The sequence below is a fragment of the Pseudomonas sp. EB271-G4-1 genome (assembly GCF_058791355.1).
In genome coordinates this window covers 57,672-107,177 of the sequence record NZ_JBYTEO010000021.1, presented here as the reverse complement: position 1 = coordinate 107,177, position 49,506 = coordinate 57,672, and the positions used below count along the sequence as shown (strand labels likewise).

Sequence of the window (49,506 nt, the reverse complement as noted above, 5' to 3'; positions counted from 1 at the left end):
GGCACCGAGTGGTGGGGCAAAGCCTTTTGCTTCCTTTTTGGCGTTTGAAAAAGGGAGTCGCTGTAAAAGCGAAACCACAAGTGGCCGTTACCGCAGCAATGGATATGTACGCAGGCAACCAATTTCACACAGGGCTTCCTGTGACGGCCCGCATTACCGTCGTGCACGGCTCAATTAACGCGTCGTCAGTGGAACGCAGAGCGTCCCTGGCGGCATTCCCACGCAGAGCGCGGGAACGATCAAAGCAGAGCAAAGGCTAACGAGGCTTTGATCGCAGGCGCCCCGTTACGGCAGCAATGGATATGCACTCCGACAGCAAATCACACCCCAAACGGATAGGTTTCGTCCTCCGCTTCCAGTTGCTGGTTTTTCGGCAGCGGCAGCGCGGTAACCGGCCTGGTTTGCTCGATCCAGATCATGGCATCGAACTGTTCCGCCAGCATCGACTCGAAATAGTGACTGAAGCGTTCGGTTTCGGGACGGTAAATCACCCCGATGGCCCGTCCCAGCAAGCACGTGGACAGGACGCTGCGCAGCTCTTTGCGCTGCGTGTCACGCCAGTCGGTCAGCGACGCTGCAACGCCCGCCTTGAGGAACTGATGCTCCCAGCTGTCTGGCCGGGAGGGGCGGATGTCCTTGATCAACATCTCGCCGTCCCAGTCATCAGCGGCAGCCACCTGACCGCGGTCAGTGGCCATGCCGATGAGTACGACATCGCGTCCGAAGGCGCTGCGACACAGTTGACCGATGTTGAACTGCCCCTTCCAGCCCATTTCCGTGGCGCCGGCATTGCCGATATGGGAGTTGTGGGCCCAGACCACGGCCTTGGCTTGCGAGCCCCGGTGTTCGAGCAACGCGCGCAACGTATCGAACATGTGCCGGTCACGCAGGTTCCAGGAGGCTGTCGAGCCCCGATAGATCGCGCGGTAATACTGCTCGGCCGCCATCACTACCCGGGCATTCTGCGTCGCATTGAAGAAGGCTTCGTCGTTGCGGATGAGCCCGGCCAGTTGTTCAGCCAGCATGGCATTGAGCTGATCGATCACCGGCTGTTCACAGGGCATTACACCGGCGCGCTCGACAAAATGGCCATACAGCGCAGGGTCATCCTGCCATGGGGTCAGGCAGCCATAGCGCCGACGTGCTTCCTGGGCCAGGCGCGGGTCAACCCGATCCAGATAGCTCAGTACTTCATGAATGGAATTACGCAAGCTGTAGACATCCAGGCCGCGAAACTCGACGCGATGTTCAGGCGCTTGCTGATGGTTGAACTGATGCAGCCAGTGGGTGAAAGCCTTCACCTCGCTGTTGCGCCACATCCAGGTGGGGAAGCGGCTGAAAATGTGGCGCTTCCACGCCGTATGCGCCAACCCTCGGACATACTGGTCGACATGGCCGGCGTCGGGCCAGTCGGCTTCCACCGCGACAATATTGAAGCCGTGCCGCTCGATCAGCCGTTGGGTAATCGCAGCCCGGGTTCGATAGAATTCCCGGGTTCCATGGCTCGCCTCGCCGATCATCACCACCCGCGCGTCGGCGTAGCGGTCAAACAGGTCGCCAAAAGCGGGGGAATCCAGGTCCGGCAACGGTTCGGCGTATCGATGCAACACCGGCGCTATGTGCGACGTGTCATCGTGATGTTGCTGGCCGTAAAGTTGTTCCAGCAATGATTGCGTATGAGAGTTCATGAACGCCATCCTCCGAAAGGTAGGCTGCTGGTGGCGGCATGGCGCTCGGGTCGTACCAGAGGCTCAAGCGCCCCGAAAACATTGCACGGGTTTACAGGTACAGGCGGTGAATGACCTGTTGGGGGTCGAAGGGATCGTCGTGGGCTTCAAAACCAAGACATCTGGCCAGGTCGCGCAGGGGCGCGTTGCTGGAGGCGCCAACCGAGTACAACAGGTGGACGCCGTTACTGCGGGCGGCGTCGATCAAGTGCTCCATCAATATCGTTCCCAGGCCCAGGCGTTTCCAGGCAGCGGCGACGGTCAGCGCGCATTCGCACTGGTATTGACCCATGGCGGCATAACGACTGGCGCCGATTGCGCTCAAACGGCCATTTTCGTGGACCAGCGCTATGCAGCCTTGGCCCTTGCGAGCTTCGTGCTGTTGCCCGAGTAAAAACCCGTGCCGGGACGCCGGCGCCAACTGCCGGACAAGGGCGCATTCATAAGCTCGATCTGCTTGCGCGACATGCCGGATCAACACCGCACGACCGTTGCTGAGTACATCAATCCGGGATTTTCCACGGGCGTAGTCCCAGTCATGCCAATCATCGGGGCTCTTGGAAGCGAGCATCGTGCGGCCCTCCATCCAACATTCTCTTGATGCGTAGTAAAACCTGCGAGTTTCAATTCTTTTCTACGCCGTTGGCCGCTCCCGGATTTGATCTGGATCAGGCACGAGTGAGGCGATCAAGGTGAGTCCGCCACGCATGTTCATTGGATCGCCCCGGGTAACCTGGGGTTAACCGGGGCGATCATTCAGGCGATCAGCAATTGATCTTCCACCTTGGTGACTCCCGGCACCGACCAGGCGGCTCGTTCGGCGATTTCACGCTCGCGCCAGAAGTGCACTTTGCCTTCCAGTTTCACGACACTGCCTTCGACTTTGATACGTATGCCCTTGGCGTCGACTTCAGCGTTGCGCTTGAGGGCTTCTTCGATACTTTGCTGGATATCGACGACTTTGACTCTCGGGCGCAGGGTGATGCGGTTGTCCACGCCCACAACGCCCGACAATTTGCGCACCGCGCTTTCGGCGAGTTCCTTTTGATATTGCCAGTCCACCTGGCCTTCCAGGGTTACCCAGCCTTTTTGCACGACGACCTTGACGTCGCCTTCGGGCGTATCGGAGCGCCACGAGATAATGTTGACGGCACGATTAGCGATGGTGTCATCGGCCGTACCTGCGCCTTTTTCCAGCCGGACCTGTATTTCCTCCGCCACGGCACGCACGCCTTTGATCGCTTTGACCGCCCGTTCGGCACTGACTTTCTGGGCATAGCTTTTCACGTGACCGGAGAGTGTGACAACGCCATTGTCCACGCTCACGCCAATGTGGGCGGCGTCGATATCGGGTTGAAAATCAAGCTCATCCAAAATGGTATTGCGCAAGGTTATGTCGCTCATGATCCTGTCCTCTCCCGCATGACTGAAGTACATGGGCTGCCAAAGCCCATGTCTTTTTTTACGCCTGAGCGGCACCAGGACATTGAGTTAAATCAAAAAGGCCGCAGTCGCCCGCTCTGCCATTGGCCAGCCGGTTTTTTGATAAATGTCAGAGAAAGCCTGCAGTGGCGTTGGATACTGCGTTTGACTGGCCTTCGCAGCCGGGACTTATTTGGAGAAGATCATGGACAAGCGCTTGCCTGTTGTTTGCCTCGGTATTCTTCTAGCCACCACTGCCGGATGCAGTAGTAAGCAGGCCCAGGAACTGGATGCCCGGCTGGAATACGCTGAAAACAACGCCGCAATGGCGCGATTGAGGGCCGACGAGGCGCACCTCAAGGCGGAACTGGCGATGGAAGTGGCACGTCAGGCACAACGGACCGCCGATGAAGCCAATGCCCGTACCAGCCGAATGATCGAAAAGGGAACGCCTAAGTGACATTCAGAGGTGATAGCGTGACTGTACAAGTCGCCTGATCTGTTCCATTGCCTGCCCGGGTGCCAGGCTTGTGTCCGTCTCGATCAGGCGCGTCTTATTGGCAAGCACGTCGTCCCGGATCACTTTGCGAAACCAATTGGAAAAATCCCCGACATTGATATGTTCGCGAAGGGCGGGCTCTTCAAGTCGTGTTGAACAGGACAAAAACTCAGTCAGGTTAGAGGCGCTCTGGCCAAGTGCGGGAAAGTGGAATGATCGCCATGCACCCACATCTCCCGCGACGTACTTGCCGCTGTGACGGTGGTGCTTTTGATGAGGCTGCACCTGATCGAGCAGGAAGACCTCGTCGCCTTCGTGCACATTCCAAAGACAGGCGTTTTCGAGGCCTGGCGAGCGTTCTGGAAACCCTGGGCTCGGGCGCTGCATGCGTTTGGCGAACTGTTCGACCAGTTCCCGGGCGGTGCTGCCGAGTGTCACCAGTACGTCTACCCCCTCAAGCAGTGCCGGACAGACCTGATCGAAGTCGAGGGCAACGATGATTGCGCCAATGTCCCCGAGAAAACCCGGCGGCCAACCTGCGCAGTGGGGAAGCATGTAATGCGCTTCGTCGACGATCAGCCAGTAAGGCCGGCCGGAAGCGCTGCGCAAATTCTGGATAAAGGGCAGCAGTTCGCCAAACAGCTGCACGCGCGCTACGGGATCCAGGGCAAGGGCGTTGACCACCACATTGAGCTGAGCCTGTAGAAGGTAATGCACCGACTCTTCTGTCGTCGGGGGGGCGGTCAGCCCGCCGATCGTTACCGCATCTTCCAGCGTCAGATAGTCTCCCTCTGGATCGATGATGCAAAATCCCTGATGAGCCTGGACCATTCGTTCTGTCAGCCAGGTGATGTAGCTGGATTTACCGGCACCCGAATTGCCAACGACCAACATCACCGATTCCGCAGGCAGCCAGAGCTTGCGGCCATGGGTGGACTGGCCCAACTGGACGCCAATGCGTTCGACGCAAACCAGTGCCGCGTCTTTTTCCAGCAGCATGTCGACCAGTTCGCAGACACCTTGGCCATGATCATGAGTCAGGCACAGGTCAGCGCTGGACTTGATCGACGCTATGGCATTGTTCACCGCCGCGGCACAGCCGCAGATCGATAGAAAGGAGTGGTCGTTTTCCGCATCGCCCACGCCCACCACGTTCAGCTCGCATATGCCCAACTCGCGCAAGGCTGCAACAAGGCCAGACGCCTTGTTCACGCCGGTTGGCAAGATCATGATCGCATCCTTGTTGAACGTTATCTGCAGTTCAAGGCCGAGCTCTCGAATGCTGCTGACCACCGCATTCTCAAACGGCTGCCAGGTGGCGATGACCGAACGACCGATCGACAAAGGCGTGACACCCTTGTCGCGCAGGTGGCCCACCAGCTCGGTCGAAGCGGGGTCTGCAATAAGCTCCTCGGTGTCTGTGCTCGGGTCGTACAAGATCGCGCCGTTTTCCGCAACGACCCTGTCAAACAGATCCAGGTGTGGAAAATGATGCTTGAGCGCTTGCAACTCCCGGCCTGAAATCAGCACGAGCTTGCGGCCGCTTTTTTTCAGTTTGCCGAGCGCTGCGCAGACCTGCGGTGGAACGCTGCCGTTTTCGGCAATGGTCCCGTCATAGTCCACTGCCAAGGCCAGGAAGTGCATGCTTGCTCCATTGTCTGACTCAATTGAGAGAGGCAGGGCAGAACACGAGCTGCCCGTCTACCGATTTCACGTCTGTATTGGGATGCTGATTCCTTGCGCCAGCATTGATTTTTGTCAATTTCAAGGCGAGAGCAGACAGTCGGTCTTCCTCGGCCAGGTGTCATGCATTTTGCCCGTTACGGGTTCGCGCCTTGTCGGCCTCAAGCCGTCCAGAGCCTTTTCGACAATGAACAAGGCTAGTCCCGTTCCACTTGATATTTATCAACGCCAGGAACAATTGGGCGGAGCAAGTTAAATCAAACCCGGTTGTGCAGTCGGCGCCAAGCACAGACCGGTTTTCTGGGCATTGCGCCACAGCCACTTCTACAGCGTATTGGCTGTCTACTCCTTGAAAACGGTAGGCAGGGTTACTGATGCTGTTGAGTACAAGAGGCCAACCATGCGTTCCAGGATCATCAAAAAAACGCTCGATGACTTGCCTGTAGCGCCGAACTGGGTCGACAGCGTGCAAGCCCGTGAGCACTTTTCCTGGGCAGCACAAATGTGTGGGCTGTCGGGACTGCCCGGCGGTGGTTTGAACCTGGCTTATGAAGCCGTGGATCGTCATGCACAGAGAGACGCTGGACCGCACACGGCATTGCGCATTCTTGATCGTAACGGCGGGCACCGCGATGTCAGCTACGCCGAGCTGAGCGTGCTGACCAACCGATTTGCCAACGTGCTCAAGAGCCTGGGCGTGACTCCCGGAGCACGAGTGTTCGTGCTGTGTGGCCGCGGCCTGGAATTGTTCCTGGGCGTGCTCGGCGCAATGAAGGCCGGATGCGTGGTATCGCCGCTGTTTTGCGCCTTCGGCCCGCAACCCCTTGAAACGCGTCTGTGTCTTGGCGAAGCCTACGTGTTGCTCACCAGTGATGCCCTGTATCGACGCAAGATATCGACCATCCGTGATCGTCTGCCAACCCTGAAGCATGTGCTGGTGTACAACGAAAATGCCGAGGATATCGCGCCCTTGGAGGGTGCGTTAAACCTGCATCAGTTGCTGGCCGAAGCCGATGACCATTTCAGCATCGCTTGCACGACCGCCGACAGCCCGGCACTTTTACATTTCACCAGCGGTACGACAGGCACCCCCAAAGGGGTCTTGCATGTTCATGGCGCAGCACTGACCCACCTGGTCAGCGGAAAATATGCGCTGGACTTGCACCCAGGGGATATCTACTGGTGCACCGCCGATCCGGGCTGGGTCACGGGCACTTCATACGGCATCATTGCGCCGCTGCTGTTGGGCGTGACCTGTGTGATCGAAGGTTTCGAGTTCGACGCCGAGCGCTGGTACGGCATTCTCGAAGAACAACAGGTATCGGTCTGGTATACGGCACCCACCGCCATCCGTCTGCTGATGAAAGCCGGTGCCGCGCTGGCGCACAACCATCGTTTTCCCTGCCTGCGGTTCATCGCCAGTGTCGGCGAACCACTCAATCCCGAGGCAGTGTGGTGGGGTAAGGACGTACTGGGGTTGGCAATCCACGATAATTGGTGGCAGACCGAAACCGGCGGCATCATGATTGCCAACACGGTCGCGATGGACATCAAGCCCGGCTCTATGGGCAAGCCACTGCCGGGCGTCGAGGCGGCCGTCGTCCTGCGCAACGCCGACGATACCTTGCAATTTTTGGGCAGCGATGAAGTGGGCGAACTGGCGCTGAAGCAACCCTGGCCCGCGATGTTTCGCAGTTACCTGGGACAAGAGGAGCGTTATCGGCGCTGCTTTGTCGGCGGCTGGTACCTGAGCGGCGATCTGGCTCGTCGTGATGCCGATGGCTATTACTGGTTCATCGGACGCAGTGACGATGTGATTAAGTCCGCCGGGCACCTGATCGGCCCGTTCGAAGTCGAAAGCTCGTTGATGGAGCATCCGGCAGTCGCTGAGGCCGCCGTGATCGGCAAGCCCGATCCGTTGCTGGGCGAAACGGTAAAGGCCTTCGTCTCCCTCAAGAGTGGATTCACCGCCAGCCAGGCCCTGCACGATGAATTGCTCGGTCATGCACGCAAGCACCTGGGGGCCGTGGTCGCCCCCAAGGAACTGGCGTTCGTCGACACGCTGCCTCACACCCGTAGCGGCAAACTCATGCGGCGTCTGCTCAAGGCCCGCGAGTTGGGCCTGCCTGAAGGCGATACATCCGCCCTGGAGAATCCATCATGACGCCCGTGTCGCTGCCCCGGGAGACCAAACTGGATCTGCTGCGGGACATGGTACGCATCCGCCGTCTCGAAGAACGTGCCGGCGAGTTGTACGGGGAAAGCCGGATTCGCGGCTTTTTGCACCTGTACATCGGTGAAGAAGCGGTGGCGGTCGGTGTTCTGCATGCCCTGGCCGTTGACGATGCGGTCGTCGCCACGTACCGCGAACATGGTCATGCGTTGATCAAGGGTGTTTCCATGAAGGCGATCATGGCCGAGATGTTCGGGCGCCAGCAAGGATGCTCGCGAGGCCGTGGTGGCTCGATGCACCTGTTCGATGCCCGTACACGATTCTTCGGCGGCAATGCCATCGTCGCCGGTGGCTTGCCATTGACGGTTGGGCTGGCGCTCGCGGAACACATGCAAGGTGGAACCCGTCTGTGCGCCTGTTTTTTTGGCGAAGGGGCGATGGCGGAAGGGGCCTTTCACGAGTCTATCAACCTTGCCGCATTGTGGCGCCTGCCGGTGCTGTTCTGCTGCGAAAACAACCTCTATGCCATGGGCACGGCGCTGGAGCGTTCGCAATCCCAGACCGACCTGTGTGCGAAAGCTTCGGCATACAAGGTCCAGGCCAGGACGGTCGATGGCATGGACGTGATCGCCGTGCATGAAGCCGCCCGTGACGCAGTCGAACACATCCGCGCAGGGCAGGGTCCCTTTTTCCTGGAGTTTCGGACCTATCGATTTCGGGCCCACTCGATGTTCGATCCGCAGTTGTATCGCTGCCGGGAAGAGGTCGAACAATGGAAAACCCGAGGTCCCATCCACACCTACAGCACGCGACTCAAGGCTGAAGGGCTGCTGGATGAACCGGGTTTTCTGGCGATCCTGGCCCAGGTCGACGCCGAGGTCGAAGACGCCATCGCCTTCGCCGAGAAAGGCACATGGGAGCCGATCGAGGATTTGTCCCGCGATGTCTATACGCCGGGACCTGCGCCGGAGCCTGCGCCATGAGCCTGTCCATGACCTATCGCGAAGCGCTGCGCGAAGCATTGCGTGACGCCCTGCAGCGGGACCCGCGGGTGTTCCTGATGGGCGAAGACGTGGGGCGTTATGGCGGCAGTTATGCCGTGTCCCTTGGATTGCTGGAAGCCTTCGGCCCCGAGCGTATCCGCGACGCGCCACTGTCCGAACTGGGTTTCGTCGGGGCCGGTATCGGCGCGGCGTTGGCAGGCATGCGGCCTATCGTCGAAATCATGACGGTGAACTTCAGCCTGCTCGCTCTCGACCCTCTGATGAATACCGCGGCGACCCTGAGGCACATGTCAGGCGGGCAATTCTCGGTGCCCTTGGTTGTGCGCATGGCGACCGGGGCTGGTCGTCAGCTGGCTGCCCAACACTCGCACAGCCTCGAAGGCTGGTTCGCCCATATTCCGGGATTGAAAATCCTGACGCCGGCGACCGTCGAAGATGCACGCGGCATGCTCTGGCCCGCGCTGCTCGACCCCGACCCGGTGCTGATATTCGAACATGCGCAGCTGTACAACCTGGAAGGCGATGCCGGCGAATGGGCAACCATGGACATCAGTCGCGCCAAAGTTCGCCGGGCCGGCAGCGACCTGACCCTGATCACGTATGGCGGCTCCCTGGGCAAAGCCCTGGCGGCAGCCGAGGTGCTGGCCGGGGAGGGCATCGAGTGTGAAGTCATTGACCTGCGGGTCCTGCGCCCCCTGGATGACGCAACGCTCCTGGCTTCTGTCTGCAAGACCCACCGTGCCCTGGTAGTCGATGAGGGATGGTGCAGCGGCAGTCTGTCGGCGGAAATCATCACCCGGATCGTCGAGCAAGGCTTTTACGAGCTCGATGCGCCCCCGGCGCGGGTGTGCAGCGCCGAAGTGCCGATCCCTTATCCACGGCATCTGGAGGAGGCGGCGCTGCCACAGGTGGCTTCGATAATCACAGCGGCACACGAACTGTGCCAAGGAAAAAAAACCTGATTGCTGCAGCTTGCCGGCTGCCGGGTTGAATCTGGAGAGTCATCCATGATCGAGTTCAAACTGCCGTCGCTGGGTGCCGACATGGATGAAGGCACGCTACTGGAATGGAAAATACACCCTGGTGATAAGGTTAAGCCTGGGCAGGTGATTGCCGTCGTCGATACGGCCAAGGCGGCCATCGACGTGGAGTGCTTGCATGAAAGCACCGTCCTGCAATTGCTGGTCGACATCGGTACGAAGATACCTGTAGGTACACCCATCGCACTGTTACTGGAGCCAGGGGAGGATCCGCAAAGCGTAAAGCGAACATCGCCAGAAGCGCCGCTGGTGATCGAGGCGCAAGACCTGTCGGGTAGCCGCCCGCGTATTTCCCCTGCTGCGCGTCGGCGCGCTGTCGAGTTGGGACTCGATGTCGATCAATTGAAAGGCCACGGGGCGCAAGGCGCTATCACCCTGGAAGATGTCGAAGTGGCCGCCCACCTGACGCATGAACCCGATCATGAACAGGCCATGCGCCAGACCATCGCCGCCGTCATGAGTCGTTCCAAACGCGAGATCCCCCACTATTACCTGAGCGAAACCATCGCTTTGGACAAGGCCATGGGCTGGTTGCAGGAGCACAACGCACAAAGCACGCTGCAAGAGCGCCTCTTGCCCAATGTCCTGCTGCTCAAAGCGGTGGCACTGGCTTTGCGCGAATATCCCCAGCTCAATGGTGTCTGGCTGAACAACGCCTTCGAGCCGGCACGCGAAATCAACCTTGGGGTGGCCATAAATTTGCGCCAGGGAGGCCTGGTTGCCCCGGTGCTGCATCAAGTGGCGGACTCGACCCTGACCCACCTGATGAGCGAACTGGCCAGCCTGGTTGAACGGGCGCGCAGCGGCTCCTTGCGCAGCTCCGAGTTGGGAGGCGCCGGGATTACCGTGACGCAACTCGGCGATCAGGGGGTGGACAGCGTGCTGGGGGTGATCTACCCGCCGCAGGTTGCCTTGGTCGGCTTCGGTCGTATCAGCGAACGGCCTTGGGTGAGGGAGGGCCAACTGTGCGTCGTGCCCACCGTCATTGGCAGTTTGTCTGCCGATCATCGGGTCAGCGATGGTCATTATGGGGCGCGTTTCCTTAGTGAAGTGCGTCGTCTCTTGCAAACACCGCAGGCTCTTTGAAGAGGCTCATATGAATTCGCAAGTGGTCCGCAATGAGGTGTTGCGTGCATTGAAAGGCATCGCCCCGGAAGTCGAAGTCGAACAGTTGCACACTGATCGGTTATTGCGCGAAGAGGTGGACCTGGACTCCATGGATTGGCTGCGTTTCATCGAGGCGCTGAATCGCAGCCTGGGTGTCGCCATACCCGAAGCCGATTATCGCGAGGTGGATACCTTGGACAGGCTCATCGCCTACTTGGGACAAAGGCGCCAGTCGGGCGCCGACGGGCCATCGAGCCAGACGTAGTTCATGCGCTCAATAAAGCAGGTGGGGGGGCACCATTGCTGCAACGCGCTCAGCAGGATTGATTGAGGTTTGTCAATTGCAGGTGCGATCGCCGGGCGAAAATGGTTGAAAGCGCACTTCAGGGGTACAGGTCATGAACGTCAAGGGCATGCAGCGTACTGACAACCGGTCACCCACCCTCCTGGTCATTGGTCTGGCCACGCTCCTGGGCTGCACCGGGTCCAACGAAGACGGGGCGCAAGAAACGGCACCGATGTCCGCCATCGCCCTGGCAGACAATCTGTGTTCGTTGTGCCACGGGCTGACGGGGGAATCTGTCTCGCCCCTGGTTCCAAAGCTGGCTGGCCAGCAAAAGGACTATTTGACCTCACAGCTGACCGACTTCACACAGCATGGCCGCACCGATGTACCCGGTAATCGCTACATGGGCGGATTGACCCATTTGACCGGGACTCAGATTGTTGAACTGGCCGACTATTTTTCGAGCCAGACTGCCATGAAGGCGCAAGCCGATACGCCGGATGCGCGCGGTGAATCGATCTACCGCCAGGGCTTGCCGCAGGCGGGCATCGCCCCGTGCAGCAGCTGCCATGGTGCGGACGGGCGGGGCAATGGGCAGGTTCCACGGGTGGCAGGTCAGCATGCGATGTACATGGCTCGCCAGATCCTGCGGCTTCAGCAAAGTGTGCAGCGCCCCCACGGGGTTCCGATGCAGCAGGTGGATCATGCGCTGTCTCAGGTGGATGCCCAGTCGGTCGCGAAGTACATGGCGACACTCGGGGCCAGGCAATGAGCGGCTGACAGGGCGAAAAGGTGTAAGCGCGGTGCGGGCTCTGGACTTGCCTGGATCACGCCAGCTCTGCCCGCGCCATTGGTCGAGTAACGACGCACACTCCGTTGTCAAGGAGATGAAATGAGTAGCGCGCTTGAGCCCGGCCGCAACCGTATCGCTTCGCCATACCTCAAGGACGTCGAGACGATTATCCGCGAGCTGGACACTGACATCGGTGTGGGTTTGTCCAGTGCGCAAGTCCAGGCGCGGCTGAGTCGTGACGGACCCAATGAGTTACGGGCCCAACCGGTCAAGCCTGCCTGGCAGTATTTTCTACGGCAGTTTCAGGACCCGTTGGTGTATCTGCTGCTCGTCGCCGTGGTCATCAACCTGGCTAGCTGGTGGCTGATGGACGGTCGCGATTGGCCTGTCGATGCGTTGGTCATCACGCTCATTGTGTTGGCTAATGCGCTCCTCGGGTTTTTCCAGGAAACCCGGTCACAGCGCGCAGTTGCAACATTGGCCAACCTGACCCAGAGCTCTTCGTCAGTCATCCGCGACGGGGCCATGGAACGTATTCCCAGTCACCAGTTGGTGGTCGGTGATCTGTTGGTGTTATCCGAAGGCGATTCGGTAGGAGCCGATGCTCGCCTTGTCCAGGCCAATGCCTTGCGGGTACTGGAGGCGTCGTTGACTGGAGAGAGTGAGGCGGTTTCGAAAAACACCGCGTGCCCAGGCACTGAAGTACCGTTGGCGGAGCGCTCCAACATGGTGTTCAAAGGCTCCGCCATCGCCCAGGGTTCTGGAGTCGGGGTGGTCACGGCTATCGGCATGGCGACTGAAGTGGGGGCGATCGCTCATTTGTTGGAGGTCACACCCGAAGAGGTGACGCCTCTGCAGAAGGAAGTGCGCGCCATAGGGCGGATGCTCGGCATTGCGGTTCTGCTAATCACCATGGTTGTGGTGGTGGCCGTGCTGATACTCATTCCAGTTGACACTGTCGATGATGTGCTGAGCGTGCTGTTGCTGGGCGTATCCCTGGCGGTGGCTGCGGTGCCAGAGGGGCTGGCCGCCATTCTGTCACTGGTGCTCGCCTTCGGCATGCTACGCATGGCCCGCAACAAAGCCATCATCAAGCGCCTGTCGTCTGTGGAGACCCTGGGGGCTGCATCGGTTATCTGTACCGACAAGACTGGCACGCTGACCCGCTCCGAAATGACCATCCAGCAAACCATGACAGCATCTGGTAAAGGGCGGGTCAGTGGAGTCGGCTACGCGCCAAATGGGCAGATTGATTACCTGGGCATGCCCATCAGCAAGGGCCCGGTGCATAACGAAAATGTGCTGCTGTTGCGTGGTGGAAGCCTCGCTGGCAACGCCAGGCTGACGCAACGCGAAGATGGCAGCTGGGTCATTCATGGCGACCCGACCGAGGGAGCCTTTCTAGTGGCACAGCGCAAGCTTGATGCGCCCGTGCACAGTACCGATCGCTTCGAGCGTGTGGCTGAAATTCCCTTTACCTCTGATCGAAAAATGATGTCGGCGGTGGTCATCGATCATGAGCACAACGATCAGCGACTGCTGTTCAGCAAGGGGGCACCCGATGTGCTCCTTCAACATTGCACGCACATACAAGTTGGCATGGATGTCGTGCCACTCACCGACGACCTGCGTGCCAGGGCGGTGGCCAATGTGAATGAGTTATCGGGCGCGGCATTGCGCACGCTTTCCGTGGCTTACCGTCCCTTGACAGCCAGTGAAGATGTCACGACCGGTCAACCCCTTGAAACCGCGCTTGTGTTTATCGGTACGGTCGGTATCAGTGACCCACCGCGGGAGGAGGTCGCGCCAGCCATTGTCGAGGCCCGTCGGGCAGGCATCCGCATCATTATGATCACGGGCGACCACCCCCGAACGGCTGCGCGCATCGCCGAGGACCTGGACATTATCCCGGCCGGTGGCAGGGCGTTGACCGGGGCCGACCTGGACAAGTTGGACGACGCGGCCTTGGCCGAGGCGGTCAAGTCGACCTGCGTTTACGCACGCACGGCTGCCTCGCATAAGCTGAGAATCGTCGATGCGCTACAGGCGCAGGGGCATGTGGTGGCGATGACGGGGGACGGTGTCAATGATGCACCGGCCCTGAAGTCAGCCGATATCGGCATTGCGATGGGCATCACGGGAACGGAGGTGAGCAGACAGGCGGCGAAAATGATTCTGGCTGACGATAACTTCGCAACCATTGTGCTGGCCATTCGTGAAGGACGCGGCATTCTGGACAATATCCGCAAGTTCCTTCGTTACTTGCTGTCATCCAATATGGGAGAAGTGCTGACGGTGTTTCTCGGCGTCGTGGGTGCCGGTGTCATCGGCCTGGTTGATGAGAAGGGCGCGATCATCCTGCCGCTGCTGGCCACGCAGATTCTTTGGATCAACCTGATCACCGATGCAGCGCCCGCCATCGCCATGGGCCTTGATCCGCACGGCGAGGATGTCATGACACGCAGCCCACGCAAACCTTGGGACCGAATCATCGACACACGCATGTGGATCGGTGTAATCGAGGTGGGGCTGGTCATGGCATTGGCGAGTTTATTCACGATCGACTGGTTGCTGCCGGGGGGGATGATACCGGGTGATGCCTCGTTGGTTGAGGCACGCACTGGCGGTTTCACGGTCCTGGTATTGGCGCAGTTGTTTAACGCATTGAGTGCGCGTTCCGAGTCAACCAGTGCATTCAGGAGACTGTTCGCCAATCGATGGCTTTGGGGGGCGATTGTCCTGGCTGTAGCCCTGCAGGTTGCAGTAGTGCACTCGCCACCGCTCAACAAGGCGTTCGGTACAAGTGCATTGACGTTTGGCCAGTGGGGATTTTGTCTTGTAGTGGCCAGTTCTTTGTTCTGGTTCATCGAGCTGCGCAAGCTGCTTTTGCGATTGAAGAGCCAGAAGCGGGCAAAAACATACATCGCAAAACGTGAATAGACGGGTGCAGCCAAGTTGACCTAAATCAATGGGCATTCTGTTGGCGGCCCCATGCTCTTAATGACACTTGGGTAAGGCACTTGGTCATGAACATCAACAAGCTGATCGGGATTCACGCGGTGCAAGGCTGGTGGCGGAGCAGGGGAGCGGCAATAGGAAACCTGCGTCGACCCGGTAAAAGGCTCTGGAAACGTGACGCAACCTACCTGCTGTTGATCTCGCTGGCGTTGCCGGCGGGTTATTTCATGGCGTATCACTTTGCTGCCCATACCTTGAGGGAATTGGTGAACTCTTGCTCCGCGCGTTTCGAGATCGAGCTTGAAAAAGCCGAGATAGAGCCTCCCATCGAAGCTCTATCGCGATCCTTGTGCGAATGTCAGGCACAAACACTGCTCAACAAAAACGGCGTCGTGCGCATTGCGCTGGTCGACAGCCACCTACTGGATCCGCAGTCACTCGAGCCTGTAACAGAGGAAGACGGAGAGGCCTGTATCAACGCCCTGTGGAAGCCAGACGCCGAACTGGCCAAGCGCTTGACGCTTAAGTGACATACTGCAAATCGTGCCTGCGTTCGCAGCCTGGCCCGGTGATCTGGTCGCGCAGTTGCGCCACCGCCGAGGCCTATTGCGGGAGCTGGCCTCGGAAATCGCCCAGGGTGATCAAGCACTGCTGGGCTGGATGAAACCGGCCATCAGGTTGACCCCGGCCAAAGCTGTGACCACGTATACGGCGCCACCAAGGCCTTCGCGCGCCAGTTTTCGTTGAGCCTGCGTTGCCCAGGCCTGGAACAACTTTGCGATTGAGCGTGGGGCGGCGGGCTGAATGGCCGCATCCACGCTTGTCAAAACTCGCCGGTATTTTTTTGCTGGCGCTTTTTTTTCATCGGACAACTAACGCGTCCGGTCCTATTCGTCGCGCGTCCAGTGGATGCTCACGCCATACTGATCCGCGCTGTACCGGTAATCGGATTGCCCTTTGAAAGCACTTTCCAGCGCATGACTCAAGCGATTCGCCAGATGGATGCCGGTCGTAGTCACGATCAGGTCATCCGCGGAGTCCGAAAGTTTGATGATGTGCTCCAGGGCATGCTCGGCTTTCTCCGCCTTTTCCGTATGCTCCATCAGGTGAATGATTTCATCTCGATGCTTTTGCAAGAAGCTGCCCGATAAGGTGAGGGTGCCCGCAGGCATGTCGTCCGCGACACGTCGACAAGCCGGGCAGGTAGTGTCTTTGGCTGCATGCGCCACGGTATTTTCAGGACGACTCCAGGTCCAGTTCCCGGCGTGATACACCGCACCACACTGCGAACAAATGGCTGAGCCTTCAACCCGCTGCGAGCAATAAGGATCATGGGTGGAGGTTTTGAACAACTTGTCTTTGTGGCTCTGCTGATACTTGTCCATCGTGGTTCTCCTCGGCCATTGGGAAGAAAACAATCCACGCTCAGTGTGCGATCAGCACGCTTCGTCAATTTGATGCAGATCAATTTCCAGCGTTGCGAAGCCATTCGCAGGGCCGCACGCCATCGGACGAAACGAGTGCGCAGACTTGATGTAAATCAACAGCCCACCCCATTGGCTGGACGACGTTATGAACAAACTTCTTGAGGTTTGCACCCATGAATATCGATGAGGCGATTTACGGCCGTCGCTCTACACGCGAGTACACGACTGAAGCTGTTGATAAAGAGCTCATAGGCCGTTTGATCAATGCCGCGATTCAGGCGCCCAGCGCAGTCAACCAACAGCCCTGGACGTTCACGGTATTACGTGACCAGGCATTGCTCGATCGGATTTCGCGCGAAGCCAAGGCTTACATGCTCGAGGCCCTGCCTTCAGGATTGCACTCCGGTCACTTTTTATCGTTGCTCAACGATGACAGTTTCCAGATTTTCTATCATGCGCCTGTGCTTATCCTGATTTCGGCAAACGCCCCCGGCCAGTGGATCGTTGAAGACTGTTCACTGGCTGCCGAGAATCTGATGCTCGCTGCCTATGCTGAAGGGTTGGGGAGCTGCTGGATCGGTTTTGCCCAGGGTTTTCTCAACACGCCCCAGGGAAAGAATGCCCTTGGTTTGCCCTCAGAGTGGGTGCCGGTGGCACCGATCATCGTAGGCCATCCGAAGTCCACGCCAATGCCCGTCACGCACAAGGAGCCGCAGGTTTGCTGGGTAGGCTGACTTGCGACACCCATGGGCTGGGCAGGGCGATCGCCCCTGGAAAGCACTGCCCGGCCTCGGTCGGCTATCCGGGCGTCGAGACCGTTCGTTGGGCGCATCTGATCTACATCAAGGAGCAGACATCGGGATCGGCAATGCTGTTGGCATCGACACCCATAACAGCGGGATTTCCCCATGCCGCGGCCGGACGGATCACCACACGCGCCATTGCTCACCCTGGCGCCTTCATCGCTCGGCCAGGGCACCGCGAATGACGAGATTGCCTCGATTTTCGATGTTATTGCCGACCTGCTCGAGTTGGAGGATGCCAACCCTTTCCGGATCAGGGCTTACCGTAACGCTTCGCGAACGCTGAGGGCGTTGACCGTCGATCTGGCGAAGATCATCGCGCGTGGCGAACCACTGCCTAAACTGTCCGGGATCGGTGTTGACCTGGCCGGCAAGATCAATGAAATCGTCACCACCGGCGATTGCGCATTGCACTCACGGTTGCGCGCCACCTTGCCAAAGGGGTTGGCCCAATTGCTATCTATCGCCGGTTTGGGTCCGAAGCGGGTCCGGCACCTCTATCACGATCTTGGAATCGAAACCGTACAACAGTTATGTCTGGCCGCTGAACAGCGACGTATTCGCCATCTTCCCGGCTTTGGTGAAAAGTTGGAGGCCCGGCTATTGAGTGCCGCGCAGAAAGGAATCGGCAAGGACCGGCGTTTACCGCTCGCCCATGTCGAGCCATTGGCAGAGCGGCTGGCGTGTTATCTGGAGCAGATCCCGGATGTCGAGCAAGCGACCGTGGCCGGAAGCCTGAGACGCATGCGCGACACCGTCGGCGATATCGACATCCTCGTTGCGGCCGCACCTGGCGTGGAGGTTACCGCGCAGTTCATCAAGCACCCGGATGTTGCCACCGTGCTGGTTCAAGGGCCAACGCGTGCCAGCGTTCTCCTGGGTTCAGGCCTGCAAGTGGATCTACGGGTCATTGAACCTGCGGTCTATGGCGCGGCCCTGGTGTACTTCACTGGCAGCAAGGCGCACAACATCGCGATTCGCCAAAGGGCACAGAAGAAGGGGCTCAAACTCAGTGAATACGGGGTATTCAAGGAAAACCGACGCCTGGCCAGTGGCACTGAAGTCGACGTTTATCGGGCGCTGGACCTGCCCTGGATAGTGCCGGAGCTTCGCGAGAATCGGGGTGAAATCGAAGCGGCGCTGGCCAATCGCTTGCCCAGACTGATCGAATCAAGCGATCTCAAAGGTGACTTGCATGCCCATACCCGTGAGTCGGATGGTGGCAACAGCCTGGAAGACATGGCGCTTGCGGCGCAGGCCGCGGGCTTGCAATACCTGGCAATCACCGATCACTCCCGTTCCCTCAGGGTGGCCCATGGTCTGGACGGCGACCGGTTGTTGCAGCAGATCGACCAGATCGATGCGCTCAATGGCCGGTTGCAGGGCATGACGTTGCTCAAAGGTGTCGAGGTCGACATTCTCGAAGACGGTAGCCTGGATCTGCCGGACGATATTCTGGGGCGCCTGGACCTAGTGGTGGGTGCCGTCCACAGTCATTTCAATTTGACTCGACGCCGCCAAACCCGGCGCCTGCTCAGGGCTATCGACCATCGCTATTTCACGATTCTGGCGCACCCATTGTGTCGGTTGATCAATGAGCGCGAGCCCCTGAACCTGGACCTCCTCGCCATCATCAAGTCTGCCGCTGAGCGGGGCTGCTGTCTGGAGCTCAATTCGCAGCCGCAGCGCATGGACCTGTTCGATCTGCAGTGCCAACACGCCAAGGATCAAGGTGTGCTGATCAGTATCAATTCGGATGCGCATCGCACGGCTGATTTTTCCCAGTTGCGTTTCGGGGTCGCGCAGGCACGTCGAGCCTGGCTGGAACCCCATAACGTGCTCAACACTCGGTCGCTATCAACGCTGAAGTCGTTTCTGCGCGGTGGCGGGGACAGGCAAACAGAACGGGTTCAAAGCTTATGTCAGCGTTAGACAACACGCCCCGGCCATTCGATTCAGCTGGAACAAGGGATCGCAGACTTGATGTAGATCAAGTCGCAAGCAGGGCAGACTTTCAAAATCAAAAAAAGTGGCGGGGTTGGCTCTTGGGCGCAGAAATGCATGAGCGACTTTCTGAATGCTGAGTAACTGGAAGGGCTGGACGCCTGGGACGGGGCGCTCGTGCACTCGTCCATGTAGGACTTTCATCTGACTGGAGGACCTGTCATGAGCCAGTATCAACGCTTGTTGCTGATAATCGATCCGACGCTGCGCCAATACCCGGCACAACATGCGATGGCGCTGGCCAGGGCCAGCGGCGCCAGTCTGCATATCCTGGCACTTGTTCCCGCTATAAAAGGGTTGTGGATGCTTGAGGAGCGCGACAGGTTACAGCTTCGTGAGGATTGCCTGCGACCCCATCACGACTGGCTCAATGAGCAGACCGCCCCGTTGCATGGCAGGGGGATCACAGTGACCACGCAACTGGCGTGGGCTGAAGATATGGAAAAGGACATCATCGATTATGTGACCGACATGCAACCTGATCTGCTGATCAAGCAAATCCGGCATGAGTCGGCATTCAAACGGGCAATCTTCACCCCGCTGGATTGGCAACTGCTGCGCCATTGCCAAGTGCCGGTGTATCTGGTGGGAAGCAGCCGGCACGTGTTACCACGCAAAGTGGTGGCTGCTGTCGAGGTCACCGATACCACGCCCGCCGACAACACGTTGAACGAACGGATCATCCAGCAGGCAAGTAGCCTTGCCCTGCAGTGCGATGCCGAGCTGCATCTGCTGTACGCCTGCACCATCTCGGCAGCGTACCTGGCGGACTATGACGGCCTTACCCTTGCTGAACTGACCAAGGCGCTCGGCAGGGATCTGAAAAAAGCCTTTCTGGCGCTGGCCGACCAGTTCGGCGTGCCGTCCGATCGCCGACATTTCATAGAAGGACACCCGATCGCAGTCTTGAATGAGTTTAGCCACGACCATCAAATGGATGTGATCGTCATGGGCAAAGTCCAGTCCCGTGGTCTGGGTAAGTTATTGGGCAGCACCACCGAGCACATTCTGTATCAGGCGCCATGCAGCATTCTGGCGGTTTAGAAGCGGCGGTACAGGCGCGTGTATTTGGCCTTTGCAGAAACTGGATGTAGGGGAGGGGCTGCACCACGCGGCGATCATGTGAACGACTGCATCGACATATCATCAGCCCGCAATTGGGTTTGTCGGTGTCAGTGCCGGAGTATTACGACATCGAACTTGCACGTGCCGATTGATGCCATAACGCGGTTTTGTATTCGCCCGAATGGCAGGAGAGATGATGAACACCGTCATGGTTACTCCTGCGGATCATCCAGCCATCAGCCGGGAGCTGGCATATATGATCCTGTTCATGGCGCTGTTCACGGCCATGACCCGTTTTGGATTGGGCATCGGCCTGGTCACTCTGATGATTGCCCTTGTACGAACGTAATTGGCCAATTACGCAGTGATTATTGCGTTCTGGAATCTGGGTTTGGCGTTTGGCCTGGTCCTTCTCATCGCCGGGTTTTCCAGTTACCTGGGTATCGGCAAGGTATTGAGGATTGAACCATTCGAAATTTTCAGAGGCTAAGAGCGGTGCCTGAATTTAGTTTTGTATTCCCAGCGTGTTGTCTAGCCTTAGAGGAGGTTGGTTTTACATCACTGATTCCAAAACCTACTATCAGCTAACTCAACTAAACAGACATTTAGTTGAGCTATAAGAATCATCTGTATATAGGGCAGGGAAGTCCTGTGATTCTAACTGAAAGCAGCAGCCGAATCGTGTGCCCACCACAAGCAGGATCCTCCGTTAAAGGTCGATGATTTGACGGGCTGCTTCAAGCAAGGGTAAGGATCCTGGGGGTTGTGTAGTGGTCGAGGGATACGGCTTGGCTTTGAAGTAAGCCGGCTTCCGCCGTATTTGGACGTCCATGGCTATGTGAGCTTTTGATATGCCTTTTGTGAATGATGATAAAAGTAAAAACGCCTGAAAAACTGGTATTTCTTACAGTTTTCAAATGTAGTTGGTGGCTGAACTATAAGGGTTGTTAGAACAGTTCATTTCCTCAGCCCCAGGAGAAATCGTTATGGTGACTTTTACGCCCGAGCAACTCGTTGAAATGCCAGATGATCAACTGCAGTATTTGTCACCAGAGCAATTGGAACAACGAGACGCATTATTCCGCCAGCAGTGGCTAGAAAAGCAATGAGGAATTCGAAGGACTTGTTAACGGAGGTTAAGCTACCACCAGTTGAGTAACCGGATAATTTATCGGTCCTCAGCACAGCTGGACCAGCTTGAGGGGTAATTGGACGGTACGCGTTCGACAGAATCCGGCTGATCACTTGCCAAAGGAAAACCCTGGCGATCGGGAGACCACTGGGGTTTTTCTCCGCGGCATGAAAAACAGCCGCTTAGTGAAGCTAGGCCATTTGGTGCTCAAAAAGGAGAAGACTACCACCCAAGGTTGTATCCCTAGGGTACGCATAATGTATATTATGTTAAACGAGATGCTATGTTAGATATGTTCATCAGCTGTCTAAGCCACTGATTCGACAAACCCGCTTCTGCCGTCCACTCTCTCAACGGGCCATGTCCTTCGTGTTCATGGCGAATCATTCAATGACGTGGCTGCCGATTCAGCTGAGACAGTGCCGGTTCTCTTCAGGTCAGCGTGTACCGCTGCTTGTGCAAGTTGGTGATGCAGCGCCGTTGCCGAAATTTGACATGCTTCGACGGATCCGCCGCGTAGGTGGATAGCCCACCCTTCCCCATGTTGGCCCACCAGACCAGAGGATCGGGTCGGTATCCAACTGATTAGGGGGTCACCCTCATTTCCGCTTCGAGCTTCGGATTGAGCCAGGTGAGGAAGCGACGAAGCGCCGGCAGCGAGTAAGGCCAATTGCCGAGGCTCGGCGCCGTCCCTACCGTCATTGAACCGACGCGACTGCGGAAGCTGGACTCGAACAGATCGCAGAGCCGATTTATCCGTGGTTCCCACACCCCCTCGATGGTGCTGGCCCACGTCACTGTCCCGTTGGAGACCGTATAGCCAAGTTTGTTGGCGGCGCAGAATATGTGCCACCGACGCTCGACGCCTGCTGTACCACCGGACGCGCCGAGATAATAGAGGCGCAGCACCTGCGACAATGACTGTCCGGATTGTGAACCCCACTGTTGAAAGGTGCCGAAGGCGTCAGCGTCACCCAGCACATCCTCGTTTGGCGTAGATGCCTTGTAATACGCGTCAAAATCCGCTTTCGCTGGCTTAACCGATGCGTCTTCGGCCGGTAAGCCGGTGCGTGTGTGGTAACTGGTCCAGTATGAAGCCAGCGCCAAGTCGGCGGCCCACGAGGCGGGATCGATGCCTCGAATACCATAAGCCGAATAAGGGGGAGCCACCCTGGTATGGAGCAAAGCGTCGAGGCCGAGCAGCATATGGCCAACGTCGATCTGCGAACCGTTCGGCATCACGATATATGGGGATGGGTTGTCACCGATGGAGTTCTCATCGGCGTGAGCGGAGAGGTGTGAGTATGCAGGGCGAGTATTCGCGTCCCATCTCATATCGGAGAGATTATTGGAATAATAGAGAAGGGCACCGCCTGCCCCGGGAGGCTGGGCGTAGGCAGGCGCCACCCTTCGATAATGCGCATCCGGGATGAGTGCCTCGAATGCCATGCCGCTGTAGTACTCCTGCCGAGTCCGTGTAACGATTTCTTCGGGCGAGTCGCATGGATACTTCTTCTCGACCGTCTCGATATAGGTGACGAAGTCCGCAATCGGAATGTACGCATCTGGATTGGAGGCCGGCGTGCTCACTTTTGAGTATTGTCGTTGCACAGCCGCCGATTCCCAATGAATAGAGGGTGATGAAGCATGCAAGAGCGCGCTGGCGTCTTTTCCAGCCAGAACGCGCGCGGCGACCTCGTCTGCGACACTCTCGTGTGTGTCTCCCGGCCGGCTTAGCCCCGGAGCAACGACTCCCCTAGCCTGTTGCACGCTATGGGCCAGTTCAGGGGCGAGCAACAGTTTGCCTTGCGACGTCGAGGGCGCGTATTGACCCGCACCAAAAACGATATCCATTCCGGTCGTATAGGCGAGCGCATCTACAGCGCGAGCCGACTCGCCCGCCACAGCGTCGGTGTGTACGCGAATCTGGCTGAGGTCGTGCCCGAAGCGAGGCTCGAATAAGTCCCGAACATCTTTTGACAGGTGCTCACCTGTTTGATCAATTCGGCGTGTACTAGCCATCGGGCTCCCGATTGTTCTCTGCATGGAAAGAGACTGGTGGGTTTTCCCAAAGTGAGGACGGCTGGCATTCGTCAACTTCGCGGACAAAGATTGCCAAGTTGACGTTGGTTTTTCTGCGAGCACTCGCATGCCTAGTCTCCTTTTGCTTGATGGCAAGAAACCTAACTACTTAAGTATACAGGTGCGGTGGAAACCTATCGGTTAGCACGACGAAGATGCTTGCGAGTGCTCAATAGCTATTAGCCTGAGCAGCTACTTCGTTAATTTATTTTTTATCAGGCTCAGCTTCGACTTATGCACCGAGCTAATGATGGCCTCAGCCGTTTTATTGCACTTGAGTGAACAGTTCGTGCCTTAAAGTGGGAATATCCTGTCCGGCCTTTATTCGGTCAAGCAGCTCCTCCCGAAACTCCTCAACATAGCACATGTCCCATTCCCCTTGTTCTGCACTTCCAGGAGTGCTTGCTTCAAGAAGGTGAAGTGTGCCGCCGTATTTGAGTACCCGCTTATGAAAGCATCCGCACTTGAAGTTCGACTCAGACCTTGGGCAGCCAGGTTACCCCTTCACTTACCGATTTCAACCCGCAAGTTCGTGACGTCACCAGTTATTGGTATCGTCGCCAGTGGCGCGTAGTGATGCTCGATTCCGTGCGGCGGCAGGGGCTTCGGGCCACCCACTGTACCGCCCTCACCCACCTTCAATCTTGGCCAGAGCGTATCCCCGAGCGCAGTCCTGGCGGGAATGAGCCAGTAGTCACCGGTACGATAATGAGGATGCCTCCCCTCTACTTCCTTTTCAAAAGTGATACTGATCCCATCCTCCAGCGCGATAGGCACACCTTCCATGAGTGCAATGGTGTTCAGTTCTGTTTCGCTCGTAGCGCCATGGTCCCAACGGCGAATGATTGGGTGCCGATCCGCAATCGCGGATAAGAGGACAGGTGGCTCATCCAGCGTTATGGTCATCGCATCCTGGTCAACAGAAGTCACGCGTCGCAATGGCTCGCTCGTGTTGTCATCGAAGTGAAGCGCCCTGGTGTCGTCCAGAATTTCGACCAAGTCATCTTGTTTCAGGCCCAGTCGCTCATCACGCCACCACTGCGACAACTTGACGACGTTTCCCTTGATTTCGTGGACCGTGAAAGCGACCGAGCCGTTCTCGCGTGACCATTTGAATGTGCCCCCTTCGCCGGCCTTTCCACCGCTATGGATTTCGACACGATAGAGCTGATTCTCGACACCGCGATAGCGGGAATCGGAAGCAACGACGCAAGGTCTTTTGTCGACCGACTCGGTGTCATGGGCAGTCTTGGTTGAAAGGAGCCCCCGTGGTCCATCATACAGATTGCGGCTAAACCAACCCTGCCAACCCTCGTCAGTGCCGCCTTTCGGAGGAAGGTCCGTTTCCTCCAGTTCAATCACCTTTACTTGCCATACCACCTGCGCACGCGATGCTGTTTGTGCACCATTGAGCGCGACCTCCCGTAATGAAGGATCCTCCACGTCGCTGAGGTGGCGTTCCCACACGTCGAGATATGCCAGATATCCCTTGCCATTTTCCATGGAGTTGGGCCCGGCTGGCTCATAGTGAGGCTGTCGGGGCTGGGTTCCGTTCCCCTTGGTAAAGGTAACGTCGACATCGTTCTCGCAGAGCCAGCCATCAACATAATAGGTACCACTTGCAATGCTGAAATTACTGGGATCAAGTCTTGCAACCTCGAACGACTTTTTTGCCCCTCCATGCGGCCCGATCAGGTCCCTGGCGAGCGTTCTCAGGAAGTGCAGCACAATGGACTGTTGCTCGTTCCAGTCGGCATCCAGTTGAACGCGGCCCTGCTGCATCAGGACACGGCTGAAATGCCGGATAGGGTCAAACGAGTCCCTGGAAAAATCCCCTTTCATGGTTTGTCCCTCAGGTGGAAAAGATAATGCCTGCATCAGCCGCTGCGGGTACGAACTCATCGAGTCGCGCGAGCAGGTTGGCCGTTCGTTGTGGCTGGAACAGATCGTGGAAGACGCCCATTTCCGATTCGTCGTCAGCACCCCGCAAGATCTCCGGCGCACAGTTTGCCGCCAGCTGGCAGTAGGCCGGTGTACCGTAGCGCGTACTGTTAAACACCGGTCGCACGCGCCGGCGCTCGTCAAGCTCCTGTTGCAAGGCTTGCGCCTGAGAAGAGGCTGTGTCCGGGCCGAGACGCTCCTGCAGTATGCGCAGAGCCCCATCTGGCTGGCAGTTGAAGCGCTTGGGCGTACGGGAACCCGGCTGCACATAACAGAAACGCATGCAGCCGAACTGACTGCGGGCCACAGTCACGCGGCCTAGGAAGATGCTGTTCTCGGCATGTTCAATCGCATGAGCCATAACGGTGCCGATCAGAGTGCTGCGTTCGACCCGCAGCACAGCGTGGGCACGCCTTGCACCAATGGCGCCGATGGCCTCGCATTCGGGGCGTTCACAATCGGTACCGGTCGCATCGACGATGCTGTCACTCACGCGGATACGTACGGGGTCGGCCTTGACTTCGTCATTGTTGACCTGGATGGAGCCCACGATACTGTGCTCGATCACCACGCAGGCGCCACTATCGATCAGTTCGATGCTGGGCTCGGATGGACGTAGGGGGTCGCAATCAGGCTTCAGGGACCAGCCAGGCACCAGCGTTGAATGGCGCACTGTAAAGGACGTCAGGTCGCCTTCGATCTGCACCCCACGCCCGGCCACCATCACACCGTCCAGCGCGAATCGGTTTGATACATGCTCGGCCTTTTCGGCCTCGCCCTCACCTTTTCCATTGTTACCATGCTTCGGCCCGATCACGGTCAGGTTGTCCGGCAGGTCGGTCTGCCAGTCGAGCAGGCGCAGCACCGGTCGTTTGGCTTGGGCCGCGCGCAGTTGCAAACTGTGACCTGCCCCAAGAACGATGCGGATAGGCAGCACATAGACACCGCTGTCACCGATCTCTATCACGGCCGTCTTGGGTTGCTCAGCATGGGGGATCTCTCGGCCATCTTCCGCGATCTGGCCACGCCAACGCGCCAGCGCTGCATCCAGTTGGTCCTTGCCGATGACCCGGATGATCTCCGCGCACTCCGGCTGCAATAGGGGGCGCTCGTATTCTCCGCCCCCGATGTCGGCACTGAAGCCATAGTGATAAGAGACCCGGACATTTCGCTTGGGCAACTGTCCGGGCGGAAAGACCATGCGCCCCAATTGGGGATCGACGGCGACCTGTCCCTTCTCCGGGACGTAAGCCCACCCGCTCAGATCGGCTGGAATGACTTGAGTCGCCGCGATAGGCACCTCGCGTGCGCCTTCCCTGCCCGGCCAGTCTTCAGCCCAGATTGCGATGCTCTGGGCAACGCGCGGGTTTGCAGAAAAATGCTCGGCGAGCCCGTAGTAAGCCTTGCAAGCGATGGTCGTGCCAGCCTCAACACCGGGCGCGGAAAACACCCGGCGGTCGATCGGCGCCGGAACATTCAGTTCTCCCGCGATGGCGAATGGATCGCACTCGTCATAGGGGCGATTGAACAAGGGCGTATCGCTGCCCAGGACACTGAAGGTGTAGCAATGCGGCCCGACCTCCTCCATGCAATACGCAGGCGCATAGGTTACGGAATAAGCCTTGAGCCGCCAGACGAACAGGCCCACCGCCGGGAGGTTGTATCGACCCGGAGCGTGCCGCGAGTTGATGCGTCGCAAGTCGATGGTATGGGCCATTGTGTCGAAGGGGGTGCCGATTCGATCCAACCCACCTGTTTTGCGCAGATCCGCAAGTCGCCCTCGGCCCAGATGCAACCGATCCAGCGCTACAGCCTGCACTAACAGATTGCGGAACTCGATAGCCCGCGCTGGCCAGCCGGAAACGTCCCGCGAGAGCAACTCCAGCAACGCCAGGGTCCCCTTGCGCCGACGGTTGCGGATGGTGTTGGCGACCTCACGCCGTGGCACCAGGATTCGGTTGCGCAGGCGATCCGCCGGCATCGTCACGCCACGGGGTTCACCCGCCTCACGCACGGGTTGATGCCTCAATAGGTCAGCCAGGTAGGGCACGACCCAGTCATCGCATGTCTCGATGAACCAGTTCTCGTACAGGCGCTCGATGTCGTCTTCGAGAAGATTCACTTGTTCCGCAATGACCTGCAGCAACGCGCGTAGCGGCTGGCCGCGTTCGCAATCGCGAATTCGGTGCAGAGCGGGCAGGAGCTCATACAGGCGATCGAGCCTGGTCGCGTCGGTGGTCGAGCGGTCGCTGAATATCCGGTCCCTTTGCATGGCTCCCTCACTTGAGTTGGTTGAGGACAAGGGTTGCAGGAACATCGGGAAGGAGGATCGCAATCTGCGCGGGCATAATTGAATCGCCATCCCGGCGCGCAGCGTTCGCAGAGACGCGGTCGCTGAGAACCAGCTTCGCCACAGCGTCGGCCGTCTCGGATGGCGTCATCGGCCGGTGCCCGTCCTGCGCATCGGCGTCGGCAATCGTCGTCGGGATCGCGCCAAAGCAGTCAAGGTCCACATAGGCCACCCCTCGCACCGACTGAATTGCGCTGAGAACTTCGCTACGCGTGACATCCTGGGCAAGCTCGCGGCGTTCGAAACTGAACGTCTCGAGCAATCGAGCCCGTACCTGGGTAACCACCGGCTCCCACTGATAGTCGGACAGAATGCGGATTCGTGCTTCGACAACCAGGACCAGCAACTCCCGCAGAACCAATTCGATCGGTTGAAAAGGATCGCCCAGATCGCGCAGCGCACGGCGCAGGTTGATGAAGAGCTCCGAATCACTATCAATGGGAATATCCTCGCAGCCGGCAATTGTCAGATGGACAACGTTTCGTCGCCCATCGCTGATCTCAACCGCATCCGCCTTGGCAATGCCGGCGAAAGTCCGGGCGAAATCGGCGTAATCACTCGTGGAAACCAGCCTGTCAAGCGCCACTACCGCGATGGGCGCGCGGCACCTCGTCTGGTCCCGGCTGTCACGGTCTGCGCCCCCCGACGCACGCAGGGGGTTGGTGACCTCTTTCACACCCAGAGGCCGTGACACCAGAGTCGTGATCTGTCCACTGCCCACGTTGCCGGGCTTGCCGGTACCGTAGCGATAGACGGCCGTCACGTTCTCGATGCCGGTTGGCAGGCGCGCCCCTTCGCGGCCATTGCCGAACAGCACCGAGGTCTTGCCGTCAACGTCCGTACTGGTGACGAAGATGCAATCGGTGGGGGCTCTGTCGACGAAAGTCGTTTCCTCGCGCCAGCGCAGATCATTCACGAAAACTTGCAGGGTGCTTTGCGCCCCGACCGCGGTCGGGGCCGCCAGATGCGTCAAAGGTGGTTGCTTGAGCACGAAGTTTTGCAGCGTCATTGAGCCATCCCCACTGCCCAGGGATTCATTACGCGTCTCGCCGTGGGTGGCCTTCACGACATTGCCGTAAATCCTTACCGTGTCGCGCCAGTAGCAGTAACTCAGCGGCTTGTCGAAATACACGAAGGTGTGGATGCGGTCTCCAGGCATAGGAGAGGATCGACTTTCAAGCGAGGGCGAAGCCTTCCCTTTGCCAATCGCCCGAAGATCATGCACCACTTTGCTGATCATCAGCGGTTCCGTCGCTGTCACTACCGTTCCCTCGCCCAGCCCGTGGCGTTTCCCGCTGAGCACGACTAAGCGGCCAGGTTGAAGATCCTGGTAAAGGCGATCCAGTTCGATCGGTTGCTTGCAGCCTTCGCACAACGCCTCATTGATCGGCACCTCGGCAAGTTCGAGCCTTTCGCTCTGGGCAAATACAGTTGTCGATCGAAGGACCTGGAAGTCGCGGTCGATCATGGCCTTATCCTGTGCAGGCTCCCTGTTCCCATCGAACAGGAACTCCCCGTTTTTCTCGACTATAGGGGAGTTGAACGCAAGCCATTGATCGCCAGATTCGATACGCGTGGTTTCACCGGTGACGCCGTACTCTGCACGAGTAACCTTGGCCTGTGCCGTGGCAACTCTTGCAACCAGGAGACGCTTCGCGATGTTGCCGTCAGCGGGCCGCACCATGACTTCTTCGTCCTTGAAGACAGGAACAGCGGACGAATCGATAATGATCCATGAACCCGGCAGAATCGACTCGTAGCTCGTTTCCAGATGGATTAGCTTGGCTGACTCATGTACCGCCTTGATATTCCATCGTGGCTTTCGATCCTCATTATGCTCAAGCTCGATGATTGGCCACTCACCGATGACCTCCGTTGTAGTCTTCGATGCGCGCTCCTCGTCGCTCACAGGAAAAGGTGAGGTCACAACGGCCTGCTGCTTCGGCGCCTGCCTGCCAAACACGCCGCTTCGCACCCTGAACGCGTAGACTTCGAGTCCCGCCTCCGGGGCCTTGACGGTTCCGGTCAGCACCGGTCCGATCGCATCCCGCAGGTTCGGCGACACAGCCCCCATGAGTTGCAGGCCTGCGTCGCCGCTCTTTCCAAACCCGGACTTAACAGAAAGCTGTAGCTGCAACGCATTGCTCAGCGGTCGGGAAGGTTGCTTCGTCAATGAGGCGACGGCCACGCCAAACACGTTAGCCTTGGCGTCAGGCTCTAACGCCGATTCCCTCGCCAGGTCCGTTGCATCAGCCCTGACCACGGCAATATCCTCGAGAGCGGACTTCAGATCGCTCAGCCAGGCACTTACTGTCTTAGCAGGACGCCGGCGTTGATCTGCCATACTGGCCACAGCGACCCGCACCGCTTGAACGAACGCCTGGAGCGACGTGTCAGCTCTGGCCCGGAACTTTATTAGATCAGTTGCCCGCTCCGCAGCAGCGCTGCGTATTGGTGCGCGTTTGAGCGTCTCGACCAAGTCATTGACCTGCGATTGAAGGAAGTCTTGGTCAGTTTTATCTGGAATCCACCTCACTACGCTGATCCGGGTTCGATCTTCTTCGGGCTCAACATCCACGCTGGTGATCCGCAGCAACTCCCTGTCTGGCTCCTTGTCCGCTGCCCGCCCTGGCCCCTGGTCAACGATCAGCAGCGGGTCACCTGGCTTCAACAGGGTGGAAACACCCTTCAGATAGATGGCGCCCTCCTCCATCACCGTATCGAACCGCTGTGGTTGCGTTGTACGCGGATTGAGCTGATTCCACGCTGCGCGGGCCAGCAGATCCTCGCTGGTTTCGAAGCCCTGGGGCAGCTCGCCCGGGCCCGGTACACTCTGCGCACGCGAGCCCTTTGCGATGATCACGTCTTGCGTGGTGTGTTCGTCGATTGTGTAGGCCAGGAAGGTGCTTGCCGCTACACCGGGGCGCGGCGCATAGCCGACGAGCCGCGCCAGCTCCTGTACCGAGCGCTGCTCGGTAGCCGTGCGCAGATAGCCTTCATTGGCAATGCGTTCCTGATAGAAGGTGAGCACGTCCGCCACGGTAGCCCATGCGTCCAGCAAAGCGAGCGAGGGGTCGTTTCTGTCGTGTGTGCGTAGATCCGCTAACGGGCGAACGCGTGTACCTTTTTCATCAACCAGGTAATGCGTCGTCAGGCGCGCCCGCATTGTCTCAAAGAAGGCCCCGTGCATACCGATGCGGTAGGCAAGCGCACTCAAACCTGGGCGATTGGCAGTCGGCTGGGGTGTCAGCGGCTCGACGCCTGCACAACAACCACAGCAAGCCGGACCACAACCGCAAGGAAATCTAGTGTTCATCGCCCACCCTCCATGCGCAGCTTCAATCTGCCGTGTTCGGGGAAATCGGGATTGTTATCGAGACGGGCCACCTCCATCCCAGCAAGCGTCAATACCCCGGAGTCCAGTGCTCCGCCCGGCCCGTCGTGCAAGCGCTCAAGCTTCGTGACCACGACACTCTCCACGCCTTCGAGTGCCTGCACCGTCGCGACGATGCGACTCAGATAAATACCTTCTCCGAAGCTCAGCTCGTCGGGATGGAAAAGCCCGCGGCGGCCACCGTGCAGCACCCGGTCGCTCAGGGCGTCCAGAACGGCGGTCTCGACATGGCCTCGCAGATAACCCGACTTCACACACACCGTTAGCGCCAGGTCCAAGGGAACCTGCCGGGCGGCGGCGACCTCCAGGTCATGGCCGATCCGACGATAGCGCTGCAGATGCCGTTCGATGTGGTGAAGCAGTTCTTCGTCGGGCTCCGCCTGCCCTGCCGCATCCACTGCGACCGTAACACTCGTATGGGCTCCATCCCAATGAAACTCGGCCGCGGCCCGCTGGACCTTGAAGGGAAAGTCGCGCATGACGATGGCTGCGTAGTCGGCTGGTGTGATGGCCCGTTCGAGTTGCATCCGGAACGCGTAAGGCGCTCGCAGCTTCGCCTCTGCAACCGGTTCGGCCGCCGTACCGCCAATGGCCGGCAGGGGGTTGCGAACTGCAAGGTCGACGCCGCTCGGAAAGTTGTTGCGAAAGACGATGCGCTTCACTGCTTCCGCGCCGACGTTGCCAACGGGGCCGTTACCGACGCGGTAACGCGCATGAATGGAATCACCCGCGTCAAGCAGGTGACCGCAATCACCATCGCCAAATCGCAAATGCGCCCGCCCCTCGTCATCCACTTCGACCACGAAATGGCGATCGTCTGCATCGCTTGCCAGCAAGTCCTGACGAGGTGCCCAGTCCTGCATCAGATTACGCAAAAAGCCCTGCAACTGATCTCGCAGAGATTCGGGCAAGGGGGGCAAGGGTTTCTGCGCCGCCCACTCGGAAAGAGCGTTCAGCAGTTCGGGTTCCAATTGGCTGCGAAGCCAGGCGGCAGGCTGCGAGGCATCTGGTCCAGCTTCGACAATCGACGTCGCCAATGCAGTCGGATCTTCGGCATCGGACGGGGCACAGGCAGGCTCCCCGTCAGGCGCGGGGACAATGCTGCGCAGCGAAACCTGCGGCATTGCCACGCGCGGATCCTGGCGCAACAACCTGGATGCGGCCAACGGCCCGCAGCCCTCGACACAATTACCCTCCAATGAACGGCTTTCCGGGACCGGCGTGGCAAACGTGACCCCCGGCTGCGGCAGGTTTTTGTGAAAGCGGCCGGGGATCCGCTGCACCTCTGCTGGGGTGCATTCGTCCTCACAGCGAGCGGTGATCGTCCGAATGGGCACCTGCCCCAAAAAGCCCTCGAGCGACATTCCGTGATCGACCAGGACAACGTTGCCCCGCGCCACGCTCACACCGCAGAGCGGTTCGCATTTCGGTGGCAGGCTCACGGAGGAGATGCAGAGAGGAAATGGCAGCGCATCACCGTCGCACCACTCGACATCCACCAGCAGCGTTCGGGTGAGCGGATCGTGCGTTTGTATGACCCTGGTCAGGCGCACGGCATGGCGTCGCGTAGGGTCGGCGTCGGCAGGATTCCCGGTGTGTGGGCCTTTGACCTCCTCGAAGATCAGCACGTCACAGGGCTTGAGCCTCAGGTTAAAAAGGGTCAGAGCCGGTGTGCTGGATTGGCCGCTCGCATCCAGTTTGCCTGTGCGAGCATCCACAGGGATGCATTGGTCAGGTGCTTGCTCCTGCGAGGTATCGGGCCATTGACCGGGGTCGACCAACGTTGCCGATGTCGCGCCCTTTGGCACGCAGCACTCGGCGGCGCCCCAGGTGTAGAAGTGGATTTCGTTATGAGCCTGATAAAACACCAAGTCCATATCGCCCGTGTACTGGAGCGGTTCGAAAACCAGACAGGAAGACGCGCCCTCCTGCAGTAAAGATTCTTCGCGCAATGCACGCGTGCTTGTCTGGTCGGTCGCTGTGACGAAATACACGTCCTGCGCCCGAACCGTCAGTTCGTCCTGCAACACCACGACTGTCAGCCACGTGCGGGCGTTACAGCCTTCATGCAGCTGGTAGTCCACCAGACGAACATGGCGGCGCACCGAAATGCGTTGGCGCGCAGTATCCAGATAGGCTTCCGTCGCCACGGCGTCCTGGTAGTAACTCAATTGATCGGCGACGTAAGCCAGCACCTCGACGAGCGTGATACCCAAGTCTGGAACATGTCGCTCCAGCCAGTCAGGCATCAAGAGTGAAAGCCGGTCGAGGATCAACCGGCGAAAGCTCGCGTAGTCCTTGGCGAGGTAGTCGATCGCCGGCTCATCGAGCGTTTCTTCATCGCACGAATCCGTCGACGTGCAGTCCAGATCGCTGGAACAACCCACCTTGAACGAGAAACACAGGCACGCATAGCGAGGATCGAAGTCTTCAGGCGCATGGGTAGTCGGCCTGCCCTCCTCATCCAGTTGGACGATACAAAGCCTGTATTGGGAAAAGTCGCCTGGCCGGTCAACCGTGACCCGCATGCAGTCGTCAAGGTCCTCGCGGCCGCTCCGATTGATGTCGACGTGTGTGACGCAGATGCCGCGCACCCGTTGGCCGCCGTCGATACACAGATGCTGCGGCTTGATGGTCCACTTCGGCGCCTTGCCGAAGAAATAGACTGTCAGCACTGTCTGATCCTGGCTGACCTCCAGATAGTCGAGTCCATTGAGCTGCGCCTGGCGCGCCATCTGGCGTCTCGCCCTGTCATCCTTGCAATGCAGCGCGTGGTGCTGTGTTTTCATGGTGCGCGTCCCAGGGTAAAGGTCTCGCTCCGACGCCCCCCCGTGCGTTTCAGTGAATAGCTCAGTTCAACTAGAAGGCGTTCATCGTCAGCCCGGAAGCTCAAGGCCTGCACATCGATCACGTCGCCAAGCCATCGCTGCAGCGCAGCTCGGGTTGTGTACTCCAGTGCAGTTGCAAGCTCCGGACTGTTCGGCGCGAAGATTGCCTGCGAGAGCCCGCTGCCGAAATCGGGCCGGTTTACCCGCTCGCCCGGGCTGGTGAACAGCAGTTGTTCGATCATGTCCCGCACATGGTCTTCAGCGGTGGTGTCGGCCGTTCGTCCAAGCGAATCGAAGTGGAAGGTGAAGTCGATATTCATGGCAGCCTCACATGGCCTTCACGCGTGCCTGGGTTGCGACGATCACCATAGGTGTGCCGCTCGGCGCGCAGAGGGAGGTACTGGACTGAACCAGCAGAGGCTGGCCGTTGGAAAGCACGCGCACGGTGCCTGTCAACCATTGCCCTGTAACACAAGGGCCATTGGCCGCCGGCGGGGGTGGTAATGCACAACCGCCGATGACATAGGGCGTGGTCGCCAAAACGCTGGGCGCCCCACTCAGGATGACACGCGGGTTCGAAGCCATGGGCGTGGCCTGCCCTGCATGCGCGCACATGACTTGAGCCCCTACCTGCACCAGGAATCCCGGCATTTCGACCTCCCTGCGTTTATGTCACCGCAAGCGCTCCGTTGTTGATCGTGACCGCCGGACCGACCAACGTAATGGTCGCGCCCTTGCCATTGCTGATGTAGATACCGCTGTCGTTCACCACCACCATCGCGCCACTCAGGCTCTTGAGCACGATGCCGCCTGTGGCGGGCGTGGGTGGAGCATCGCTGACCATCACCATGTGCTGACCGAGCGTCTGCATCACAATGTTGGGGGATGCCGGATTCCCAGTCTTCGCCAAAGGCGGAATGTCAGATTTTGCGCCCCAGCGGCAGCCGACCCACACCGGGTAGTTGGGATCGCCCCGCTCGAACTCCACCCAGACACCCGCGCCGACCGGGGGGACCATGTACACGCCCATCGGCGGTCCGGTCGGTCCGGCCAGTGGCACGCAGGCCTCTGCCCAGGTCGAAGGAATCGGCCCGAGCACGTCGGGGATCAGCAACTGCAGCCGGCCCCGCTGGTCGGGGTCGATGTTCTGCAGCACCGTTGCGCGGTACTTGCCGAGAAATGCACCACCGGCGCCAGGAGTCGTCATGGCACCACCACCGGTGTCTGGGAGAGCAGGCCGTCACGCGACAACTGGAAGCTCTGCTTGTATTCGCCGCGCTTGATATTGTGTGTCACGCTGTCTACGTAGTAGTTACCGTCGTAGGCAATGCCGGCGCCGCGTACGCCGACCAGCATGCGCGCGCGCAGGATGTGGCCATAGCGGGCCACGTCGAGTGACCCTGAGCCGCGGATCACGTCGGCGCTCTCGCGCATGATCCCGAACACGCGTTTGGCCAGTTCGGTCGGCTTCAGGTGTGCGGTGTCGCGCTCGAAGGTTATGCGTGCCGGCGGCGCCGGCCGCAGGCCCAGTGGCGGGTGGAGCGGGTTGACTGAAGGTACCGGGATGGGCAGCGGAATCTTGCGCGTCAACGGGTCGAACGTGAAGACGAACACCTGGCGCTTAGCCATTCCGTCGAGGCTGAAATTCAGCGACTCCACGTTGGTGTCCCAATCGCCATTGACGCTGAGCGCGGGCTGCGGGACCGGGATGCGGATGTCCGGCCCGAAGTAGGCCTGGCTGTGCAAAGGCACCGGTCCGGGCTCGACATAGAACGCATAGCCGCTTTGCGAGGCCAGTTGACGAATGTATTCGCGATCGGTGCCCTGCTGTGTATCGAAGCGCTCGGTAGGGGTATCGACGGAAATCACCGGCGGTGCAATGACCACGGCTGCCACGCCATACATTGCATAGGGTTCAAGCAACATTCTGATGCGCACCACTTCAGACATGCCGCCGAAGGGGCGCCGCAGCTCAATCAAGTCCATCAGTACGCTGAGGTCCTCACCCGTTACGGTCAGCGTCGACTGCCCCGGCTCGTTGCCGGGCTGCACCTGCTGATGCGTGATTACCCCGTCCATGATGACGTTCGGTATCCCCTTGAAGGTGGCAACAATCACGACACGGGTGATCATTGGGTCGAAGAAGCCGAGCGGCAGCAACGCAAGCTGTAACGGTGAGCCCTTGCCCATGGCGAAGGTGATCTGAAAACCGCTGCGGTCCCGCGAGCTGTTCACCTCCACGCGCTGCAAGGCTTCGGCCACCGGCAAGGGCGCCGGCACCGGCAACGGCAGCGAGCCGATCAGCAGCGTAAGGTGCAGTCCGTCAAACATTGGGAGCTCCCGGCACGCCCTCGGGCAGTGTGATTCTCAGGCGCAGACCAATCGCCTCGGTCAGCGCGGCCGGGCGCATTGCACGGTTGGCGTCGCATAGGCGCCAGAATTGTTCGGGATCGCCCAGGTAGCTCGCGGCGATGTTGTCGATGCGGTCGCCTTGAACCACGAGATGCTCCTGCAGCAACGCCATGCGCTCGGGCGCGGGCACGAAGCGTCGTGCCAGATACACGTACTCAGTGCCATCCGGCAGGGTGAGCTTGCGCCTCTCGACGTTCTGATAGCGACTGTTGGAAGCAAAGACCATGACACCCTCCTCTCAAATCTTCAGGGCAACGCCCAGGTTCTGTGCATTGTTGAATAGGTTGGTCGTGGCCATGACTTCCTTGGTGATCTGGTGCACCAAAAACAGAGCGTTCCCCGGCGAACTGATCTTGAGGTCGCTGTAGCTGAGCACGGTGAGCGACAGATCGACCTTCGCGCGCGTCGGGTTGAGAAGCGTGTCGTAGGCTTCCTCGGTGACCGTCAGCCCGGTCACCCGCACTGGCAGCACACGCGTCGGTCCCCACACAAACAAGATCATCGGCCCCATGGCGGGCAGGACCTCGATGGTGCCGATGGCTGTCAGGATCTGATTGGCGATGACCAGTGCACTCTTCGGATAGAGCATCACTTCCAGCGCCGACAAGGTGGGGCTGATGCCGGAGGCGATCGCGAGTGGGTGCGCCTGCTCCAGTTGGTCAGTGGCGTCGATTTCCACCGACAACGTGATCGTCTCCTTCGGCGGCCCCGCCAGGCGATACGCCTCCCCCTGCTCGCCTTCGCCACCCGCTGCGCGCGGCTCCAGGCGGCGTGTCATGGTGTCGGGGTTGTACTGAAACACCACCACGCTGGCGAGCGGGTTGTAGAGGTCGATACCGATGAGGGCGCCTTTGATGAGGCGGGGGGAGTTGGGGAAGGTGGTCATAAGAGTCTGCCCTGCATCCGACGGTCGCCACACCCTGCTACCTTACCGTTGAGACGAATCTGCTTAGCCATAGTGAGCTCCTATGCGACGGCCGTGTCCGACTGCGTCGGGGGCGGCAAGTTGCTGATCTTCCTCGCCACGACCTGGTACGTGCAGCCGGTCATTTGGCTGGCTGCTTTTGCGAAGGGGTCGTAGTCAGCCTCGGTGACTGCGTTGCCGAAGCACATGATCCCGGCGAGCGGATAGCCGGGAGCGCAGGATGCGCCTCCCAGGTACTGGTCATCCCGGCCGATGAGGTGGCCGAATTCGTGTACTGCCGGTGTCATTGGGGCGACGACTTTGCGCGTGCGCTGCTCGTCCGTCAGATTGCCCTTGCGCTCCGGGGTAAGGTCGAGGCTATCCAAATGCGCGACGCCGTATCCTGCTCGGCTCGTGATCGCTTTATCTGTGTACTTCACGTTGACGTCGACGTGTGGCGAGCTGTGCGGTGCGTAGATCTCGACAAAAGGCTGCACGCGCTTGCAGCCGGCAGAGCAAGCGCCCTGTGCTTCAAGATCAAAGCGCTCGCTCCAAGCCGAGCGCACACTACTGATGAAACGCTGCTGCCAGCTGCGCTTGTCGACTTCGCTCGGCCACGCACCGGTAAAGTTGAAGTTCATGCGCAATTGCACCTTCATGCTGCAATCGCGATAGAGCAAGGTGTCGAATCGGCCGAGTCCGCCCGCCTCGTGATGCCCGAGACGGATGGCAATCACCTCGCGCGCAGGCGATGACGGCGAGGTGTCTGCCTTGCCCTTCGCTTTACGGCTGACCGACTGCTGTCCCTGGGTGGTTGGACTCGCCGCTGCGACGCCGAGTTCAGCGTTGCGCGCCTCGCGTTCGTCTGCCCCGTTCGGGTCAGAAATCGGCAACGGCCCGGGGCGCCTTGACACGCCCGACTGCTGGATGACGTGGCTGAGTTCATGCGCAAGCAGATTGTCGCCGACGGTCGTGCCGGGCTCGTAGTGGCCGGCACCGAAGACGATGTCGCGCCCGACGGTGAAGGCCGAAGCCGACACCGCTTCCGCCGACTCTGCTGCTCGCGAGTCGATATGCACTCTCACGGCGGAGAAGTCGTGGGCGAAGCGCGAGCCCATGGTGGCGAGTGTAGGTGAATCGAGTGGGTGGCCTACTCCCGACAGCACCTGGTCGACAATTGGTGGCGCGAACCCCTGGCCGCCCGCTGCAGCACGTCCGGCCTGGTGCTGCCTGGAGGGCAGGCACGACTGGCATTCAGCACCAGACGTATGGTTGCCACAAGCGCACCTGCGCTGTAGGCGTGCTCCCGCTGCGACAAGTGACGAGTTCTCTTGACGTGACGTGGTGTGCGCCAGTGCTGCCCGTTCTTTCATCAAGTGCCTCCACGGGTCCCAGGATTTTCGGACTTTGTGTGTGACGTCAATAACTGGGCGGGTCCAAGGCCACCCTTGGTGGACCGCACAAGCCACCGCCTGATGCCGCTGCACCAAGCAGCACCCACCGGCGACATGAATGCCGCGCTGGTACCATGGACAACGGCGCTCAAGAGAGCTCTCCCTCGAGGCCCGACACGGCTTCACTCTCGCCTACAGCGACGACCTGATCACCGGGTAACCTGTCTGCCTCTCCGCGCGCCCCTCCGCCATCAGTGCTTGCCCAACCGGCTCCACATCGGCGCGTCGCTTCACAAGCTACCGGCGCGGCTCGGCCGTCAATCGTCACATTGGTGTTCCGGCCGTTCGAGTAGTCGTGGATTCGCTTGGCATTTGCTTCTTCCATGCGCACGCAGCCGTGTCCAATCGGCTGGCCGGTAACCTCTGGGTGCTGGTGCAGTGCAATGCCGCGCGACGAATACCAGGGTTGGATCGGTGTCCAGTACTTCCAGCCGCCGGGACCGTGCTCGGGCTCCGGCACTCCGGTCCAGAAGTTATTGCCATAATAGGTGCAGCAGGCACCTACCCTGTCTGGCCAGTTCCAAGGCGGCGCACATTGCGTCATTGCATCACTGCAGCACGACCTCAGGCAGGTGCCCCGAGGGTCGAGAGGATCGCTGTAGCCCTTGCCGGTCGAGACAGTGAAGTGGTCGCTGCCACTGGCGGTAGACGGCGGAATGCCCTGCCAATCCAGGTCGGCATGCTGCGGTGGCGCAAGATGCACCGTGACCTTCTTGATGTAGGGAGCGGCACGGCGCTGCAACGCAGCATCTCTTCTCGCGGGCATCACCGTAGCCGGCCGGCTTACCTGCGCAGCGCGGTCCGCATTAACTTCCAGCACTGGGGACTCAACACCCTTACGGAAACGGGTATTTGCGCTCATACCCATGGAGATTGCCGACAGGTCAGCGCTCTCAATGCTTTGCCCAGTACTCCCGCCTGACTGCTGCAATACGTGGGTCAGTTCATGGGCAAGCAACCGCCTGCCCCAATGCGTAGCCGGCGAGAACTGACCAGCAGCGAAGACAACGTTGCTCCCTACGGTGTAGGCAAAGGCATTTACATCGCGCGCCGATCGATCTGCGGCTGCGTCGGTGTGCGTTCGTACTCCAGAAAAGTCATACCCGAAACGCTGCTCCATGTCCTGCCGCAGCGCAGGCTCCAATGGTGCTCCGGAACTCGAGAGCACGCTGTCCACGCTCGCGGGGGCAGCTTCCAGCGATCCGGGCGAACTTCCTGAAAGTCGCTGAATGCGCGGGGTCGCCCTGCCGAAGGTCGCCTGCTCCGGCATCCCCATCACCTGATCTGCAACACGGTCCGCTTCTTGTTCGTAGATGTCACCCGGTTCATTGATCGTGAGCTTGGTCTGCAGCCCCTTTTGTTGTTTCTTGCTGCACTCATTGCATACCGCGCCGCCGAGGGAGTGATTGCCGCAGGCACATTTTCGCTGCAATGCCGGCTGCCTGGTCAAAGTGACATGGCCATGGGTCACATCGACGCTGGGAACAAAGGTCCGCGATGCTGTGTTCATCTCATGCCTCACGCCCGCTCAATCTGAAAGTTGGATGGGCTCGAACGCTGAAAACTGCCCACTGCGATGTAATACGTCACAGGCTTCGGCCCCTCTCCCCTGGCGTCCGAACCGGGATACAAAGAAGCGAGCATGTCGTGCTGCTTCGTTTGTCCCTTAGCCATGATCAGGTCCTCCTCCTGTGAGTGAGGCATTACTATTGCCGAACGCTCCAAAAGCCGCGCGGCCGATGTCGCTGCCCAACTGAGCAGAGGACATTGAAGTCATGCGGACGACGTCGGCGGTCAGATACGGCAACGCCGCGCCGCTCAGCAGCGCTGGCGCAAGTCCGTGCGCGATGAACTGGTGGGTCAGCTCGGCCTCGATGGCGGCTTGCAGATCAGGATGATCCCGGACCGGAATGGAGACCCCGTCCAGAACCACCCGCTCGATATGCACATGAACGTTCATCCCGCTACCTCCGCAGGCTCAACCCAGCGCAGGTCGGCCTCATTGATTGGCCGGTCCAGCTTGCGGAATTCGATGCGCCCGGCTTCGAACAGGTGTTTCATCGTAACCGCATCGTCCGCCTCGGCAGCCAGGAAGGCAGCGTTCAACGCCACGCTGTGGATGTTGCCACCGCTCAGGTTGAGGCGAGCAAGGCGCTCAAAATCCAGAAGGCCGAGCGGCGTGCCTCGCGGAAAAGCCTTCTGCCAGATCAGCTTGCGTTCTTCCGGACCGGGGAATGGGAAATTGATGACAAAGCGCAGGCGGCGCATGAAAGCGGCGTCGAGCGCACTCTTCATGTTGGTGGCCAGAATCGCCAGCCCGCAGTAGGCCTCCATGCGCTGCAGGAGGTAGTTGATCTCGATGTTCGAATAGCGGTCGTGAGCGTCCTTGACCTCGCTGCGCCTGCCAAAGAGCGCATCTGCTTCGTCAAAGATGAGAATGGCGCCGCCATCTTCAGCGGCGTCGAACACTTGCCGAAGGTTCTTCTCGGTTTCGCCGATGTACTTGCTGACGACGGCCGAAAGATCGATGCGATAGAGGTCCAGTTGCAAGGCGTTTGCCAGCACCTCGGCCGCCATGGTCTTGCCGGTACCGCTGTCGCCGGCGAAGAGCACACTGATACCAAAGCCACGGTTCATGCGGCTGCGGAAGCCCCAGTCGTCGTACACCTTGGTGCGGCGGTCGACCTGAGCCGCAATCTGGCGCAGCAGCGCGGCCTCCTCGTTGGGCAGCACGATGTGCTCCCAGGTAGCCTTGGTATCCAGTCTCTGCGCCAGCTTGCCTAGCGCGGGCCGGGTTCGCTCCAGACAGCCGCGCCACAGCAGATCGAAACGTGAGGAAGCTCCCCCGCCCGGCACTGCGCTATCAGCGATCGACTGGATTTCGCTCATGTTGAGGTTGAACTGCCCCGCCAGCCGCTGAGGCAGCTCGACCGCCTCTTCGCCCAGTGCGGATGCCCAGAGTGACTGTTGTTCGGCCGGCGTGGGCTTTTGCACCTCCAACGCCAGCGAGCTGTTCAACAAACCCGAAAAGCCGTCGCGCGAATCGACGAACAGGAGACCACCTGTGCCTGAGATCAAGCGGACGAACTTGTCGAGCGGACTATCTGCGGTGGTGGAGCGTCCGACCCCGTGGGCATCGAGATACAACGCCAGCGGTAGCAGCAGGCATTCGCGCTGCCACAACCGGGCCAGGGTTTCGAGTTCACCTGGGTGTGCGGGCAAGGTATCCACGGGCAGGCGATACAGATGCAAGCCGAGCGATGACGCCGCGGCACGGGCCACGAGCTGCTTGCTCTCGTGATCGCGCCCGCTCAGGGCTATTTGCGCGGCGGGACGCGAGGGTAGCGTCAAGTGCTCGACGATGCGCCTCACCGCCTCTCGTTGCGACGGAGGCATGTCATCCTGCCCTGCGGGCGCCATGGAGACGACCAGTGGAGCCAGCCTGTCGTCGAGATAGTTGAGCCCTTTGATGTAGCTGACGATGCGTTCGTCGGCACGAAGTGCACTGCTAGTCAGCGGTTGCGCGCCAGGCTGATTGATTTCAAGCAGCCTCCAGTAGCGCAGCGGGCGCTCCGGCGAAAGGGTCTCCCAGGCCGGATTGTCGAACACAGCCATGGCAAGGGCAAACGTGGGGAATGACCGGCCCGGATCTTCGTGCACGCGTGCACATAGCGCACTGATACGAGTGTCCAGTTCCATCGCGGCGCACAGCAGCAGGATGTCACGCTCGAAATCCGAGAAACCGAGACGCCGGGAGAGCATCAACAGAGCAGGCGGGGGATCGCCTGCGCTAGCGGTTGCCAGTTCTTGGGCGGCCAGTTCAAGCCTCGCCTTCATGGCCATTTCGTGGTCCGGGCCCGGCAAGCGCGGCACTTCCTGGGCCAACTGCGCGTCCATCGGGCGCGCCCGATGAAAGAAGCCCTGGATAAATGTCTCCTCTTTCTCCACGGTGGCTGTGGCACTCGGCGCAGAGCGCGCAGTTGGCACATGGGCCGACAATGCCGCGACGTCCAGGCGCAGTCGAAGCCAAGCCAATGCGGCACTCAGATAGTCATTGTTGCGGGACTGCCAGGCTTCGAGCGGATTCATGTGATCGTGATCCTTTGCTGATCGTCGAAAGCAAAACCTCGCGTGGTTTCGTCGTACGCGAACGGTAGGCTATCGATGCCGTCTATTCTGAGTCGAACCAGCACGTTGCTCAGCGCTGGCGCGTCTTCAATGTCGAAAGTGAGGGTTTGAGTTGGAATGGCGCGCGCTTGCGCTACCACTTCTCGATCGGCAAACAGCAGGGTCGCAGACTGCTCGACAAGCACCTTCGGCCGGCATGTCACCCGCAGGGTGACCAACCCTCCCCCGCCCAAAGCAAGGTTGGGCTGGATCGTGGTCACACGCGGCGCGAGCACCATTGGAAGCACATTCGACGATTGGACTGCGCCACTACGACGAACCGTTGCAATGACGCTGTAGATGCCAGCGGCCCAGTTGTCTTGCGCTGTCGCATCGTCCGCAAGTGTGAGGCGCAGTTCGTTCACATCGCGATCGATACTGGGAACCTCGACCTCTTGCACGGTAGGCAGTCGAGGATGAGCGAAGCGCAGCTGCACACTGTCGCCGCCCAGATAGCTTCCGACGACGATCAGCCGCGTGCCCAACTGAGTGGCAGGAAAGGATGGAAGCCGAGGCTTGTGTTCAGCCGCAACAACAGCGCCGGTCCAGTAAGACGCGAGCTGTGGAAACGGGCCGATTCGCGTTTCGACGCCGCGGTCGTCCTTGCCGCGCATGAGCACGGGCAGTGCCGCGGCTGCCGACTCAAGGGCATCGATGAGCACCACCGTCCCCTGATAGGCCAGGGACAGCGCATGGGGAGTCTGTACCATGACCGACCACAGCTTGGAGAGCTCGTCGAGGGTCAACTGAGTCGGCGTGAACTTGACCGACTCGAACGCCTCCGCCAGGTCGGAGCCGGCAAGGTCACCTCGACCTGCAATGGCGTCCTGGATCGTCTGGCCACTGAGCGCTGGCCGGGCGTGGAGGTCGCGCGCGACGGCGCCTAGCATTCGATCCGGTTCCAGGGCTTGATCGTCACCATAGAAGGTAAGCAAGTAATGCAGGTCCAGGGCCGCTTGCGGACGGCGCGCAAGCCGACCGTCGCTGTCGCGCGCAGGCAGATCGCAGTTGCGCAAAGCCGCGTTTGGCGTGACCTGGTACAGATAGATGTGAATCTTCTTGCGGTCGACGTCGCCGCTGGGCGGCGTAGGCCGCCCGAAGCGCAGACCCACACCGGGAACCGCGCTTTGCGCGGCGGCATGCGCGATCTGACCCAACGCCGCGGTCACGGTTGCGATGGCCAGGTGATTGCTCATCGTCGTCCTCCGCTGCGCCGTTCTAGGTAATCCGTCAGACTCATGGAGGGCTTGGCCGGCGCAGCCCGCTTCGAGGGTTGGGTCCCTACAGTGGAAGCGGTGATGGCACGAACTTCGAGGGTGCCGATCGTTACATGGACCGTCGGAGCGGATTGCCCACTGGGAGCGTGTGCCATCCCTTCGGCCAGATGAGGCTCTTGTTGTTCGGGCAGAAGCAGCGGCGAGATGCCTTTGGCGGAAATCAATGACGATGCTTTCAGTTGAGATGCATTCGAGCCGTGCTCTGCCGAGGCCCGCACACTCGTTCGGTGCTCCGGTTCCCAGCTGCGAGGCTGTGCCTGAGCTCCGCCCGATTGCAGCCTGCTGGAGTCACTACGAAGCACCGGGGCGGATGCCCCTATCTCTCGCGCCTCGAGGGTCACTGAGTCCGCTGTCTGCGCGGGGCTGACTGCTGTGCGCGACCATAGCGACGCGGCCACCGGCATGGAATCGAGTCCTGGCGCGGCATCGCTGGTGGCGCGCTCCGTGCCCCCCGTCTTTTTGTTCGGGCGCCGGTACTGAGGCAGACCTGCATCGTCCACAACATGTTCGTCTCCTGGAGATTGGCGGGACACGCCCACCTGCCCTGTCTGAACAGTCGGGGCGGCAGTATCGCTTGGGGCCGGATTCTGTTCGGCATCGGTCACGCGGGCGTTGGCTTCGTTCGTGGAGTTTGCCCCCACTGCATCTTGTTGCCGCCGGCTATCGCCCGGAGTCGCATCGCTTGCGCGCCCTTGCGCGCGGAGCGATTCGATGTTCGGCAAGAAGTTGTGCTTTCCAGGCAGCTCCCCGGCAACATCGAATCTTGCCGTCGCATGCTCGGCTTCGATTGGGCCGGCGGCTGGCAGGGGCGGCTCGAACCGAGTGGGTTCGAAAGGGTTGGACCGGCGCGGCTGCACGCCGGCCGAGGGCTCGAGGGTCCGTTGAACCAGATGAGCGAGGAAGTTAGTCATGAGATCGTCCTCTTCTCAAGCTCCGATCAGGTCGAGGTAGAACCGGCGTCGCAGCGGCGTCAAGGCGACGATCTCCGATTCACTCCATCCGTATGCCCTCGCGAGGACATGAACCTCCCGCAGCACGCTTCTGGCCCAGGCGTCCAGTTCCGACCACAGGTAGGAAACAATGTCGAACGGCACCTGCCAGCGGCACTGGCAGACCGGGCAGGCAAGCTCCAGCACGACTTCGGCTTGCGGGTCCAGTTCGCTCATGCGTGCGCCAATGGCGTATGCCATGCCATCGTTGATGTCTGCTACTGCTGGTAAATCAGCCTCCCCCGTCACGTCCAGGACGCACCTGGCGAGGAGAGCCTGCGTGGCGTGCTTCGGGTCGATTTCTCCCTCTATCGCGAGGAGGTCCGTGCTGTCTGGCAGGCGGAAGGTGACGTTGTATCCACCCGTTTCCAGGTGATGCGTCAGACCTGGCTGGGCGTGTTCCGCCCGAATGTCGTCCGCCTGAAAATTCAGCTCGATGAGTTCGTCACAGTGACCACAACGGGTCAGGCATTCGAAGCGGGATCCGAACAGTAGCTCGCGAAGTGACAGCAGATGCGCATCCCGATGCCCGATGCTGAGCTGCGCGAGGGTCTCGGGTTCCGCGTGCGGCTGCACTTCGCGAAGCAGCAGCAGCGCGCGTATGGTCAACGGCCGAGTCGCGCCGCGCTCCCAGGCATCGAGCAACAATTTCGGGGCGGGCTGGATCGTCGTCGCGTTCATCGCGTTGGGCCCTCAGAACTATTGAGGCTCCGTGAAAGTTACTTCCGCGGGTTCCTGCACTTCGTAGTCGCGTTCCCAACCTTCGTTTTCCAGCTTGATTGTCTGGATCAGCACGGCATTAGCGTTGGCGTCGAGATCGGCCTGCGAATGAAACTCCGACACCCAGCAACGATAGACCTTGTAGGCGATCACCAGTTGGCCGGTCTCGTTGTAGACCTCAATGATGAGGTCCTTGCGAAAGTCCTTGAGCGAGACCTCCGCACCGAGCCCGGAACCGAAGTTCCAGATCTTGTTGGCCCACTGCTCGAACGCCTTGTCGTGGGTGACACCGCGTTCGAGCGTGATGGCCTCGTACTCGGTACGCCCAGGCGACTTACGGCTGCTGCTCGGGTCGCCACCCTCGCGGTGCTTCACGACCTCCGTCGTGCGCTTGAGTGCGCCGACCTTACTGACCCCGGCAACAAACCGACCGTCCCACTTCACACGGAATTTGAAGTTTTTGTACGGATCGAAGCGGTGTGCATTAACGCTGAATTGAGCCACGGCTGCCTCCCTAAACCTCAATTTGACCGACGATCTGCTGGAGCTTGATCACGACGAACTCCACTGGTTTGAGCGGAGCGAAGCCCACGACGATGTTGACGATGCCCTGATTGATATCGTTTTGCGTCGTCGTCTCCTTGTCGCACTTGACGAAGTAAGCCTCCCGCGGTGTCTGCCCCTGGAAGGCACCCTGCCTGAACAGGCCATGCATGAAAGCGCCGACGTTAAGGCGAATCTGCGCCCATAGCGGTTCGTCGTTCGGCTCGAACACGACCCACTGCGTGCCGCGGTAAAGGCTTTCTTCGATGAATAGTGCAGTGCGCCGTACGGGGATGTATTTGTATTCATCGGCGAGTTGATCTGCGCCGCGCAGCGTTCGGGCTCCCCACACAACCCGTCCATTAACCGGAAAAGCGCGCATGCAGTTGATGCCAAGGGGGTTGAGCATTCCATTCTCGGCGTCGTTGAGGGGAGCATCAAAACCCTGAATGCCGTTGATTGCTGCATCCAGACCGGCCGGCGCTTTCCACACACCTCGTGCGGTATCAGTGCGCGCCATCACTCCCGCTACGATGCCGCACGGTACAAAGGTGTCGGTTTGGCCATCGCGGAGCGGGTCTGCCTCCCAAACGCGCGGGAAATAGAGGGCGGCGTTGCGTGCTGCTTCGCCGGACAACCCTAGACCGGGCAGTCCCTTTTTCGCCTCGGCGGCAGCAATGTTCCTGTTACTGCTCCATGCCGCAGGCGAATCGACAATAAGCATGGCGCGGCGCTCCTTGCAGTACACCATTGCGGTTAGATAGACAGCGGGCTTTGTGTCTTCATTGCGGTTGTCCGGCGGAATGCAAAGCAGGTTAAACAGATCGGTTTTATCTAATGCGTAGAGGCCGGTCTTGGCGTCTTTACTCCCTTCATAAGTAGCCTGGCTAAGGCTGCCGCCTTCGGAGCCTTTCAACAGTTCTTGAGCAGACTTCAGACTATCCTTGGCAGTTTTTAGAGCATCTTCTGCTGCCGTGACTGTTGCCGGCACTGGCGGGTCGTCGGCTGCCAATGCATCAGCTAGTAGTTTCTCTTTGACGACTATGGCTTTCTCCGCCTTGGTAACGGTGTCGTCGAGTTCGAGTCTGGCGTTTTCGTAAGCCAACTTCGCATCATCGATCGCCTGCTGGTCGGGAGCCTGAGCACTGATGGCTGCCCTTAACGTCTTGAGCGCTGTGCACGCCGCGCTCACTTTTTGCATGACAGGCTTGGATGCGGGCCATAACCCATTCCAATTCAACAGACTCGACTCAGCCAGCAGTACACGGTCAATGCGGCGAGCGTTGTCGGTGACCGTCAAATTAAGGAACCTTTCGGCAACACTCCCGAGCCGAATAGTGAGATTGAACAAAACCTCCGTCGGGCCCAACGCCAGGCGAGTCCGCATCTCCTCGGAGACCTCTACATCAATCGATATTCGCAGCTTCTTACCCCATTCACCTGGGCTCTTGGCCACCAGTTTGAGGTCGTCTAACTGGAAAGAGGTGACGGCATCTTCCGGCGGAGTTGGGTATTTATATAGCCTGACGATAATTGCCTGACTGCCACCGTTGAGATAAAAGTCCCGCACTGCATAGCTGAGGGGATAGTTGACCCCGAGTCCTCCGAACTGCCGTTCGAAATCGCCGAAGCTGTTAATCATCACAGGCTCATCGACCGAGCCACAGATGGCCCGGCCCAGGAACGCCGTAATGGAAGTCGCGACGCCCGTGATCGTCCTGACGCCACTGGGGATTTCCTCTACATAAACGCCTGGGTAACTCAACGCGACTGGCATTGCCCACCCTCCTTTCGTCATGCGGGGCAATGCCCAGCACTACTCTTCGGCTTGTTCACCAAATCATCGCCGTCGGTAAATTGTCGTACCGTCCACCAGTTGAACCTCTTCGACCAGGCCGCCATTCACCAGCCCGTCCAAAGCACGCTTGACCGTCTCCGGATCTGCCCCGTGCTCTTCACCCGGCAGCCACCATATGCAAATACCCTTCAGGCTGTCGGCGGCACCGACATGTGCTGCGAGGTATTGCTCGATCAATCTGGCAATTGCTTGCACCGCAGGCTCCTCGATACTGCACATGGCGCCTCCGAACAGGGTTCTCTTCTCGGACGATGAAGGTATCAAGCAGGATCTGTTCCAACCAATAATTATTCCGAAAATTCAATGACTTGAAAGTTATCAGGACGCCTGCGGGTAATCCGCTGAGGCATTCACGCCACACCGGCCGGGAAGGTATTTTGTCTCTTGTTTGTATGCAGCCTTGTCATGGCCCGCCCCTGGCTATGGCGTACACGCCACATCTGGGTTCGGCCTGGGGCGAGCCCGAATATGCGTATCGAAAGAAGGGAGGCAGATGCCCGGAAGGACGTCTGGAGACGTTAGATGCAGTCGTCCTGCTGCGAGCGCAAGAGACCGTATTTCTTGGCGAGTTTGCTGAGACGGCTGCGCTCCTTGCCGGCAAGACGAGCGGCCTCGCTGATGTTTCCATTCGCACGCCCGAGAAGTTCGCTCAAGTAAGCCCGCTCAAATTCGGCAACGGCGTGCGCCTTCGCTGCGTTGAACCCGCGCATGGTCAGCGCCGGTGCCGGTGCCATGCATGGTGTCGCAGGTACAGGTAGCCCTGGAAGCACGAGGTAGGGTCCGTTGCTGGTGAGCACGGCACGATGGATGAGATTTTCAAGTTCGCGCACGTTGCCGGGCCAGTCGTGCCGCATAAAGTAGTCAATGGCGCCCGATGTCAGCTGCAAAACCGGCTTGCAGTATTTATGGCTGAAGCGCCGCACAAAGGTCTCCGCGAGCGCAATAACGTCGGAGCCACGTTGGCGCAAGGGCGGGAGCTCCACTGAGAGGACGTGGAGCCTATAGTTAAGATCGGGCCTGAACAGGCCCACTGCGGAAAGCGCGGGAAGATCCGCATTCGTGGAAGCGATGATACGAACATTCGCATGACGCACGAATGCTTCACCGATCGGCCGATACTCGTAATCCTGAAGGAAGCGCAGAAGTACGACCTGCGCCCGGCTAGACAGCGCATCCACTTCGTCCAGGAACAGTGTACCGCCCTCCGCTTGGGCGACTGCGCCCGACCGAGACTCCCGCGCATCGGTGAAGGCACCACGAACGTGACCAAACAGCTCGTTCTCGATCAGGTTTTCGGGAATGGCGCCACAGTTTATCGGCACGAACGGAGCGTCCTGCCTGGAACCCAGGTAGTGAATGGCGCGAGCGGCAAGCTCCTTCCCGGTCCCCGTTTCGCTTTGCAAAAGAACCGTGGCGTCGCACGCGGCACTCTGGCAGATTGCTTTCAGCGCTTCTCGGAAGGCG

Annotated in this window: 42 protein-coding genes (1 of these 42 cut by a window edge); 15 read left to right on the top strand and 27 right to left on the bottom strand. The window is 59.6% G+C overall.

Translation table 11 applies throughout. The features are described from left to right. A partial coding sequence (locus AC3WWR_RS12935; RefSeq protein WP_492598769.1) for a hypothetical protein occupies nucleotides 1-260 on the top strand: 260 nt, incomplete at its 5' end. A gap of 60 nt (nucleotides 261-320) precedes the next feature. Here AC3WWR_RS12935 and AC3WWR_RS12930 read toward each other — a convergent pair. The 3 genes from AC3WWR_RS12930 to AC3WWR_RS12920 all read right to left on the bottom strand — a co-directional run bounded on the left by AC3WWR_RS12930 (nucleotide 321) and on the right by AC3WWR_RS12920 (nucleotide 3,131). Further along, on the bottom strand, nucleotides 321-1,688 hold the full coding sequence (locus AC3WWR_RS12930) for an erythromycin esterase family protein (RefSeq protein ID WP_020797519.1): 1,368 nt from the start codon (nucleotides 1,686-1,688) through the stop codon (nucleotides 321-323). Nucleotides 1,689-1,779: 91 nt separating this feature from the next. Further along, nucleotides 1,780-2,298, bottom strand: a complete 519-nt coding sequence (locus AC3WWR_RS12925) for a GNAT family N-acetyltransferase (protein WP_083350159.1) — start codon at nucleotides 2,296-2,298, stop codon at nucleotides 1,780-1,782. A gap of 185 nt (nucleotides 2,299-2,483) precedes the next feature. Continuing rightward, nucleotides 2,484-3,131: a BON domain-containing protein gene (locus AC3WWR_RS12920; protein WP_083349104.1), complete on the bottom strand. Its 648-nt coding sequence runs from the start codon at nucleotides 3,129-3,131 to the stop codon at nucleotides 2,484-2,486. Nucleotides 3,132-3,354: 223 nt separating this feature from the next. Here AC3WWR_RS12920 and AC3WWR_RS12915 point away from each other — a divergent pair, with 223 nt between their 5' ends. Continuing rightward, on the top strand, nucleotides 3,355-3,609 hold the full coding sequence (locus AC3WWR_RS12915) for an Lpp/OprI family alanine-zipper lipoprotein (protein WP_020797515.1): 255 nt from the start codon (nucleotides 3,355-3,357) through the stop codon (nucleotides 3,607-3,609). Between the two features lie 3 nt (nucleotides 3,610-3,612). Here the strand turns inward: AC3WWR_RS12915 and AC3WWR_RS12910 are convergent, their stop codons facing one another. After that, nucleotides 3,613-5,292, bottom strand: a complete 1,680-nt coding sequence (locus tag AC3WWR_RS12910; protein ID WP_083349103.1) for an HAD-IIB family hydrolase — start codon at nucleotides 5,290-5,292, stop codon at nucleotides 3,613-3,615. A 439-nt stretch (nucleotides 5,293-5,731) separates the two neighbouring features. On the opposite strand from AC3WWR_RS12910, the gene acsA reads away from it, so the two are divergent. The 8 genes from acsA (at nucleotide 5,732) to AC3WWR_RS12870 (ending at nucleotide 15,222) form a co-directional block, all read left to right on the top strand. Continuing rightward, nucleotides 5,732-7,495 (top strand): acetate--CoA ligase, encoded by a 1,764-nt coding sequence (gene acsA, locus AC3WWR_RS12905; RefSeq protein ID WP_033043824.1) that lies wholly within the window; start codon nucleotides 5,732-5,734, stop codon nucleotides 7,493-7,495. Continuing rightward, a complete protein-coding gene (gene pdhA / locus AC3WWR_RS12900) occupies nucleotides 7,492-8,487 on the top strand; it encodes a pyruvate dehydrogenase (acetyl-transferring) E1 component subunit alpha (protein WP_033043822.1) in 996 nt (331 codons plus the stop codon). The genes acsA and pdhA overlap by 4 nt, the downstream gene beginning before the upstream one ends. An 8-nt stretch (nucleotides 8,488-8,495) precedes the next feature. Beyond that, the gene (locus tag AC3WWR_RS12895; protein WP_432669676.1) at nucleotides 8,496-9,470 is read left to right on the top strand and encodes an alpha-ketoacid dehydrogenase subunit beta; all 975 of its coding nucleotides are present in this window, start codon (nucleotides 8,496-8,498) and stop codon (nucleotides 9,468-9,470) included. Between the two features lie 45 nt (nucleotides 9,471-9,515). Continuing rightward, complete coding sequence (locus AC3WWR_RS12890) at nucleotides 9,516-10,634, top strand: dihydrolipoamide acetyltransferase family protein (RefSeq protein WP_033043818.1); 1,119 nt, start codon at nucleotides 9,516-9,518, stop codon at nucleotides 10,632-10,634. Between the two features lie 10 nt (nucleotides 10,635-10,644). Next, a complete protein-coding gene (locus tag AC3WWR_RS12885; RefSeq protein ID WP_033043816.1) occupies nucleotides 10,645-10,920 on the top strand; it encodes an acyl carrier protein in 276 nt (91 codons plus the stop codon). Between the two features lie 133 nt (nucleotides 10,921-11,053). Beyond that, a complete protein-coding gene (locus tag AC3WWR_RS12880; RefSeq protein WP_083349100.1) occupies nucleotides 11,054-11,713 on the top strand; it encodes a c-type cytochrome in 660 nt (219 codons plus the stop codon). Nucleotides 11,714-11,833: 120 nt separating this feature from the next. Then, nucleotides 11,834-14,674, top strand: coding sequence for a cation-translocating P-type ATPase (locus AC3WWR_RS12875; protein WP_492598768.1), 2,841 nt, complete (start codon nucleotides 11,834-11,836; stop codon nucleotides 14,672-14,674). 86 nt (nucleotides 14,675-14,760) lie between these two features. Continuing rightward, nucleotides 14,761-15,222, top strand: a complete 462-nt coding sequence (locus tag AC3WWR_RS12870) for a hypothetical protein (protein WP_083349098.1) — start codon at nucleotides 14,761-14,763, stop codon at nucleotides 15,220-15,222. Between the two features lie 111 nt (nucleotides 15,223-15,333). Here the strand turns inward: AC3WWR_RS12870 and AC3WWR_RS12865 are convergent, their stop codons facing one another. Beyond that, nucleotides 15,334-15,564, bottom strand: a complete 231-nt coding sequence (locus AC3WWR_RS12865; protein ID WP_033043810.1) for a hypothetical protein — start codon at nucleotides 15,562-15,564, stop codon at nucleotides 15,334-15,336. A gap of 15 nt (nucleotides 15,565-15,579) precedes the next feature. Then, nucleotides 15,580-16,077, bottom strand: a complete 498-nt coding sequence (locus tag AC3WWR_RS12860) for a BCAM0308 family protein (RefSeq protein ID WP_492598767.1) — start codon at nucleotides 16,075-16,077, stop codon at nucleotides 15,580-15,582. Between the two features lie 215 nt (nucleotides 16,078-16,292). Here AC3WWR_RS12860 and AC3WWR_RS12855 point away from each other — a divergent pair, with 215 nt between their 5' ends. The 5 genes from AC3WWR_RS12855 to AC3WWR_RS12835 all read left to right on the top strand — a co-directional run bounded on the left by AC3WWR_RS12855 (nucleotide 16,293) and on the right by AC3WWR_RS12835 (nucleotide 21,100). Further along, nucleotides 16,293-16,853, top strand: a complete 561-nt coding sequence (locus AC3WWR_RS12855) for a nitroreductase family protein (protein WP_033043808.1) — start codon at nucleotides 16,293-16,295, stop codon at nucleotides 16,851-16,853. A gap of 174 nt (nucleotides 16,854-17,027) precedes the next feature. Continuing rightward, entirely contained in the window at nucleotides 17,028-18,854 is a 1,827-nt protein-coding gene (gene polX, locus AC3WWR_RS12850) for a DNA polymerase/3'-5' exonuclease PolX (RefSeq protein ID WP_492598766.1), read from the top strand. A 234-nt stretch (nucleotides 18,855-19,088) separates the two neighbouring features. Then, a complete protein-coding gene (locus tag AC3WWR_RS12845) occupies nucleotides 19,089-19,970 on the top strand; it encodes a universal stress protein (protein ID WP_020797511.1) in 882 nt (293 codons plus the stop codon). 217 nt (nucleotides 19,971-20,187) lie between these two features. Next, nucleotides 20,188-20,340 carry a hypothetical protein gene (locus tag AC3WWR_RS12840; protein ID WP_175582348.1) on the top strand — a complete coding sequence of 51 codons (153 nt, stop codon included), beginning with the start codon at nucleotides 20,188-20,190 and terminating at the stop codon, nucleotides 20,338-20,340. Between the two features lie 637 nt (nucleotides 20,341-20,977). After that, entirely contained in the window at nucleotides 20,978-21,100 is a 123-nt protein-coding gene (locus AC3WWR_RS12835; RefSeq protein ID WP_492598765.1) for a hypothetical protein, read from the top strand. Between the two features lie 608 nt (nucleotides 21,101-21,708). Here the strand turns inward: AC3WWR_RS12835 and AC3WWR_RS12830 are convergent. From AC3WWR_RS12830 to AC3WWR_RS12730, 21 genes are all read right to left on the bottom strand, one after another. Further along, nucleotides 21,709-23,274, bottom strand: a complete 1,566-nt coding sequence (locus tag AC3WWR_RS12830; protein ID WP_492598764.1) for an eCIS core domain-containing protein — start codon at nucleotides 23,272-23,274, stop codon at nucleotides 21,709-21,711. Between the two features lie 435 nt (nucleotides 23,275-23,709). After that, nucleotides 23,710-25,047 carry a DUF6519 domain-containing protein gene (locus AC3WWR_RS12825; RefSeq protein ID WP_492598763.1) on the bottom strand — a complete coding sequence of 446 codons (1,338 nt, stop codon included), beginning with the start codon at nucleotides 25,045-25,047 and terminating at the stop codon, nucleotides 23,710-23,712. A gap of 10 nt (nucleotides 25,048-25,057) precedes the next feature. Then, a complete protein-coding gene (locus AC3WWR_RS12820; RefSeq protein ID WP_492598762.1) occupies nucleotides 25,058-27,418 on the bottom strand; it encodes a hypothetical protein in 2,361 nt (786 codons plus the stop codon). A 7-nt stretch (nucleotides 27,419-27,425) separates the two neighbouring features. After that, nucleotides 27,426-30,812, bottom strand: a complete 3,387-nt coding sequence (locus AC3WWR_RS12815; RefSeq protein WP_492598761.1) for a putative baseplate assembly protein — start codon at nucleotides 30,810-30,812, stop codon at nucleotides 27,426-27,428. Next, nucleotides 30,809-33,679 carry a putative baseplate assembly protein gene (locus AC3WWR_RS12810; protein ID WP_492598760.1) on the bottom strand — a complete coding sequence of 957 codons (2,871 nt, stop codon included), beginning with the start codon at nucleotides 33,677-33,679 and terminating at the stop codon, nucleotides 30,809-30,811. Before AC3WWR_RS12810 ends, AC3WWR_RS12815 begins: the two co-directional genes overlap by 4 nt. Further along, nucleotides 33,676-34,038: a GPW/gp25 family protein gene (locus AC3WWR_RS12805; RefSeq protein ID WP_492598759.1), complete on the bottom strand. Its 363-nt coding sequence runs from the start codon at nucleotides 34,036-34,038 to the stop codon at nucleotides 33,676-33,678. Before AC3WWR_RS12805 ends, AC3WWR_RS12810 begins: the two co-directional genes overlap by 4 nt. Before the next feature lie 347 nt (nucleotides 34,039-34,385). Beyond that, nucleotides 34,386-34,925, bottom strand: coding sequence for a phage baseplate assembly protein V (locus tag AC3WWR_RS12800; RefSeq protein WP_492598758.1), 540 nt, complete (start codon nucleotides 34,923-34,925; stop codon nucleotides 34,386-34,388). Next, nucleotides 34,922-36,049, bottom strand: a complete 1,128-nt coding sequence (locus AC3WWR_RS12795) for a hypothetical protein (RefSeq protein WP_492598757.1) — start codon at nucleotides 36,047-36,049, stop codon at nucleotides 34,922-34,924. The genes AC3WWR_RS12800 and AC3WWR_RS12795 overlap by 4 nt, the downstream gene beginning before the upstream one ends. Then, entirely contained in the window at nucleotides 36,042-36,356 is a 315-nt protein-coding gene (locus tag AC3WWR_RS12790) for a hypothetical protein (protein WP_492598756.1), read from the bottom strand. The genes AC3WWR_RS12795 and AC3WWR_RS12790 overlap by 8 nt, the downstream gene beginning before the upstream one ends. 12 nt (nucleotides 36,357-36,368) lie before the next feature. Next, complete coding sequence (locus tag AC3WWR_RS12785) at nucleotides 36,369-37,016, bottom strand: hypothetical protein (protein ID WP_492598755.1); 648 nt, start codon at nucleotides 37,014-37,016, stop codon at nucleotides 36,369-36,371. Between the two features lie 80 nt (nucleotides 37,017-37,096). After that, nucleotides 37,097-38,407 carry an eCIS core domain-containing protein gene (locus AC3WWR_RS12780; protein WP_492598754.1) on the bottom strand — a complete coding sequence of 437 codons (1,311 nt, stop codon included), beginning with the start codon at nucleotides 38,405-38,407 and terminating at the stop codon, nucleotides 37,097-37,099. Between the two features lie 169 nt (nucleotides 38,408-38,576). Further along, nucleotides 38,577-39,998, bottom strand: a complete 1,422-nt coding sequence (locus AC3WWR_RS12775; RefSeq protein WP_492598753.1) for an eCIS core domain-containing protein — start codon at nucleotides 39,996-39,998, stop codon at nucleotides 38,577-38,579. A 156-nt stretch (nucleotides 39,999-40,154) separates the two neighbouring features. Beyond that, on the bottom strand, nucleotides 40,155-40,448 hold the full coding sequence (locus AC3WWR_RS12770) for a hypothetical protein (protein ID WP_492598752.1): 294 nt from the start codon (nucleotides 40,446-40,448) through the stop codon (nucleotides 40,155-40,157). Continuing rightward, the gene (locus AC3WWR_RS12765) at nucleotides 40,445-42,577 is read right to left on the bottom strand and encodes an ATP-binding protein (RefSeq protein ID WP_492598751.1); all 2,133 of its coding nucleotides are present in this window, start codon (nucleotides 42,575-42,577) and stop codon (nucleotides 40,445-40,447) included. Before AC3WWR_RS12765 ends, AC3WWR_RS12770 begins: the two co-directional genes overlap by 4 nt. Continuing rightward, nucleotides 42,574-43,851, bottom strand: a complete 1,278-nt coding sequence (locus tag AC3WWR_RS12760; RefSeq protein WP_492598750.1) for a Pvc16 family protein — start codon at nucleotides 43,849-43,851, stop codon at nucleotides 42,574-42,576. The genes AC3WWR_RS12765 and AC3WWR_RS12760 overlap by 4 nt, the downstream gene beginning before the upstream one ends. Then, nucleotides 43,848-44,843 (bottom strand): hypothetical protein, encoded by a 996-nt coding sequence (locus AC3WWR_RS12755; RefSeq protein ID WP_492598749.1) that lies wholly within the window; start codon nucleotides 44,841-44,843, stop codon nucleotides 43,848-43,850. The genes AC3WWR_RS12760 and AC3WWR_RS12755 overlap by 4 nt, the downstream gene beginning before the upstream one ends. A gap of 15 nt (nucleotides 44,844-44,858) precedes the next feature. Further along, on the bottom strand, nucleotides 44,859-45,602 hold the full coding sequence (locus tag AC3WWR_RS12750) for a T4 family baseplate hub assembly chaperone (RefSeq protein WP_492598748.1): 744 nt from the start codon (nucleotides 45,600-45,602) through the stop codon (nucleotides 44,859-44,861). Nucleotides 45,603-45,620: 18 nt separating this feature from the next. Beyond that, the gene (locus tag AC3WWR_RS12745) at nucleotides 45,621-46,145 is read right to left on the bottom strand and encodes a phage tail protein (RefSeq protein WP_492598747.1); all 525 of its coding nucleotides are present in this window, start codon (nucleotides 46,143-46,145) and stop codon (nucleotides 45,621-45,623) included. Nucleotides 46,146-46,155: 10 nt separating this feature from the next. Further along, complete coding sequence (locus AC3WWR_RS12740; protein WP_492598746.1) at nucleotides 46,156-47,961, bottom strand: phage tail sheath family protein; 1,806 nt, start codon at nucleotides 47,959-47,961, stop codon at nucleotides 46,156-46,158. 63 nt (nucleotides 47,962-48,024) lie between these two features. Then, nucleotides 48,025-48,261 carry a hypothetical protein gene (locus AC3WWR_RS12735; RefSeq protein WP_492598745.1) on the bottom strand — a complete coding sequence of 79 codons (237 nt, stop codon included), beginning with the start codon at nucleotides 48,259-48,261 and terminating at the stop codon, nucleotides 48,025-48,027. Between the two features lie 299 nt (nucleotides 48,262-48,560). After that, a protein-coding gene (locus AC3WWR_RS12730) for a sigma-54 interaction domain-containing protein (RefSeq protein WP_492598744.1) crosses the window boundary here: on the bottom strand, nucleotides 48,561-49,506 show its 3' portion. It continues 62 nt past the right edge of the window; 946 of the gene's 1,008 nt are visible here — the last part of the coding sequence; its start codon lies off the right edge, out of view; its stop codon occupies nucleotides 48,561-48,563.

Bases quoted from the DNA above. Each gene is read 5' to 3' on its own strand.
- AC3WWR_RS12930 (WP_020797519.1), bottom strand. From the start codon at position 1,688: ATGAACTCTCATACGCAATCATTGCTGGAACAACTTTACGGCCAGCAA.
- AC3WWR_RS12925 (WP_083350159.1), bottom strand. From the start codon at position 2,298: ATGCTCGCTTCCAAGAGCCCCGATGATTGGCATGACTGGGACTACGCC.
- AC3WWR_RS12920 (WP_083349104.1), bottom strand. From the start codon at position 3,131: ATGAGCGACATAACCTTGCGCAATACCATTTTGGATGAGCTTGATTTT.
- AC3WWR_RS12915 (WP_020797515.1), top strand. From the start codon at position 3,355: ATGGACAAGCGCTTGCCTGTTGTTTGCCTCGGTATTCTTCTAGCCACC.
- AC3WWR_RS12910 (WP_083349103.1), bottom strand. From the start codon at position 5,292: ATGCACTTCCTGGCCTTGGCAGTGGACTATGACGGGACCATTGCCGAA.
- acsA (WP_033043824.1), top strand. From the start codon at position 5,732: ATGCGTTCCAGGATCATCAAAAAAACGCTCGATGACTTGCCTGTAGCG.
- pdhA (WP_033043822.1), top strand. From the start codon at position 7,492: ATGACGCCCGTGTCGCTGCCCCGGGAGACCAAACTGGATCTGCTGCGG.
- AC3WWR_RS12895 (WP_432669676.1), top strand. From the start codon at position 8,496: ATGACCTATCGCGAAGCGCTGCGCGAAGCATTGCGTGACGCCCTGCAG.
- AC3WWR_RS12890 (WP_033043818.1), top strand. From the start codon at position 9,516: ATGATCGAGTTCAAACTGCCGTCGCTGGGTGCCGACATGGATGAAGGC.
- AC3WWR_RS12885 (WP_033043816.1), top strand. From the start codon at position 10,645: ATGAATTCGCAAGTGGTCCGCAATGAGGTGTTGCGTGCATTGAAAGGC.
- AC3WWR_RS12880 (WP_083349100.1), top strand. From the start codon at position 11,054: ATGAACGTCAAGGGCATGCAGCGTACTGACAACCGGTCACCCACCCTC.
- AC3WWR_RS12875 (WP_492598768.1), top strand. From the start codon at position 11,834: ATGAGTAGCGCGCTTGAGCCCGGCCGCAACCGTATCGCTTCGCCATAC.
- AC3WWR_RS12870 (WP_083349098.1), top strand. From the start codon at position 14,761: ATGAACATCAACAAGCTGATCGGGATTCACGCGGTGCAAGGCTGGTGG.
- AC3WWR_RS12860 (WP_492598767.1), bottom strand. From the start codon at position 16,077: ATGGACAAGTATCAGCAGAGCCACAAAGACAAGTTGTTCAAAACCTCC.
- AC3WWR_RS12855 (WP_033043808.1), top strand. From the start codon at position 16,293: ATGAATATCGATGAGGCGATTTACGGCCGTCGCTCTACACGCGAGTAC.
- polX (WP_492598766.1), top strand. From the start codon at position 17,028: ATGCCGCGGCCGGACGGATCACCACACGCGCCATTGCTCACCCTGGCG.
- AC3WWR_RS12845 (WP_020797511.1), top strand. From the start codon at position 19,089: ATGAGCCAGTATCAACGCTTGTTGCTGATAATCGATCCGACGCTGCGC.
- AC3WWR_RS12840 (WP_175582348.1), top strand. From the start codon at position 20,188: ATGAACACCGTCATGGTTACTCCTGCGGATCATCCAGCCATCAGCCGG.
- AC3WWR_RS12835 (WP_492598765.1), top strand. From the start codon at position 20,978: ATGGTGACTTTTACGCCCGAGCAACTCGTTGAAATGCCAGATGATCAA.
- AC3WWR_RS12830 (WP_492598764.1), bottom strand. From the start codon at position 23,274: ATGCGAGTGCTCGCAGAAAAACCAACGTCAACTTGGCAATCTTTGTCC.
- AC3WWR_RS12825 (WP_492598763.1), bottom strand. From the start codon at position 25,047: ATGAAAGGGGATTTTTCCAGGGACTCGTTTGACCCTATCCGGCATTTC.
- AC3WWR_RS12820 (WP_492598762.1), bottom strand. From the start codon at position 27,418: ATGCAAAGGGACCGGATATTCAGCGACCGCTCGACCACCGACGCGACC.
- AC3WWR_RS12815 (WP_492598761.1), bottom strand. From the start codon at position 30,812: ATGAACACTAGATTTCCTTGCGGTTGTGGTCCGGCTTGCTGTGGTTGT.
- AC3WWR_RS12810 (WP_492598760.1), bottom strand. From the start codon at position 33,679: ATGAAAACACAGCACCACGCGCTGCATTGCAAGGATGACAGGGCGAGA.
- AC3WWR_RS12805 (WP_492598759.1), bottom strand. From the start codon at position 34,038: ATGAATATCGACTTCACCTTCCACTTCGATTCGCTTGGACGAACGGCC.
- AC3WWR_RS12800 (WP_492598758.1), bottom strand. From the start codon at position 34,925: ATGACGACTCCTGGCGCCGGTGGTGCATTTCTCGGCAAGTACCGCGCA.
- AC3WWR_RS12795 (WP_492598757.1), bottom strand. From the start codon at position 36,049: ATGTTTGACGGACTGCACCTTACGCTGCTGATCGGCTCGCTGCCGTTG.
- AC3WWR_RS12790 (WP_492598756.1), bottom strand. From the start codon at position 36,356: ATGGTCTTTGCTTCCAACAGTCGCTATCAGAACGTCGAGAGGCGCAAG.
- AC3WWR_RS12785 (WP_492598755.1), bottom strand. From the start codon at position 37,016: ATGACCACCTTCCCCAACTCCCCCCGCCTCATCAAAGGCGCCCTCATC.
- AC3WWR_RS12780 (WP_492598754.1), bottom strand. From the start codon at position 38,407: ATGAAAGAACGGGCAGCACTGGCGCACACCACGTCACGTCAAGAGAAC.
- AC3WWR_RS12775 (WP_492598753.1), bottom strand. From the start codon at position 39,998: ATGAACACAGCATCGCGGACCTTTGTTCCCAGCGTCGATGTGACCCAT.
- AC3WWR_RS12770 (WP_492598752.1), bottom strand. From the start codon at position 40,448: ATGAACGTTCATGTGCATATCGAGCGGGTGGTTCTGGACGGGGTCTCC.
- AC3WWR_RS12765 (WP_492598751.1), bottom strand. From the start codon at position 42,577: ATGAATCCGCTCGAAGCCTGGCAGTCCCGCAACAATGACTATCTGAGT.
- AC3WWR_RS12760 (WP_492598750.1), bottom strand. From the start codon at position 43,851: ATGAGCAATCACCTGGCCATCGCAACCGTGACCGCGGCGTTGGGTCAG.
- AC3WWR_RS12755 (WP_492598749.1), bottom strand. From the start codon at position 44,843: ATGACTAACTTCCTCGCTCATCTGGTTCAACGGACCCTCGAGCCCTCG.
- AC3WWR_RS12750 (WP_492598748.1), bottom strand. From the start codon at position 45,602: ATGAACGCGACGACGATCCAGCCCGCCCCGAAATTGTTGCTCGATGCC.
- AC3WWR_RS12740 (WP_492598746.1), bottom strand. From the start codon at position 47,961: ATGCCAGTCGCGTTGAGTTACCCAGGCGTTTATGTAGAGGAAATCCCC.
- AC3WWR_RS12735 (WP_492598745.1), bottom strand. From the start codon at position 48,261: ATGTGCAGTATCGAGGAGCCTGCGGTGCAAGCAATTGCCAGATTGATC.